Here is a 57,671-nt window from a genome sequence, read left to right as displayed (position 1 = left end):
AAGAGACAATCGTGTTTAATGAATTAAAAAGAAAGTGAGGACTAATTTGAGCTTGAAGTGCCTTAATTTCAGCTTCTTTAGCGAGCTGATAGGCTTTATCCGCTTCTGCAATTTCAAGCTGATTGCTGAGCAGGCTGCTGAGGCCGGTAATCAGCTCCATGACAATATCCGTAATTTCTTTTTTTGATTGAAAATAAAATTTCATCGTGCCGATGGTTTCCCCGCGTTGTTTTAAAGGTGCAATCACAGCTGCACCGAGAGGACACCCCGCTTCCCTGCAGTGAATGGTTCTATCACTTGCAAGGACAAGTATCCCGCTTTGAATCACATCTTTTGTAATTTGCGTTTGAATCGGGCTGTTCACACAGTGGTGATCGTCACCGAGACCGACATGAGCCAAGATTTCAGTTTTATTTGTCATCGCAACAGCGCTTGTCTTAATTTCCTTATGGAGAATTTGGCAAACTGCCTGAGCGGATTGTGTATTCATGCCGCTTCGAAGATAGGCGAGTGTTTGATCAGCAATTCGCAGTGTTTTTTGAGCCTGCAGAGCACCGGCTTTTTCTTCTTCATTGACTACATTTTTTATGATGAGCAGAAAAAGAGCAGATCCTAGGCCGTTAGCGAGAATCATCGGAATCCCGATCATTTCGACAAGGACGAGTGCTTTTTCAAATGGGCGGGACACGAGGAGAATGACCGCCATTTGAATCGTTTCAGCTAATGCCCCAATAAGGAAAGCGGAAGAAAGCTTAACGTGGGTATTTTTTTTGAAGAAAGCTCCTGCCAAAATACCTGCAATAATAGAAGCAAGTCCACATGAAAGAGCTGTAAATCCTCCAAGGGTAAAGCGATGGATTCCCGCAATCAGTCCAGCTCCTATGCCGACCTTATAGCCTCCTAAAAGTCCGGCAAGCACGACGCCGATGACTCTGGAATTGGCAATAGCTTCATCAGATGCAAGTCCTGATGCCCAGCGGTTAAACTCGAGTGTTTCCGTACTCAATGACAAGCCTGAATATGTGCCGATAATACCGAAAAAACCAAAGAAAAGAATGGCTGTATACTGCTGACTGCGGTTTAACTGATCCTGATAGATCATGCTCCGGAAAAAACGGAATCTCGTTAGGATAAAAGCGATGGTTACAATAATACTAAGCCGTTCGAGCATCGTAATAAGCAGTTCAAACATACATCTGCTCCTTTTTATAAAAAAGAATATGATCTTATTTTAATAGAACGAACGGCTAATAACAAAGCAGATGGATTTTGGCATACAAAAAAAGCAGCGAAAAGGCTGCTTTACAGGTTAAAATCCGTCTTCAGCTGTAAACGGAATGTTAAGTCTGTTTTCAACTGCACGAAGGCGCTGGTTTAAACGGTTCAAGCGTCTTGTATGGCGTTCAACTACTTGGTTAAGTCGATTCACTTCCTGATTTGTTTGGTTAAGCTCTCTTCTGAGATTTCTGAGTTCCTGGTTTTGACGGTTCAGTTCTCTTGATTGCTGCTCGTTTTGTCTTTCTAAAGCATTGATTCTTCTTTCCAGGGACTGAAATTGAGGCGGCTGGCGATCTGGATCAAATTGATCCTGTACTTGCTGCGGCTGATAAGGGTTGTATTGATAATTCATATAATAATCGGTTTGCTGAGGGACATAGCCTTGATAAAACTGATATGGATTCATATGGACTGCACTCCTTTTTGTGTAATGATACTTAAATAGCCTACGTAAAGAGGCCCGAAGTGACAGGGCAGATGCCCATAGACAGCCTAAAATAATTCGGGAGGCAGCAAAAAGCCATGAGCTTTTATGCCTCAAGCTCATGGCAGTCATGATAATAAGATTGATAATGGGATTCGATGATTTCCTCGTCTGAATGAGGAACTTCTATTCCTTTTACAATTTGCGCTCCATTTATGCAGCCGCTTGTAAGGAGGATGATGTCATCAGGTTCACCTGCTGCCAGAGAAGCGATGACTCCTTCTTTTCTGGTAAGGGCAGCTCTGATGTTTGGCGCTGTCGGTTCCGAAAATCCTTTCATCACTTGATCAATGATGATTTGCGGATCATGATGGCCGGGGTGATCAACTGTTACAATCACTTCGTCTGCTTGGCCTTCTATTGCTGCTGCCATCTTTGGCATTTTATTAAAGTCGCGGATGCCAATTCCTGCAATCATGACAATCAGACGGTTGTAATCCATTTTCTTTACTTCTTCCACCAGACGGGTAAGAGCAACAGGCGTGTGTGCATAATCCAGGATGATTTTCTTGTTGTCTGGTCCGGTTATAACCTGGAAGCGGCCTTCTGGACTCTCAAGCATCGGCAGAACGCGAAGGATATCTTTCATTTGGTAGTTAAACAGCAGGGCAGCACATATGGCAGCAAGGGCATTTGCAATATTATAAGTTCCGAAAACAGGGGCAGTTGCCTGATGAATCTTCCCGTTATAAAAAAGATCAAACGTAGTTCCGATATCTGAGAATTGAATATTGTCAGCCCATAGATCAGCTCCGCTCAGCGAAGACAAGCTATAGGTGATTTTTTTGCCGCTGTAAGTCCGGGAAAGCTCAAGGCCCATTTCGATGTCATCGAGATTAATGACAGCCGTTTTAGCCTGATCAAATAGAGCCAGTTTGCATTTTTTATAGTGATCAATCGTTTTATGATATTCAAGGTGTTCTTCAGAAAAATTCGTCAGAATCGCTGCATCAAATTCAATGCCGTGCACCCGTTTTTGGTCTGTTGCGATTGAGGAAACTTCCATAACGGCTGCTTTGTCCCCAAGCTCCGCCAAATCATGGAAGATTTTATGCAGATCAGTGGATTCAGGTGTTGTCGGCGTACTCTTTTTATACAAAAGCTTATGAGTCGAAGCCCATATTCCCGTTGTGCCGATTGAACCTGCTGGTAAATCTAATAAAGTGAGAAGAGAGCGCACATAGGCTGCAACAGTCGTCTTACCGTTTGTGCCGGTCACCCCAATGATTTTCAATTTTTCATCAGCATGATCATGAAACATCTTTGCTAAAAGAGCCATTGTTTCTCTGACGTCTTCAGCAAGAATGAAGGTATGATCAGGATACTCGCGGCTAAGCTGCTCAAGCTTTTCAAAGCTCGTTCCGATAACGGCAGCGGCTCCGTGCGCAATGGCCTCATCAATATACTGATGTCCGTCATGATCCTCGCCTTTAATGCTGAAAAAAAGGGCACCGGGCTTGACCTGTTTTGAATGAAAAGCAAGGCTTGTTATGTTTTGAGAGGCTTGTCCGAAAATATACTGCAGAGTAAGGTTTTCTAGTTGATCAAATTGTATAATCATTCGTGTTCCTCATTTATGATACTAGATTTGTATTAGTCTTTATATTTTCCAATACAAGCGCTCTTCCTATACTAAAAATTTATAACAATCAGTATCCTTTTTGATAATCGACTAAGTTGACGGAAGGAATGTCTCCCGTCAGATACTGCTTCAAATTAGGAATCAGAATGGTTTCTGCCAAGCGCTTGTTATAGAATTCGGTTGAACCGGATGTATGCGGGGTGATGATCACATTTTCAAACTCCCACAAGAGACTCTTTTCCCCGAGAGGTTCATTTTCAAACACATCAAGTCCTGCTCCAGCAATTTCTTTTTCCTGCAGCGCTTTTATGAGATCTTCTTCCGCTACAGTTTCCCCCCTGCCGATATTAATAAAGAAGGCCGAGGATTTCATTTTTTTAAACTCCTCATATTTGAAAAGCTGATAAGTATCTTTTGTAAGCGGCAGTGTCACTACGACATAATCACATTCAGGAAGGACATGATCCAGCTCATCACTTGTATACATTTCATCTGCAAACTCTGCAGGCTTGCCGGAATGGCGCACACCTATCACGTGCATGCCAAACGCTTTAGCGATCTTTGCTGTTTCCTGACCGATCGCTCCGACCCCAATAATACCAAGCGTTTTCCCGTGAATTTCAAGCTTCATTTCGGCATGATGCCATTTCCGTTTGGTCTGGTTTTTAACATACGTATGTATTTTTCGCGTCAGCCCGAGCATGAGGGCAAAAATCGTTTCTGAGATTGGGAAAGCGTGCACGCCGTTTGCACTGGTTAAGAGAATCTCTTTCTCTTCAAGAGCTTGAAGCGGCATACTATTGACCCCAGCACTCCAGGACTGGACCCATTTAAGCTTTGAGCCAGCTGCAAGGCATTCTTCTTCCATCCCTTTTTTCCACCCTGCAATCACTTCAGCATCCTTAAGGTGATCCTGCCAAATGGATTTGTCTCTTCCTGCAATGATCTCCCAATCAGGGATACTTGTTGTAATTTCATTTAAGTGTTTATGTTCCAGGTCTTGTGTGATGATGAGTTTTCTTTTAGTCATGTTTGAACCTCCTAGTTATGTCTGTATAAAGGTAATATTATCAGAAAATTCGATTTAGATATGAAAGTTCATATTTCTTTCTATGTGATTTTCAAAAATATAGTTTTTTCGCTTGAAATATGGGTAAAGGGTTAGGAGGGAAAATTTCCTAGTTTTGTAACGAACTATTAGATGATGAGGTGATTTTCAACAAAATGAAAATACTTCAAGAGCGTTTTTATCCAAGTGTCAGCAGAATTCTCGCTTTAGCAGGGGATCACGAGAATAACCCGCAGTTACTGATTGGCTATGACGTGGAAGGCAATCAGCTCTTTCATGTAACATGCCCAAATGGTTATTCCTTTCTCTACTTGTCATCGCATCTCAATGCTGATGTAGCTGTTGTTTGCGGGATGGAGAATAATCAATCAGAGTCTTGGCCTGATTTTTATTTTTCTGTGGATCACGAGAGCGGAGCGCTGAACCGAATTTGCCGTGACAAGTGAATACCGCTTTCCTTTGTTTCGCAATCTAACTATAATTATGGATATTAATCATCCAGGGAAAGCGAGAATCAAACATGTATCTTACGATTAAAGAAACAGCCGAGCATTTATCCATGCCGGAAGCTTATATTGAAAATCTGATCTTGCAGAAACAAATCAGAGCGGTTCATGACGGAGAGCAGTATTTGATCAACAAAGAACAGTTTACGACACACTTAGAACAGATGGAAAAATACAAAGAACAGCTGGAAGAGTGGCTCGGCAAGCCGATTCCGGAAGACATTGACATCAAGGATGAAGATTAAAGAAGTGCACACGCTGCACTTCTTTTTTGTAAGAAAAGCATGACTGCTGTCAAATTAAAGCCAATGGTCCTATTCAACGGTACTACTATCTACCTTATACTATAAAATATGGAAATTAATTCGGGTCAGAGGTGATCAAAATGAGTTTTTCGGAAATGCTGAATCAAATTCATGGTGCGATATCCTATCAATCTTCTGAACTGAACGACCAGATTAATAGACTTCAGCGAGCAAAGCAGCAGATTGAACGCGAACAGACGGAATGCATGAACGAGATGCGCAAAATTCTTGATCCCGAGCTTGATCATTTATGGAAAGGGTCAAGAGCTGATGACTTTCATGAAGATCGCAATGAGGCTTATAAAGTGATGCGGAATATTGCAGATGAAGATTACGATGCTTATAAGCAGCGTATTCAGTGGAAAATTAACTCCCTTGAAGTCGACAGAACGGTCTTAAATGCAGTAAGCGGACTTGCACATGAAGCAGATAAACTGCTGGCGGTTGGCGAGGATGCATTTGAAGAGCTTGGAAACAGACTAGATGATTTAAAAAGGCGGTTGTTTTAAATGACCCAAATTAAACTGAATCATGCCGAAATGATGAAGCAGCTGGATGAAATCAAACAAGCATTGGATGCCTTGGTTTTGGAAGGACCAGACGATGTCGGCCACAACAAGCTTGATTTTACGCAAAAATGGCAGGAGCGGGAGGAAATGATTCATCAATTTATCTCGCAGTACGTAACGATAGTTCAGAAAAATGTGGAAGATACGCGTGCAAATGTGGATTCATTGAAAGAACAAGATGAAGCGATTGTCCACAGATAAAAAAGGACAAAAGGGAGGTGGCAGAGATTAAAGTTTATGAAGCAAAAACGTTAGTGTCGGCAGCGGAAAAGAGAGCCAAGCAATACGAAGAGCTGAAGGAACAGCTGAATCAGCTGAAAAAACAGTTTTTAGATATCGTAAATTCTGGTGATGAATTCCAGGGAAAAGGCGCAGAAGCGATAAAAGGCTTTTATTCTGCCCAAGTCGATGTAGTGGAAGCCTGGATGAGGCTGATCGATAAAAACATTGCTTTTTTAAGGGGAATCCCCGGCAGCACGGAAGATGCGAAGCTCTCAGGCGATACCTTTGTCCAAATGTCCTTTTTAGAAGAAAATGTGCCGCGTGCTCAAAATCGGGCGAAAGAAATGGTCCAAGGCCAGCAGGATGCCCTGCAGTCCATCTTCCGCAGTATTGCTGATCTTGTCCTGCTGCATGTTTTTTCAACGGACACATTCGAAAACCACATGGCAAAAGCTGAAAAAGAACGCACCCAAACGATAGACGCGGTTAATCAGCTCGATCAGGCGCTGACAGAAGAATACGCCATCTCAGAAAACGATCAAAGCTACCTGGTCGGCCTGTTCGGACAGCTGCTTGAATCCTCAAGACAGGGCAGCACCATCACACCGATCAACTTCGATGCAAAAGCCTATCAAAACAGCGAAATCTACAAAATGAAAAAGGACATCGAAAACAGCTCCAAAGAATATCTCGCCTTCAAAAACGATCAAGCAGAAGCAAGAAAACAAGCAAAAATTGCCGAGGAGCTCGAAAATCGCCCGTGGTACGAAAAAGCCTGGGATACCACAAAAACCTTCACCGGCGAAGTATCCGGCTACTATGACTACAAACGGGCAACTGAAGGTGTTGACCCCGTCACAGGAGAAAAGCTCACAGATGCCCAGCGCATTGCAGCCGGAGCTATGGCAGCAGCCGGCTTCATTCCGGTTGTCGGCTGGGCAGGAAGGGCTGTAAAAGGCGGAAGCGCGATTTACAAAACGGTTAAAGCGTATAATGCAGCGGATCATGCGCTTGATGCTTATAAAACCTCTAAATCGTTTAGTACTCTGCAGAAGACGGAGATGGGCATCTACGGCCTCGTCTCCGCTAACGGTCTCGGTGAAGCTGTGTTAGGTAAAGACATGTTCGGCAACCAGCTTACAGACCAGCAAAGGCAGCAGAGCCTGATGCAGGCCATTGGGATTTTGGGAGTTGGCGGAGCGGCTTATGGATTGGATAAATTGGCTGCGAAGCGTGGCGGATTGTTGCCATATAGTAATCGGTTTGTTAATCAGAAGATTGAACATGCGAATGCTATTTTAACCGATATTGGAAGAAGGGTAGGTAATATTCCTGTTCCGATTAGGGTTAAAAGTGAATCTTTGGCGACTAATACTGGGTTGAGTATGAGTGGTTTTAATGTGGAGTATAAGGCTTTAGGTGATATCATTTCTTTTGCGAAGAGTAATGTGGTTTATAAGGGTACGGGTAAAGATTTAAGTAAAGTAAAAGTTGGAAAAGCAGATTTAGATAATTTACGTAAAAAGTGGAATGTACCAGAAACACATACTATTGCAGTGGGAAAAACAGATGTGAAAGGTCTTGAAGATTTAAGTTTTGAAGGTGGTTCCCCAAAGGTTAGAAAAGAAGCAGGTCTACCAAGTTTGGATGAACTATATCCTAATCGAGAAATTAAAGCCCCTTATAACAGAGCTATAAGAGGCCATGCCCAATTCATGGATCATGCAGAAGAAGGTACAATTGCTGAATTTGAAGATGCTGTTAAAAAAGCAGGTCTTAAACCAGAAGATGTAAAAGGAACACTATATATTAACCAATCTAATCCAAACGGAATTTGTAATAAATGTACAAAAGGTTTGTTTGATTCTGTTCCAGATGATGAAAGAGGAATATTTAAGCAATTGACTGATATGTTTCCTAATTTGAAAATTGATGTATCGACTGAAATAGATCCAAGTTTACCATATCCAAGAGATACATTGTCTTTTGAGGTAATAAATGGGATACCAGAAAATGTGGTCAAAATAAGAAAATAAGTAAGGAATGATAGTCATGGATTTTATCAATAATCTCAACGCAGAGGCTAAGGTTGCAATAGGATTAGTAATAGCCGAAAAAATGTTTAATATAATTAATATAGATGAACCTGGATATAAAACTGGTAGAGAAGCGTTAGATTCCTGTTGGAAATGGCTTGAAGGTGAAAAAATCGATGCGGATGATTTGTGTAACTATATAGATAGCGAAGATTATGTAGATGTAGCTGAGTTCGCAAACAAAGAAAGAGACGTACAAAAACAATATGCATGGTATTCAGTATTAGATGCTGTTTCATATACAACTTATCAAGCATATGAAAAGGAAAATAGAAAATTCGTTCCTCAAGTGGTTGAGGTAATTGATGATGAAACATTAAGAATATTAGGTGAAAATGCAATTGAGTCTGGTTATTTTAAGATTGAAAGTCTAAATGATGTAAAAATATACCTATTGGAAAACTACTCATCAAACGATAGTAGTAAAACCTCTAATCATATAAAAAGAGATAGTTTACCACTGACCTAAAATATAAAATAGACCTTCTTCCTAAAGGGAGAAGGTCAGGGTGTCGAGAAAGACTCGACAGCGATACAGTAAATAATTTGGAGTAGTTACAATGGAAAAAGTGTTTAAAGACTATTTTTCAGAACCACAGAAAAGCACCAAACTGGCTTTTAGTCAAAGGTGTTTTTTTCTTTTTAGTGATAGTTAAAGCTTAATATAAGAACTGTCTCAGATGCTCAGCGCATCGCAGCAGGACCATGGCCACAGCGGACCTCGTCCTGGTAGTAGGCTGGGACGGTTATGGCTTCAAAGACGGTACCTAGAAGGGAAGAGTAGATAAAAGAGGTGTTAAAAGAAATAGAAAAAATTGTAGTGAAATATGGAAGTTCATTTAGAAATCCAGTATCAGATACAGAAATTATTAAATTGAAACAACATATTCAGCAGAAATTTGGAAACATTGCATTACCTGAGTCATATATCGAATTTTTAAAAATAGTAAATGGTTTAGACTTTAATGGATTAGTCATCTACGGTGTTGATAAAGTTCTAACTGATAAGGAAGAAGATGAAAAGATTCAGGGATTTATAGAGACAAACGAGCTTTGGTATGAGAATGATTGGCAAAAGCAATATATATTTTTTGGAGATTCTGATACAGCTTGGTATTGTTACGACTTAAAAGAGAGTATGTATGTAGAACTTGATAAACCCTCAGGAACTTTAATTCAGTCATTTGATAATTTTGATTCCATGTTGAGTGATGCACTTGAAACAACTCTTTTGTAATGAAATGGTATATTTTAACAAGACTTTTATATGTTGTTAAAAAATGAACCTGATGAGCTATACGCCTTTCAAGATTTTTTTCTTTTATTATATAAAACGCTTTTAGACTACCACGTTGTCCTCTTCGAACAGCTGATCGAATCATCAAGACAGGGCAGCTGCCGGCTTCATCCCGGTCGTCGGCTGGGCAGGTCGGGCTGTCAAAGGCGGAAGCGCCGTGTATAAAACAATGAAAACGTTCAATGCAGCGGACAATGCGCTTGATGCTTATAAAACCTCTAAATCGTTTAGTACTTTGCAGAAGGCGGAGATGGGATTTATGGGCTGGTGTCGGCTAATGGGCTGGGTGAGGCTGTTCTAGGTAAAGATATGTTTGGCAACCAGCTATCAAGACTAAGCCAAACCCCTGCGCCTAATAATTTAAAGGTTTGTTTTGAAGGAACAAGGGGTGAATCTGAATGCATACTCAAGCCGCCGCCAGATCGTCTATTAGCACAAATCTTAGATAAAGTTGGGATTAATGGTATCCAATATCAACATGCTATTCCTGATTTTTCACCAGTAGCAAAAGCACAGGTAGAGATTGAATATATGCTTGGTGGCAAAGGGGGATTTGGTGCGAAAGCTAGACGAGCTAATTTTATTCAATCAGACCAAAAATTAGCTGATCAACTTAATGATTCACCTGAATTAGCAAGCCAATTTGGTATGGAGTCTGGTGAAATTAGTGCAAGAGATATAAAGTTATATCGAGAAAAAAATAAATTAACATGGCATGAATTGAATGATGTTAAGACAATGCAACTTGTGCCAACAAAAATAAACAGTGAATTCGGACACCTGGGTGGTGTAGGTGAGGTAAACGCAGGAGCTTTTGAACCTGGAGGATTTGCTAATAAACAAAAAGAGGCGATACTGAAATGACAATAAACGATCCAATTTTCGGTGAACTCGAGTATGAATATGGTTGGTCTAAGGATACCACAATTAAATTTTTTGGAAAAGAAACGGATATAGCTTTGATGATAGATGGTGAAGAAGATGGCAATTTTGAGGAAGCTCAATATACAGCATATCAATCATTAATGCAAAAGTGGGAAGAGTTGCAATTAAGTATATTGCAACCCATATTAGACTATTATAATCAAAAACGACATGAACTAGGTTATGATATTGAAGTAAACGAAAATTATCCACTAGTTGAAACAACAGATCAAATACTAGAAATGATAAGTTTAGATGGAATAGTTGTTCCATATGCGGGTAATTTTGAAGGTCGAGATATGGGAATTACATTTAATTGTATATGGGATACAGAAAACGGACTAGGACTTCGTCTATTAAATGAAAAAGTAACTGAAGTAGGTTACCAGGATGTTGCAATTTAATTATGGGTATTTACTAGGAATACACATAAAAGAGTATAAATGACTGTTTTATTTTGAAAGTTAATGAAAAAAACAGCAGAGATAGATTCTAGAAATCTCTGCTGTTTTTTTATATGCAAACGGGAAAATTACACGTGAAGTAGCAGGATACTACGACTACAAACGCGCCACAGAAGGCGTCGACCCTGTAAAAGGAGAAAAACTCTCAGATGCCCACCCCATTACAGGGACCATGGCCACTGCAGGCATGGTCCCTGTAGTGGGGTGGGCAGGCCGTGCCTTTAAAGGCGGCACCGACAACTACAAAACCTACAACGCCGCAGATTCCGGACTGGATGCCAATAAAACTTCTAAATCGTTTAGTACTCTGCAAAAAACTGAGATGGGCATCTACGGACTCGTCTCCGCTAACGGTCTGGGAGAAGCTGTGTTATTGAAAGATATGATGATGCTACTCGTGAAGCGGAGTTTTATGATGATGCTGATAATGCACTTAGTGGATTATTAGAAGATTTTTCTTATGATGATATAATTATTCCGAAGTTTTCATTGGTATGTGGGGAACACTTGAATAGTCATTATAATCTTGTCATTCTTTTATACAATTTTAAGTATGAAGGTGTGAAAAAGAAAACGAATGTTGATGCAAGTGAGCTGGAGTTTTTAGGTTCAGTAGAATACATGTAATGAAATTAGAAACCTTGAAAGGTATTATGCCTTTCAAGGTTTTTTCAGTAAATAAAAAAATACTTCTCAAAAATCCCCCACATAATTCATTGACACCCACCCCAAAATAAGGTATAAATAAATTAACAATTAACAACTTGTTAATTAAAAACGAATTAAGGAGCCAGTTATTCATGTCAAACGATGAAGCTCTTAAGAAATACGATATAAAAAAATATCGGACTCCTGATGGGTACACGTCAGATATTTGTGTGTTTACGATTGTGTCTGAAAGCGATGGAGAGTATAAGCCGCCATTGATGGATTTGAAGCTTATGCTGATCCAGCGTGCAGCGCTTGATGCAGAGGGGAATCCAAACATTGAGGCAAGCAAGTGGGCGCTTCCGGGCGGATTTGTTCAGGATGATGAATCAGCATTTGAAGCGGCAAAGAGGGAATTAGAAGAGGAAACGAATGTTTCCGGGGTTCATATGAAGCACTTTGGTGTGTATGATAAGCCTGGACGCGATCCGCGCGGCTGGATTATCTCGAATGCGCATTATGCGATTGTTCCAGAGCATTCGCTGTCCCTGAGAAAAGCTCAGGATGATGCTGCAGAGGTAGACCTTTTTTCAATCAACGATGTTCTGAATCTGGATCTCGCTTTTGACCACAGAGAAATCATTGGAGATGCCATTAAAATGATTACAAATGATCTTTTGCAGACGACAGTTGCTAAGAATTTTCTTCCTGAATTCTTTACATATTCGGAGCTGCAGGCAGTCCTGAAGACGGTGACGGATGATCCTGCCATTGCAAGTGACCAGTCTTTTTCAAGGAAAATTAAGACACTGCCATTTATCAAGGAGGCAGAAGGAAAGACATCGCGCACGTCAAAAAAACCGACGCAGCTTTATTCGTTTGTTGAGATGGATGTTGTCAAACCGATCTATACGGCACGTTATTAGATTTGATAATTAACAATTCATTAAGTGTTAAATACTAAAGGGGAGTGGACATTTATGAAAAGAGCGTTAATTAACATAGACTATACAGTGGATTTTGTAGCGGATGACGGGGCACTTACTTGCGGGAAGCCGGGGCAGGCAATTGAGGATGAAATTGTAAAGCTGACAGAGGCTTTTATTGATGCAGGGGATTATGTGGTTTTTGCGATTGATAGACATGATGAGAACGATGAGTTTCATCCTGAAAGTGCTTTGTTCCCGCCTCATAACATTGAAGGTACAGATGGCCGCAGACTTTTTGGGAAACTTGAGGACGTTTATGAGCAAAATAAAGTGAAAAATCATGTACAATGGATGGATAAAACAAGATACAGTGCGTTTGCGGGTACGGATCTGGAATTGAAGCTCCGCGCACGGGGCATTACAGAAATTCATCTGGTTGGGGTTTGTACAGATATTTGTGTGCTGCACACGGCAGTTGACGGTTTTAATAAAGGTTTCAAAATGGCTGTTCATGAAAATGCAGTGGCAAGTTTCAATCCTGAGGGTCACGCATGGGCGCTATCTCATTTTAAAAACAGCTTAAATGCACGGGTTGAATAGACAGATGGAGGTTCCTTTGATGAAATACACAGACGACAGTTTAATGCTTCACACGGATCTTTACCAAATTAACATGGCAGAAACGTACTGGGAAGATAACATGCACAACCGGAAAGCAGTATTTGAAGTCTTTTTCAGAAAGCTGCCGTTCAGCAATGGATATGGGGTTTTTGCCGGTCTTGAACGCATTGTCGAGTATTTGCATAGTTTTTCTTTTACAGAAAGTGATATTGAGTACTTAAGAGATGAATTAGGATACAAAGAAGATTATCTGGAGTATTTAAAAGAGATTCGCTTTACTGGAACCGTCCGTTCAATGGTTGAAGGAGAGCTGGTTTTTGCCAATGAACCGATTCTGCGGATTGAAGCGCCGCTTGCAGAAGCGCAGATGATTGAAACGGCTTTGCTTAACATTGTGAACTATCAAACATTGATTGCGACAAAAGCTTCACGCATCAAGCACGTTGTAGGCGAGCAAAGTGCAATGGAATTCGGAACACGCAGAGCGCATGAAATGGATGCGGCAGTGTGGGGCACTAGAGCTGCTTACATCGGCGGTTTTGATGCGACATCAAACGTACGCGCGGGCAAAATGTTCGGCATTCCTGTTGCAGGTACACATGCTCATGCTTTGGTTCAGGCCTATCGTGATGAATACACTGCGTTCCATAAATACGCGCGCCGCCATAAAGATTGTGTTTTCCTCGTAGATACATATGATACGTTAAAATCAGGGGTTCCTATTGCGATTAAAGTGGCCAAAGAGCTTGGCGATAAAATTAACTTCAAAGGGATTCGCCTCGATAGCGGAGATCTTGCATACTTATCGAAGAAAGCAAGAAAAATGCTGGATGAAGCAGGATTTACAGAGACGCAGATTATTGCTTCGAACGATCTGGATGAAAATACGATCATTAACCTGAAATCACAGGGTGCACAAATAGATTCATGGGGTATCGGCACGAAGCTGATTACCGCTTATGATCAGGCCGCTCTTGGTGCTGTCTATAAATTAGTATCTATTGAAAATGAAAACGGGGAAATGAAGGATACGATTAAAATCAGCGGAAATCCTGAAAAAGTGACGACGCCAGGGATTAAAAAGGTGTACCGGATCATCAATTCCCTCAATAAAAAATCAGAGGGCGATTATATTGCGCTTGAGGATGAAAATCCGCAAGCGGAGGAGCGCTTAAAAATGTTCCATCCTGTTCATACGTTCGTCAGCAAATTTGTAACGAATTTTGAAGCGAAGGAACTGCACCGTGATATTTTTGTAGATGGAAAATTGGTTTATAAACTTCCTGAACTCCAGGAGATTCAAGACTATGCCGCTCAAAATATGGATGTTCTATGGGATGAGTACAAACGGACCATGCATCCTGAGGAGTATCCGGTCGATTTAAGCGAGCGCTGCTGGGAGAACAAGATGCGAAATATCGAAGAAGTTCAATCTAAGGTTAAGAATATGATTGAACAGGGAATGAAGTAAGTAGAGGACGATGGGAGAGAAGAGCAAGTGGGGAAGATAGGGATTTACGGTTCGTCGTTTGATCCGATCACAAATGTACATTTATGGACGGCAAGCACCGTTGCACACCGATGCAGACTTGATAAAATTATTTTTCTGCCATGTTCAAACAAACGGAAAGATAAAGTGATGAAAACATCTGATCTGCACCGCTGGAATATGCTTGAGCTTGCCCTTCAGGGAAATGACAAGTTTTTGGCTGATGATTATGAAATTAAGCAGGAAGCCTGGAATGTATATACGTATTACACGCTGGAGCATTTTAAAAAGAAATACCCGAATGATGAAATTTACTTTATTATGGGTGCAGATCTGCTTGTTGATATTGCAGACGGCAAATGGAAATATGATCAGGAACTGATTTCAAGCAATAAATTTATTGTCATGGCTAGAGAAGGCATTGATATGCTCCGTACGATTTCCCGTTCCCCGATTTTGCGGAATCATGATGACGGCTCAACTTTTCACTTGATTGATAAGGGGCTTGCGATGGAGATCAGCTCTACATACATCCGGGATGAGTTTTCAAAAGGCGGGGAACCGCGTTACCTGCTGCCTGATGCTTGTTATGATTACATTAAAAAACATTCTTTATATCAATAGGAGGAATTTTTGATGAGCTTGCAAGAGAAGATTATGAGTGATTTAAATGTTAAACCTGAAATTGATCCGAAGGCTGAAATAAGAGAACGCATTGATTTTTTGAAAGACTATCTGAAAAAAACGGGTGCGAAAGGATTTGTTCTTGGTATAAGCGGCGGGCAGGATTCTACTTTGGCAGGGCGTCTTGCCCAGCTTGCTGTTGAAGAGTTAAGAAGCGAAGGCAAAAGCGATGCGAAGTTCATTGCCGTCCGCCTTCCGCACGGTGTTCAGCACGATGAAAATGATGCGCAGCTTGCTCTCAAATTTATCAAGCCTGATCAATCGATCACGTTTGATATTAAGTCGACTGTTGATGCCTTTGAAAAGCAATATGCAGATGCCGTTCAGGATGAGCTGAGCGATTTTAATAAAGGAAATGTGAAAGCAAGAACACGCATGATTACTCAATATGCGATCGGAGGTCAGGCTGGATTGCTTGTCATCGGTACAGATCACGCTGCAGAAGCAGTCACAGGGTTCTTTACGAAATATGGTGACGGCGGAGCAGATCTTCTTCCGTTAGCCGGTCTTACTAAGCGCCAGGGCAGAAGCTTGCTGAAAGATCTTGGAGCAGAAGAAAGATTATACTTGAAGGTTCCAACGGCAGACTTGCTTGACGATAAGCCTCAGCAGGCTGATGAGACTGAGCTCGGCATTACCTATGATGAGCTTGATGACTACTTAGAAGGGAAATCCGTTTCAGAGGAAGTCGCTTCTAAGGTGGAAAAGCGCTACTTAATGACTGAGCATAAACGCCAATTGCCTGCAAGCAAATTTGATGGATGGTGGAAATAATTAAGGAAAGCAGCTGCATTTTGCGGCTGCTTTTTACGTTTGACTGATACATTTTGGAATTCGTCTGAAAAAAATGGAGAATCGGCTGTAAGTTTCTCGAATTCGGCTGTAAAATGCGAAAAAACGGCTGAAAGTTTTAGAATTTGGCTGATAAAAGAGTTACGGTGTTTATTTTTTCATTCTATGACTTACTGCCTTCAAAATAAACAGTTTTTCCTGTGAACTCAGCATTCTCCAGCTGCCTGCTTTGATTTTCATGATTCATCGTCCTCCTTTCTGCTTAGTATTTATTTAGTTCATCCTTCATTTTTTTTCGTTAGTACGATTATACCGCGATAAATCATGATTAAAACCATCCAAATCTCTGCAATGTTCGGGTTGGACTTTGACTGAAATTGTAAAAAGAGACGCTTAGACGACGTGATTCATCTCGATAAGACAAGCTTTTTACTCTTGTGTTATCGAATGCTGAAGAACAGTTCATCAAAAAAAGACCTAAATTTCTTGGAAATTTAGGTCTTTCATAAGTTTATTATAATTTAAATGAGCTTTTTAAAGAGACAATCCTGTTGTAAACGGCTTTTTCAGGTGTTGTATTCTTCGGATCCACGTTGAAATACCCGTGTCTAAAGAATTGGAATTTGTCCTGACCCAATACATCCTTCATGTTCGGTTCTACAAAACCTTGAACTACTTCAAGCGATTGATCGTTCACGTAATCGAGGAATGTTTTTTCTTCTTCTTCCTCTTCGCTTTTTTCTGCTTCCAAGTCTGCATCAAGAATTAACGGCTGATACAAACGGAATTCTGCAGGCACGGCATTCTCAGCATCCACCCAATGGATTGTGCCTTTTACTTTACGGCCTGTAAAGCCTGATCCGCTCTTAGTTTCAGGGTCGTATGTGCAATGCAGTTCAACGACATTTCCATCTTCGTCTTTGATGACATCTTCACATTTGATGAAGTAGGCATGCTTCAGACGAACCTCGTTGCCAGGGAAAAGGCGGAAATACTTTTTCGGAGGATCTTCCATGAAATCGTCCTGTTCGATGTAGATTTCTCTTCCGAACGGAATTTGTCGTGAGCCCATTTCAGGAACCTCTGGATTAATCTCTGCATCAAGCATTTCAGACTCGCCTTCAGGGTAGTTCGTTATCACCACTTTAAGCGGCTTAAGAACACCCATTGTCCGAGGCGCTTTCAGCTTAAGATCTTCTCTTGCGAAGTGCTCGAGCATGGCTTCGTCAACAGCACCGTATCCTTTAGAAACGCCTGTTTCCCGTACAAAATTACGGATGGCATCAGATGTGTATCCTTTTCTTCTGAGTCCTGAAACCGTTGGCATGCGCGGGTCATCCCAGCCGTCTACAAAGCCTTCATCAACAAGCTGCTTCAGCTTGCGTTTACTCATGACTGTGTTCGTGATATTTAAGCGGCCAAATTCAATTTGCTGAGGCTTGCTTTCCATTTCACATTCCTCGACAACCCAATTGTAAAGAGGACGATGATCCTCAAATTCTGTTGTACAAATGGAATGTGTTACGCCTTCAATCGCATCTTCAATCGGGTGTGCGAAATCATACATCGGATAAATACACCAAGTATCTCCTGTATTATGGTGAGTCGCATGTGATACACGGTAAATAATAGGGTCACGAAGATTCAGGTTTGGTGACGTCATATCGATTTTAGCACGCAAAACCTTGCTGCCTGTTTCAAATTCGCCTTTGCGCATTTTATCGAACAGTTCAAGATTTTCTTCAGCAGAGCGGTTGCGGTACGGGCTTTCTTTTCCGGGCTGAGTCAATGTGCCGCGGTATTCGCGGATTTCATCGGCTGTCAGGTCATCTACATATGCTTTGCCTTTTTTGATTAAAAGAACAGCGCGGTTGTACATTTCCTCAAAGTAATTTGATGCAAAGTGAAGCTCGTCCCACTCATATCCAAGCCATTTCACATCTTCTTTAATGGAATCTACGTACTCCTGATCCTCTTTTAAAGGGTTCGTGTCATCAAATCGCAAATTGGTTCTGCCGCCAAAGTCATCGGCAAGTTCAAAGTTGATTAAGATCGATTTTGCATGGCCGATATGAAGGTAGCCATTCGGCTCAGGCGGGAAACGGGTGATGACCGTTGAATGCTTTCCGCTCTCCAGGTCCTCTTTTATGATGCTTTTGATAAAGTTTGACGAGTTATTTTCCAATATCTATCGTCCTTTCTTCTATGTAAACTTCATTATATCCATAAATCATCTGTTCATTTTACAATTATATGTTTCCCGCGGCATTTATTCAAATGAATTTAGCTGTTATTTCGTCCGTGAACAAAAAGGACAAAAAGGAGTTAAAGGTTTTTATGCTCTTTACGTGTATAAACTGTATTTTTTCAGAATCCTCTGTAAAATTAAGAAAACGCTTACAAAGGGGGATTTATATGTTCGGATTAAAAAAAGTATCCATGATTATGTGTGCAGGTGCTCTTGCTTTAAGCTTAGGGGCTTGCAGCAGCGGAGAGAAAGCTGCTTCGGGCAGTACAGGTACAGGCTATCCATCAAAGGCTTTAACGGTTATCGCTCCATCAGGTGCCGGTGGAGGCTGGGATTTAACGGCGAGATCGTTCGTGAAGGTATTAAGTGAAACCAAGCTTGTAGATCAGCCGCTCACCGTAGAAAACAAACCAGGCGGAGGCGGAGCGGTATTCATGGCTGAATATGCCACACAGGATGTGCAAAATAATGAGCGGTTATTTGTCAATTCGCCGCCTGTTATTATCAATAACCTGAAAAAAGAAGGAAACAGTCCATACGGATATAAAAATACAACCCCTCTTGCTCAATTGACGAAGGATTATGGGGCAATTGTTGTGAAAGAAGATTCAAAATACAAGGATCTGCAATCCTTATTGGAGGATGTGAAAAAAGATCCGGGCAAGCTTACGTTTGCCGGCGGATCAGCTCCAGGTTCTATGGATCATCTAATTTCAATTCTTCCAGCTTATGCAGATGGAGTGGATCCGACAAAGTTAAAATATGTTTCCTATGATGGGGGCGGAGAGGCGATTACAGCTCTTCTAGGAAACAATGCTGACGTAATAGGAACTGATGTATCAAGCGTCAAGGAGTTCTTAAAGGCAGGCAAGGTAAGAGTACTGGCTACAACTGCATCCGAACGACTTCAAGGCGACCTTAAGGATCTTCCAACTGCGAAAGAGCAAGGAATTGACGCAGAATTCACCATTTGGCGAGGAGTTTTTGGTCCAGAGAAAATGTCTGATGAAGCTTATAAATATTGGGAGAAAACAATTAAAAATTTAGTAGAGTCTGAAGAATGGAAAAAGGAAGTCGAAACACAGGGATGGGAAATGGAATATAAGAATGGCGAGGACTTTAAAACATTTTTAGGAGAGCAGGAAAAACAAGTGCAAACCCTGCTTAAGGCTGTTGGAATGGCGAAATAATTGTGAAGCTGAAGAAGGAGGCAGTCTCCTTCTTTGCTTCAAGTTTTTAAGAAGCATAAAATTTACCGTTTCTATGTCTAGCTTCACCGCCCAACTCCTCGGCCAGAACAAATTCCCTCAGGAAAATCAAAAACGGACTTTTCGGGTGAATTCTTACTGTCATGCCTGAGCTAAACGGGCGGTTCCGCTTTTCTTATTAGAAAGGATGATTCAGATGTCAATCAAGTTTGACAGGGCAGCAGCCATTTTGTTTTTAGCGGTGGGAGCGCTCTTTATGTATGGCAGTATGCAGATAGCGAAATCTTCATATGGAAGTGTTGTCGGACCTAATATTTTCCCGTTCTTTCTCGGTGCCATCCTTTTTCTGCTTAGCCTTCGTTTGTTTTATGAAACCTTTCATTATGAGAAAAAATACGGAAAAAAAGAACCTTTGCAGATGAAAGCATTCATCATTATTTTTCTTGCAATACTGCTTTACATAGCAGCACTTGAAACAATCGGATATGTCATCACGACATTTGTTTTTCTGCTCATATGCTTTCAAGCTATGGAGCGCGGTAAATGGGTGAAATCAATTGTGATATCTGCTTGTTTTTCTGCCGGGATCTATTACTTATTTGTTGTTGTTCTAAAAGGAACCCTGCCAAGCTTTCCGGTATGGTTTTAAGTAAATGAGATAAGAAAGTAGAAATTTTATCACATTGATGTCTAGCCCCAGCGCCTGACTCCTCGGTCAGAACGGATCCGCCAAAAAAGTCAAACCCGGACTTTTTCGTCGGATCCTTATCTGCCTGCCGGAGCTGAACAAGGCGCTTGCGCTTTTCTTATTGAGGGAGGAAATGCATAATGGGAACTCTTGATTATCTGCTGCAGGGCTTTCAGTCAGCCTTCATTTGGTATAACATCCTTTTTGCTTTTGGAGGCGTCCTGATTGGAACGGCAGTCGGCGTCCTGCCTGGAATCGGACCGATGAGCGGTGTAGCTCTTTTAATACCGGTTACAGCTTCAATGACTGGGGGGCTGCCGCCGGAACAAGCGGCAACAAGCGCCATTATCCTGCTTGCAGGGGTTTATTACGGAGCCATGTACGGAGGCTCTACAACATCCATTCTATTAAATACACCTGGAGAATCATCCTCTGTTGTTACCACACTTGACGGCTATCAAATGGCGAAGAATGGCAGGGCGGGAAGTGCTCTTTCCATCGCTGCAATCGGATCCTTTTTTGCGGGCATCGTAACGCTGGTCGCACTTATTTTATTAGCAAAGCCTCTATCCAGCATAGCAATTAAGTTTGGACCGGCGGAATACTTTTCACTGATGCTGCTTGGTATTGCAGCAGTCAGCGGTCTGGCAGGCAAGTCGGTGACAAAAGCACTTATCATGACGATTACAGGCTTATTGCTTGCAACGATTGGAGTGGACAATGTTTCAGGTGTTGCAAGATTTACTTTCGATTTTCCGTGGCTTTATCAGGGAATCGAATTTTTAACAATAGCGGTTGGCCTGTTTGCATTAGGAGAGGTCTTCAAGACAATCCTTGAAAAAGAAGGGGAAGACGCGGAAATTGCTAAAATCAATAATATCTTTCCTTCAAAAGAAGAAATGAAGGAATCCGCAGGTCCGATCGCAAGAGGTTCATTATTAGGATTCTTCATTGGAATACTGCCGGGAGCCGGCGCCACATTGGCCTCATTTTTCTCGTATATGATGGAAAAGAAAATCAGCAAGGACCCATCTAAGTTCGGTAAAGGTGCAATTGCAGGTGTTGCTGCACCGGAATCTGCCAATAACGCGGCATCAGGCGGTGCGATGATTCCATTATTGACGCTTGGCATTCCGGGATCAGGGACAACTGCGATCCTGATGGGTGCCCTGATGATGTATAACATTCAGCCGGGTCCGCTGCTGTTTGAAGATCATCCTCAAGTTGCGTGGGGATTAATTGCAAGTATGTTCATTGGAAACATTATGCTTCTCGCTTTAAATATGCCGCTTGTTAAGGTGTTTGCGAAAATTATTCAAACGCCGAAAAAGTATTTGATTCCTCTTATTATCGCGATTTCGATTTTTGGTGTATATGCGGTGCAGGTATCAGTGTATGATTTACTCCTTCTCCTTGCATGCGGCGTTCTCGGCTACTTTTTATCCAAGAATGATTACCCGATTGCTCCACTGGTATTAGGCTTGGTATTAGGCCCGATGATTGAAAACAATATGAGAAGAGCGCTTACCATTTCAAATGGAGATTACAGCATTTTCTTCTCGCGTCCCCTTTCCGTATCATTCTTAATTCTTACGGCACTTTGGCTCCTGATTCCGGTTTTAATGAAAAAACGGGGAAAGGATGTAGTCATTAACGTAGAGGGCTAAAAAAACTCCTTTTTAATAAGGAGTTTTTTTATTATGATTAATCAGAGGTGAGTGAATGCGTTTACATGCTAAGCTGATGATTGGGATAAGTCTTGTGGTAGTCCTGATGGCAGGTATATTTGAACTAACCTTTAAGTCCATCATGGAAAACAATTTGAAGAAAGATAAGGGTATGCAGGCGCTGTCTGTTGCAGAGACATTCGCATATATGCCTGAGATCGCGGAAGCATTCTTAACGGAAAATCCATCTGAAATCATTCAGCCGATCGCAGAGAAAATCCGAAAAGAGGTGGGAGCGGAATTTATCGTCGTCGGAAACCTTGATGAAATCAGGTATTCACATCCTGATGTGGATCGTTTAGGAGAAAAAATGGTTGGCGGAGATAATGAAGAAGTATTCAAAGGGAAAACCGTCATTTCTGAATCTGTCGGTACCCTTGGACCATCTCTTAGAGGAAAAGCCCCCATATTCGATCAGAATGATAATGTGATTGGAGTCGTTTCTGTCGGATTTCTTCAGGAGGATATTGAAAAAGAACTGACAAACCTTGAAAACAAAATCTTATTTTCTACGATTGTTATCTTAATAGGCGGGATTATTTCAGCGTTATTGATCTCATTAAACATTAAAAAAGCCATATTTGGCCTTGAGCCGCGTGAGATTGCCTGGATGTACCAGGAAAAACACGCCATATTGGAATCTATACATGAAGGGATCATTGCCATTGATACCGACGGGAAAATCACGGTTGTGAATGAAAATGCCCATAAAATCCTGGAGATTCCAAATGAGATTCTTTTAAGGGGAAAGCGGATCGAAGAGATCATTAAAGATACCCATCTGCTGCAGGTTGTTGATTCCGGACAAGCTGAATATGATCAGGAATTCATCATTCTTGAGGATGTTTTCGTCGTAAACCGCATTCCTATTTTTGATAAAAGGGGAGAAGTTATAGGCGCTGTAGCTAGTTTCAGGAATAAATCCGAGCTGTCACAGGTGCTGAAGGAACTGTCACACGTAAAAGCATATGCAGAGGGGTTAAGAGCGCAGACACATGAATATTCGAACAAGCTCTACACCCTGCTCGGACTCATTCAATTAGGGTCTTACAAAGAAGCGATTGAGTTTATTTCGACAGAAGTAAATGTTACACAGGGATTTATTGGCTTCATCATGAGGGAAATTCCCGATCCTATTCTTGCGGGATTTATATTAGGAAAAATCAGTCTTGCAAGCGAATTGAAAATCCATTTTTCCATAGATGAGGAAAGCAGTTTTAAGGATGTTCCGGACTCACTGAATCGTGATGCTTTAATAACCATTTTCGGCAATCTGCTGAATAATGCCTTTGAAGCTGTCAGAGAAAAAGAAGACGGAGATAAAAAGGTATCGCTCTTTTTAACAGATCTGGGCAAAGAATTGATTATTGAAGTTGAAGACAATGGACCAGGTATAGATGAGGAACATTTCGAGATTATTTTCCAGCAGGGGTTCTCTACAAAGAGCGGGGACAAAAATGCAGGCATCGGTCTGAGTCTTGTCCGGCAGGCTTTGAAAAAAGTAGGAGGAACGATCACTTTTTCATCGAAGAAAGGAGAAGGAACAGCGTTTACTGTAGCCATTCCAAAAAGCAGGGGGTATGATGATGAATCAAGCCATTGAGGTGCTGATCATTGAAGACGATCTAAGAATTGCCGAGATTCAAAGAAGATTTCTTGAACAGATAGAGGGGTTTCACACCATTGGCATAGCTGCTAATTATGCTGAGGCAAAAAGCTTGATTGATATCTTAAAACCGGATTTAATTTTACTTGATGTGTATTTTCCTGATATGAACGGATGCGATCTTTTAAAGGAAATCAAGCAGCTGGATAAGCAAACGGATGTCATTATGATAACAGCTGCGCGGGAAATTGAGACGGTGCAGGAAGCCATAACAATCGGAGTGTTTGATTTTATTATCAAGCCTGTTGTTTTTGAACGGTTCAAGCAGTCCTTAAAAAGATACGAAGAACATTACCGCAAACTTGAAGCAATCAGATTGGAAAACATAATCATGGGTCAGGAAGAAGTCGACAGGCTTCTTTATAAGCTGCATGACATTTCTGAGAAGCCCCTGCTGCCGAAGGGGATCGATAAACTGACGCTGATTAAGGTTATGGAAGTGTTGGATTCGGGGCAGGGATTAACGGCTGAAACAGTAGCGAAGCAAATCGGTGTGAGCCGGACAACGGCAAGGAGATATTTGGAACACCTCATCTCCCAGGAGAAAATTGCTGCTGACTTATCCTATGGAACAATTGGAAGACCAGAACGCGTGTATGTGCTTAAATAAGGTTGTTTTAGCGGAATAAATGACGTGAAGTTTTTAATATATTCTAATAGTAGGAAAGAATAATTTCTTTTCTAGTCATATTCGCCTATGTGCAAAAATAGTTTAATAGATAGTTGCCGGATTCATCCCCATATTTTAACATAACTATAAGATGCTTCTAAAACAGGAAGAAGGACGTGGAAAGAACTTGTTGGATACGATCGAAGACTTCTTTGAAGACTTGGAGAGAAAGAGAAAGCAAGCCGAATACAATCGGGATGCAGATGAACTCGAAGCATATCTGGCTGCTGTTAATAACGCAATGGGAACGTTTGATGACGGAATTTTTCATTTTCATAAACTGCATCAGCAGTATGCTGATGAATGGACCGGTCAAACAAAATTAGCCTATGAAAGTATTCGGGATGACATTCGTGTTACTTATAATCATATATACGATATGAAGGATGAGCTTTTTCAGGAGCTGAGAAACGAAATCGGAAGGCTTAGAGAACTGGCCGCTGGCCTCGCCTAATACAGCGCTGCACATGTTTTAGAGGAATAAAGGAGAGGTAGACGCACATGGAAATTAAAATAAGACCAGAAGAGCTTGAAGCGTTCGCACAGCGCATTGAACAATCCCGCTCATATACGGGAGATGCACTTGATCTGTTAAACTGGGAATCTGCCAGACTGCGCTTTACCTCTGTTGCACGTGTAGAAAGGGCTCTTGATCTTCAGGAAGAGATCCGGCACTTGGTGAATCGGTTTCATACGCTGACAGAAGATGCAAAAGCATTAATTGAAAACACCGCAAATGGCATGAGAGAAGCAGATGAGGCCGCCAAATCGTCTGCTTCTTCAGGCTGGGGCGGTTTTTTCTCAGGATTATGGGATGGCGCTAAGAATGGACTTACAGACGCTTGGGACGGGCTTGTATCCCTTACAGAATGGGAAACATATGAAGCAATGTGGGATGCCATCATTCACCCCCTTGAAACCCTTGAATCAATGTGGAACACGCTCTCTGAAGCTTGGGAAACAAAAGTAATAAATGGAGATATCTACAGCAGAACGGAATTCTTTACATATGGTGTCGTCTCTATTGGACTTGGCATTCTAGGAGGCAAGGGAATCGATAAGCTCGGAAAAGCTGCGAAGCTGACAAAAATACCTGACGGGACGCCCTCTAAGCCGAAAGTGGAGACTGTCACTCATGGGATAGATACGAGTTTTGATTATGCGAAACTTTCGCAGGGGAAAGAGTTTGCTGCTGAGATTAATTCGGTGCTTGATGAAGTAGGATTAACAAGAGATGAATTTTTAGCACTTCAGCCAAAGCATCATACAGAGTTGACCCAAGATCAGCTAGAAAAAATGAGGCAAGTTCGCGACGCAGTTGGACCAGTTGGTGATGATACTGTTCTACAGAAGGTTATTGATTTAGGAAGAGTTGAGTCTTTTCTCTCAGGACGTGAAACTACGTTAAGCGGGTGTATTGCGAGAATGGATGATGTTGCAGACGTACACATGTCAGATGATGTTTTCTATTCGCTGAGACTGGATTACGGAGATGAGAACTATCCAACACCGTTCTCGCCTAATGAAGGATATGCTGTTATTCGTTTTACAACTGACGACTATGATAAAATGAGAATACCTTATGCGGAAGAGTTGAATAGCCTCGATGCTGCAAAGCCAAATGAATTTATTAAATATCCGCAAACTGGCCATGGATTTACTGCTGCTGTAAATGGCAGGATCATTCCTGAATTTGAAACAAAATACAGAGATGGCGCTGAGCCTACAGTTGGAGAAATATATATCGTCAATGAAGGTGTAGAAGAACTTGTAGGGGTTTATAATCCATTTAAAGAAAGATTTATACGTGTAGAGGAGTAGTGTAACGTGAGAAAAGGAAAATTTGGAGTTTATCAGGGGAAGGAATATAAGATTATTAGTTATAAAAAAAACTATTATCTAAAATCTATCGACCCATTGACTCAAGCAATTGGTTTTTCACTTGCACCAGGTGAAAATTCTATCTATATAAAAAAAGTAGAACCAAACGATTTAGATGATGCATACGAAATAATTCCAACTACCTTTTACAAAGGCTATCATTTCGGAATTATCGGATATGATGAAGCGAAACAAGAAGTAATTCTTATGACAAGCAATCCAGACGCATGGAAAAAATTAAATCTGGAAACTCATGCGAAATATGAATTTACAGTGGATGTTCCACTTAATGAATTAAATATTATTGAAGAGAAAGAGCCAATTCTTGGGTTTGGTGAAAAATGAGTACAGAGTTCAACTCTTTGGAAAAAGCTTTAATTGATGCGATGAGCAGCAGCGGAAAAGTAGCTGTTTTCTATGAAGTGCTAGCGAAAAGTAATGTATGGTTAATAAAAAAGCTACATGCGGACAAGGGTTCTTCTTCAATTGAACAGGTTCATATTATGGAGAAAAAAAGCAGAAAATTGCTGCCGGTTTTCTCATCAAAGTTTCCCATAGATAAAATGTTTAAGCAAAATGACTCGATCATGATGTCTTTTGAAGAAATTTTATATCAAATCGATGGACAGACCGGCATTATATTAAACCCTGATACTCCGTTATCAAAGCTGCTTATTCCGCAGGAGCTGGAAATGATGAGGAAGAAACAGAACTTTTTTAAAAGTTGCGAAGAATGAAGAAGCTAAAGAGAGGAATATGCCTCTCTTTTTTAATGCTCAAGAAAGGTTGCCTTTTGTTATTTACAGCAGCAGAATCAGCCCACCTAAAATGATTTCGGGTAAATTAACTTATTTTACCTGTAAAATAAGCCTTTAGAATCACATACTAATCACATAAGGGATTATTCTCCTTTAATTTGCCGGTGTTTACCATTATTTCATGGGAAACTGGATAATTTAAACACATGGATACCAACTTAAAGCCCATGTCTATCTCGAATGCTGTTTCAACTAGATCCTTAGTAGTGTAAAAATCGGCAAAAAGAGTATACATAATTAAAGCATTCTAAGTGCATCTTTTGATAGAATAGACTATTATAGATAAGTTTCTAGTGTACGTTAGGTGGAGGATAAAATGACAAACGATAAACAGTTGATTCATAAAGCATATTTTGAAAGGTTTATGGAAGACAGTGCTTCTGCTCAGCCTGTACAGGTGCTTGGAGAACTTTATTTCGAGGAGCAGGCAAAGGAAGTTTATGATCTGTCCTATATTCGCTTTGCACAGGGTGAGGTCTATTTTCACAACAAAGATTATGAGACAGCGATCTTCAAGTGGGAAAATATCAGCAATGAATTAGAGCCATGGGCCAAGAAAAATATTGCGGACTCTTATTATGCTCTTGGTCATCTTTCAGCGGCAGAGGATATTTACACATCCATTCAAAGTGATTCGAAGACTTTGAAAATGGAAGTGGCTCTTGAATTATTTTCACTTTATCTATTGAGAGACAAAATTGAACTTGCATATAAGGTTATTAAAAAGGCGCTGGATATTCATTCAGATTATCCGAATGTAACAGATCTGGCACGATCTTTCTATGAGGATCAGCAGGACTGGAAGAATGCCGTTGAGCTTGCTGTTGCTGAAGGTGTGCGAGCGGAATCGCTTGAATGGTTTGAGCTGCTGGATGAGTATGTTCAAGCGGGATATACGAAATCGTTTGATCCTGAATACTTTTATCAGCCGCTGATCTCTCTATTCCGAATCAATCAGAAATTATTTCAGAAGGTTACGGCTTCCTTGTGGGACAGCTACCGAAATGAAGATTCCTACTTATCATGGCTGAAAACCGTTAATACAATCTTCCTTAATGTTGAGGTGCAGCCGTTTGATTCCTGGACGAAGATGTCTGATATCCACCAGAACACTTACTTAAGTGTGATTAATGGCACTTATTTGGTAAAGGATTTAGAAGATATTATTCCTGTGCTTTTAGCAAACTGGCAAAAGCTTGCGAATCAATCAAAAGCGTTATTTGCTGCAACGGCTGTACTTGCATGGAATGAAATTTTTCCATCGTCTATGGATGCTGCGACTCTTAAGACAGCGGAAAAGCTGATCTTTGATTCTGAGCATGACAGCATCAGTCTCGAATACAGCCTGGATTTATTTAAGTCTCTTGTTTCTTGGGCAGAGAATAACCATATCGAAGTGGGCTATAAAAAGAAATGGCTCTTTTCAGGGCTTTCCGACTTAAAGACATCTCGTCTTTTAATCAGCGGCACAACTGAAAGCGGAAAATCCGCATTTATTAATCATATCCTTCAGGAAAATCTGGTCAGCAGCACTGGTTCACCTGTGTTTGTACGATCTGAAGGTGATTTGGCGGAAATGAATGAAATTACAAATGCCGGTATAAGAAGGATATCTGACAATCCTGAGTATCAGGAATCAGAAAATACTTGGATTGAAGTGAAATGGCCTTCTGCTCTTTTAGAAGAGAACAATACGGTGTTCCTGCATACACCTGAATTGGATCGTATTGGAGATGTAGAACAAACAGCAGAATTTCTGCCGATATCAGATGGAATGCTGTTCGTCCTTGATAAAAATACGCCTTTTAATGAGCACGAGCTTGAATTGCTGATGAAGCTTCAGGAATATGCTCTTGATACACCGTTTCACTTTATCCTGAATCATTCATCTGAACAGTGGAAATTGGCAGAAGACCTGCAGGGAACAATCAACCAGTTCTTCCCTCAGTCACAGGTATTTGCTTTTTCACCGGATAATCTTGGCGGTTTGAGTGAATTTTTGAATACTGTTTTCAGTAAATCGGACGCAAAGCTTGCAGAAAAACGCACGGCAAAACTTCTATATTTCATACGCAAGACACTTACGGATCTTCTGAACAAACGCGTTCAGATGGAGAATCGATTAGTAGAATCGGTTAAATGGAATGAGGATATTTTAGTAAGACTGAACGGCTTCCTGAATCATTTAAGAGACGTGGAGCAGGAAAAGGCGAAATCCATCTCGGCTTCCTATCGTGAAGTGACTGCTGAGATGAAAAGAGATATGGCTGTGCAGCTGCCGAAAATTCTGCGAAACTGTTCTGCTCATATTAGTGAAAACAGTGATTTCAGCCAAATTCACATATCGTTAAATAAGAAAATGAATGAAGAAATTGGTGCATATATCCATCAGAACTTGATTCCAAGATTCCAAACGGCTCTTCGTGAATGGCTTTCACAATCAAATGAAGAGCTGAACGAAAGCCAGGCGCATCTGGATGAAATGAGCCTGTCTTTCAACGGCTTATACGGGGAAGAAAAAATGAAGCTTCTCTGCGATTTTAAAGTCATTGAAGACTGGCGCCGTGATTTAAACAGAATGACAAGCAGAGCGGATGTTGACGAGCAGAATATCCTGCTTAGATTTAAGCCGACTGAATTCCTGCTGAAAAGCGCCGGAAAGCTGTTCGCCGCTCTTCCTCAAAACAAGTCGGTGCTGTACAACCAATATAAAAAATATGTCGAAGGCAAAAACTACGAGGACACAGCAGAAGAAATTTCAAAAAAAATCTTCCTCGAATTCGATTTATTTGAAAAGGCTCTGAAAGCGGACATTATCATGTTCTTCCAAAATCCGATTCTGTATGTTGAACAGACGATTCAAGAATCAGAAAATGAAATTTCAGGTTCAAAAGCAACCCTTGAGAAAATGAAAGCAAGTCCTGAAATCTATTACGACCCATTGCGTCTCTTTGAAGTAAGACTCCTTCAATATGAATTTATGGTGAAGGCGAATGAGGAGAATACGTATATTAAACATCAATAAACAGAAGGACCCTTTATTTTAGGGTCCTTTGCTTTGTGTAAAAATTGATAATCCCCCAAAACTCAGATAAACTGAAACAAACCACAAACATAAATCCTGACTTGAAGGGGAATATCAAGCTATTGGAGAGAACATAAAGATGAAGAGCCAGCAAAATTATTCTTATGAGATCATGGAGGTTTGTCTGCTTGCCGGAAAAATTATGCTGATCAGCGGAGCTGAAACGTACCGGGTAGAAGATACGATGATGCGGATTGCTGCATCATACGGTGTGAAGAATTCGCATAGTTATGTGACACCGACTGGCATCATTTTCTCGATAGAGTCAGATGAGCCGACGAAGACGAAATTAATTCGAATCATGGAACGAACGACTGATCTTGATAAAGTTACGAATGTGAACGCCATTTCAAGGAAAATAAGCAATGGAGATTTAAATGTTGATGAAGCCTATGATTTGTTAAAAGAAATTGATGAGGCGAACTCTACCTACTCTCTCTTTTTGCAGGTGATTGCTGCAGCGATTGCAAGCGGCTGCTTTCTGATTATGTTTCAGGGGCAGTGGTCTGATTTTATTCCTGCTGTTCTGGCAGGGGGGCTCGGTTTTATGGCCGTTAATTATTTCCATCGTCTTGTGCCTATTAAATTCTTTGCGGAGTTTCTGGCGGCATTCATTATAGGACTTCTTGCTTATTTATTCGTAAGGACCGGTTTTGGATCTGAAATGGATAAAGTGATTATTGGCTCAGTTATGCCATTAGTTCCTGGTCTGCTTATTACAAATGCAGTCAGGGATTTAATGGCCGGGCATTTGATATCAGGACTTTCAAAAGGAGCAGAAGCGTTTTTAACTGCATTCGCCATCGGATCTGGTATTGCAGTGGTTTTTTCATTATTTTAAGGGAGAGAAAGAATGATGTGGGTCTTGGGACAGCTAGTGACAAGCTTTATATCTACCGCTGCATTCGGCATTATTTTTCAGGCGCCTAAACCTTCCCTCATTAAATGCGGACTTGTAGGGATGTGCGGCTGGATGATCTATATATCTTTGGTGGGCTATGGATTTGATGCAGTTCCTGCTACTGTCATTGCAGCTGTATTTGTAGCTGTGACAAGTCAGGTTTTTGCAAAGATCTACAAAACGCCGATTATTATTTTCAGCGTAGCCGGCATTATTCCTTTGGTTCCTGGGGGAATGGCGTACGACGCGATGAGAAATTTCGTTGAAAATGACTATAATACTGCGATTACATTAGCTGCAAAAGCATTTATGATTTCAGGTTCCATTGCGATCGGCCTTGTTTTTTCTGAGGTGATCAATCAAGTCATAAGAAGATCTCAGCTTCGTACAAAGGTTAAGTAAACGGGGGATTCAAATGAAACCGGAGACACCGCTAAGGAGACTTGGGGAGACGGAGCTTATGGTCTCAGCGCTCGGACTTGGCACGTGGCAGTTCAGCAAAGGCAGTGGAATGCCTGCAGCCTTAAAACGTATGTAGTCGCTTATTGAGCTGCTGGATAAATTGGCGCTTGAATAAAAAGAAAACGGGTACTAAATTGCACAGCAATTGGTATCCTTTTTTTACGTTTTGTGAGAAGTGATTATTTTTGTCTTTCAAGTAACCAAAAACCTTGAGCAGGTCTGTTTTGGGGAATCAATCGCCCGTTATGATTCCTCAAAACTTGTAGTAGTGTGTTCGGGGAATCATAGGCCGGCTATGAGTAATCAAAACCATGAAGTAGTGCTGTTTGGGGAATCATAGGCCGGCTATGAGTAATCAAAACCATGAAGTAGTGCTGTTTGGGTAATCATAGACCCGCTATGAGTAATCAAAACCGTAAAGTAGTGCTGTTTGGGTAATCATAGACCCGCTATGAGTAATCAAAACCGTAAAGTAGTGCTGTTTGGGTAATCATAGACCCGCTATGAGTATTCAAAACCGTAAAGTAGTGCTGTTTGGGGAATCATAGACCCGCTATGAGTATTCAAAACCGTAAAGTAGTGCTGTTTGGGGAATCATAGACCCGCTATGAGTAATCAAAACCGTAAAGTAGTGCTTTTTGGGGAATCATAGACCCGCTATGAGTAATCAAAACCGTAAAGTAGTGCTTTTTGGGGAATCATAGACCCGCTATGAATATTCAAAACCGTAAAGTAGTGCTTGTATGGGTAATCATAGGCCCGCTATGAGTATCCAATACCCAATAGAAGTGCTGTTTTGGGAATCCATCCACCATCAATGAGTATCCAAAACCCATGAGAAGTGCTGTTTCAGAATCATTCGCACGGTATGATACCTAAAACCTTGTAGTATTCCTGTAAGATGATCATTCGCCCGAAATGATTCTCTAAGATCCGCGATTTTCCCAAGGTAGATACAGTTTATGCTAAACGGTTTCTTGTATTTTACAAACCCCTAACAATTCCTTCATATAAATCTATATTACCTTCATACTGGGTTTACCTTGAAGAGGTATGATGGAATTCGTGAAGAACAAGTGAGTATTACCAGGTGGGAAAAATACCCTCAATTAAAAGTGACAGTTGATCAGCTGCATGATACAAATGCAAGTGCAGCGACACAGGGAGCATTAATCTCTGTTTTCCCTGAATCAAGACAAAAGGTCGTATCAGGAATGGAAAGCCTTTATCAGGGGATGGACCCTCAAAAAGCATTAGATCAGGCGGCGAAAGAAACAGATCGTGCTCTTGAAGCAGCAGGGAAGAAACAAGGGAAATAATATGAGGAGCTGATGAATCAGTCTTTTAGATTCGTCGGTTCCTATTTTGACAGAATCTAAGAATTGCATCATAGGAAGGAGTACAAAATCTTGAGCAAGCCAGTTGAAATATACGCACACCGGGGATGCAGCGGCGAGTTTCCTGAGAACACGATGGCCGCATTTGAAGCGGCCTGTAAGATCGGGGCGGATGGCATTGAGCTTGATGTGCAGATGACAAAGGATGGAGAAGTTGTTGTTATTCATGATGAACAAATTGACCGGACAACGAATGGGATTGGATTTGTAAAAGATTTCAAATACAAACAATTAAAGCTGTTTGATGCCGGAAGCTGGTTTCACCCTAAGTATTCGCGGCAAACCATTCCCTCTTTACAGGATGTCCTGGACTTAATCAAAACGAGCGGTCCTGAAATGAAAGTAAATATTGAACTGAAAAATGACGTCCTGCTCTATGAGGGGATGGAAGAAAACGTGCTCCAGTGTGTACAGCGATCAGGAATGATGGACTCCGTCATTCTCTCATCCTTTAATTTTAAAAGCATGGGGAGAATTCGAGAGCTGGACAATGACATTCAAACGGCCCTTTTATTTGAAGGAATCCCATCAAACATTATGGAGGAGGCCCGGAAGGTTCGGGCAAATGGCTTCCATTCAGAAGCTTCATTTGCACTCTCAGCTGCTGGAAAAAGAACCATTGATGCAGGGTATCCACTAAGAGTTTTTACTATTAACCAGACAGATAAGCTTGAAGCGTTCCGGAAATCAGGAGTTTCAGCCATTATTACGGACTATCCAGGTCTTTTCCTGGAGAATGAGAGTGTGCCTTTTTAGGCACACTCTTTTTTTTATGTCACTTTTTTTAACGCGAAATGTAAGGAAAAAGAACCGCAATATATATAGGTTGTTTGCGTTTTCAAACTATTTTCATGTAACAAATGGCACATATTCTATCAAAATAGTGATTGTGCAGTTATGACTTATCCCTTATAATCTAAAAAGAAAGAAAATTCAGTATTATGAGGGGGATTTTTATTGGAGGCGTTTGTTAATAGCTTAAACAGTGTTCTCTGGAGCACACCCGTTATTTACATTTGTTTGGCTGTAGGTTTGCTTTTCTCCATCTTGACCCGATTTATGCAAGTGCGTCATATCAAAGATATGGTGCGTCTGATGTTTCAGGGGAAAAGCTCTGAAGCAGGAGTTTCTTCTTTTCAGGCATTATCCATTGCGTTATCAGGACGTGTAGGTACTGGAAATATCGCTGGTGTTGCGACTGCGATCGGCTTTGGCGGACCGGGAGCAGTATTTTGGATGTGGGCAATTGCCTTCATTGGAGCATCAAGTGCTTATATTGAATCAACACTGGCTCAGATTTATAAAGTAAAACAGGACGGACAATACCGCGGGGGTCCGGCTTACTATATTGAAAAAGGAACAGGCTGGAAATGGTACGGCATTATTTTTGCATTTGCTGCATTACTTGCGATGAGCATGCTTATGCCTGGTGTTCAGGCTAACTCCATTGCGCTTGGCCTTGATAATGCATTTGGATTAAGCCCTGTTATTACTGGTTTAGGACTTATTATTGTTTTAGCACTTATTATTTTTGGCGGTGTTAAGAGAATTGCGAGTGTAGCTCAGGTAGTTGTGCCATTCATGGCGCTTGGCTACATCCTGGTTTCTCTTGTTATTATTGCTTTTAATATTACGGAGCTTCCTGCAGTTATTTCGCTTATTTTAAAAAGTGCATTTGCATTAGATTCTGCATTTGGCGGAATCGTTGGTATGGCTATTGCTTGGGGAGTTAAGCGCGGCATCTACTCAAATGAAGCTGGTCAGGGTACAGGACCTCACCCGGCTGCTGCAGCAGAAGTTTCGCATCCTGCTAAGCAAGGCTTAGTACAAGCTTTCTCTGTTTATATTGATACTCTTTTCGTATGTTCTGCTACTGCATTTATGATCTTATTCACCGGCATGTACAATACACAGGCCCCGGATGGAACGTTCATTGCGAACAAACTTGGAGCTGAGGTTGAGCCTGGCCCTGTCTTTACACAGGCTGCAGTAGAATCGGTTATTCCTATTCCGGGATTTGGTTCAGGATTCGTTGCAATTTCACTGCTTTTCTTCGCTTTTACAACAATCATGGCGTATTACTATATCGCTGAAACAAACATTGCTTACTTAACGAGGGGGAAAAGCAATAAAATCCCGATGTTCCTCGTAAAAGTCGTTCTTCTTGGAGCAACCTTCTATGGATCTGTTAAAACAGCATCATTGGCATGGGCTCTTGGGGACGTTGGACTTGGCATCATGGTTTGGCTGAACTTAATCGCCATCCTGATCTTGGCCAAACCGGCGCTGATTGCTCTAAAAGATTACGAAGCTCAAAAGAAGCAAGGTCTTGATCCAGTATTTGATCCAGTAAAGCTTGGCATTAAAAATGCAGATTTCTGGGAGCATGAATACAAGTATGAAGCCCCAGACACAGATTCTGTGCTGGAAAAAAAAGACCGGACTTTGAATTCTTAAATGGCTGGACCTCTTGTTTAAGGCAAGAGGTCTTTTTATGTCGTTTTAAAGATGATCATATGAAATCATCAGCCTGAGATGTGAAGTACTTAATATTGGCAGTTTGGTCATAAAAATAATTAATAGATAGTAAGAATCTGACTCAGGCGGGATCATGGATTATTTGGTGAAAGCGGAAGGGCCGGAAGTCAACTGGTTGCCCAGGCGCTTGAAGCGGGGCATGAAGTCACTGTTTTTGTACGTTCGTCGGAAGTGCAGGCCTTGCCTATTAATGGATACGTTCATGCTTTCACTTGAGCGTATCTCTTTTCGGTTTCATTTAGATGAGGGGATTACATAAAAAGTAAAATCTAAATATTCAAATTTTAACCAATAAGGAGTATGATAGAATAGATGAAATTCAAGATATTAGTCCAGCTAAATATATACATAGAATGTTGCAGCGTTTGGAGGCAGCCACATGTCGAAAGTATTTTCTTTGCTAAAGCCTTACCGTCTTGCGATGGGTGTGGCCCTGACCCTGATGTTGATCGAGCTTGGGGTAGAGCTGCTGCATCCGCTGTTAATGGCGAAAATAATTGATGAGGGCATTTTAAAAAATGATTTATCAGTTGTCATCTATTGGGGAAGCGTCATGGTTGGGATTTCAATTGCGGCTTTTGCTGCAGGTGTGACGAATTCCTTTTACGCGGCTCACGTCAGTCAGAGCTTTGGGTATGATGTACGCAAAGATTTGTTTGAGAAGGTCCAGTCCTTTTCTTTTGCGAATTTCAGCCTGTTTCCAACATCGTCTCTCATCACAAGGATGACGAATGACGTGACTCAGCTTCAGAATACGATTTTTATGAGCCTGCGGATTATGCTGCGTGCTCCCCTATTAATAGTAGGGGGTACGATCATGGCTTTAATCGTCAATTTTGAGCTGGCACTCATTCTCCTCATTTCTATTCCTCTTTTAATAGGTTTCTTATTGTGGATGATGAAAAAGGGAAGCGGTCTGTTCAAAGCCGTACAGGACCGGCTTGATTCCGTCAATGGCGTCATGCAGGAAAATCTGACAGGAATGCGCATTATCAAGGCCTTTTTGAGAAGAAACTATGAAGTCTCAAGGTTTACAAAAGCAAATGAAGAGTTAAGGAGCGGAACCGTTTCAGCACTCAGGCTGATGGAGATTGCCATGCCTGTTCTATTATTGGTTATGAATATCAGTATTCTTGCCATTCTCTGGTTTGGCAGCATTAATGTGGGCACAGGGGATGCGAAGGTTGGGGAAGTAGTGGCGATTGTCAACTATGCGCTGCGGATTTCCTCTGTTTTATCCATTTTTTCTTTTATCATCATGGCTTTTTCACGTGCAAAAGCATCAGCTGCCCGCATCAATGAAGTTTTGGAGACAGAAGCGGATTTGACTGATTCACTTGATGCAGAAGAAACAAGTGTGATTGAAAAAGGCGAAATTGAATTTAAATCCGTTACTTTTACTTATCCGGGAACGGACACCGCTGTGCTGAATGACCTTTCCTTTATTGTGAATGCGGGTGAGATGATTGCCCTTCTTGGAGCCACAGGCTCTGGGAAATCGTCGATTTTCAATCTGATTCCAAGGCTTTATGACGTGACGGACGGGGCGATTTACATTGATTCAAAGAATCTGCTTGATATGAAGCTTGAAAGTCTCCGGGGACAAATTGGGTTTGTCCCGCAGGAGTCCCTCTTGTTCACTGGATCGGTCAGAGAGAATATTGCATGGGGAAAAGAAGGGGCAGCACTTGAAGAAATCAAGGAAGCGGCAATAAATGCCCAGATTCATGAAACCATTGAAAGGCTTCCGAATGGCTACGATACAAGGGTGGGCCAAAAAGGAGTCAATCTTTCTGGAGGCCAAAAACAAAGACTTTCGATAGCGAGAGCACTAGTCCGCAAGCCTAAAATTCTTCTGCTTGATGACAGCACAAGCGCACTTGATTTAACTACGGAAGCAAAGCTTTTAAAAGCATTAAAAAAATATGACTGCACGATTTTTATCATTACACAAAAAATCAGCACGGCTATGGGGGCGAGCCAGATCCTCTTGCTTGATGAAGGAGAAGTTCTGGCTCAGGGTTCTCATCATGAATTAATGGAAGAATCGGCGCTGTATCAGCGGATCTATGAATCCCAGTTTGGAGAGGAGGCCCTGCAGGATGTTCAAAGAGCTAAGTAAGCCATTCAAGTATCCGAAAGTAAAACAGGAAGAACCTCTTCAGAAAAAAACAGTAAAACCAAAAAACTGGTTTGTGACGATAACAAGGGTATGGTCGTATCTTTCTTTGAATAAAGGACTGCTTAGTCTGGTTCTTCTTATGGTAGTTCTTAGTTCCTTTTTGGCCCTTCTTGGTCCTTACCTGATTGGGAGAGTCATTGATGATTATATTGTCACCAAAGAAAGCAGCGGGTTTGTTAAGCTGCTGATTGCTTTAGTCATAATTTATCTTGTCCAATCCATTTCTCTGCTGCTGCAGAACATCTGGATGATCGGAATTGCCCAAAATACTGTATTCACCATGAGAACTCAGCTTTTCCGCCATCTGCACAGCCTGCCGATTTCATACTTTGATAAACGGCAGCACGGGGAATTGATGAGCAGAGTAACGAATGATATTGAAAACGTCAGTTCGACCTTGAACAGCTCTGTTATTCAAATTTTCTCAAGTATCCTGACACTTGCAGGAACCATTGGTGTCATGCTCTGGCTGAGTCCGCTGCTTACATTAATAACTCTTGCCATTATCCCGATTATGTTCTTTGGGATGAGGTGGATCACGAACAGAACAGGAAAGTTATTCAAAGCACAGCAGCAGAACTTGGGAAATCTTAATGGCTTTATTGAAGAAACCATTTCAGGCCAGCGCATCGTTAAGACGTTTTCACAGGAGCAAAAAGTGATAACGGAGTTCCTGGAAAAGAGTCAGCGGCTTAAAGGAGCAGGGTTTTGGGCTCAGACCATATCGGGCTTTATTCCGAAGCTGATGAACGTCCTGAACAATTTAAGCTTTGCCGTGATTGCCGGGGTGGGCGGCATCCTCGCTCTTAATGGTTTGGTTTCAATCGGGGTAATCGTGATTTTCACTGAATACTCCAGACAGTTCACACGTCCTCTAAATGAACTTGCGAATCAGTTCAATACGATTCTATCTGCTGTAGCAGGTGCTGAGAGAGTGTTTGAAATTCTGGATGAACACGAGGAAATGACAGATGAGAAAGATGCTTCAGACCTTCAAGCAGTAAAGGGAGAAGTTATATTTGACGGGGTCTCATTCTCTTATGAGGAAGAACAGCAGACGGTTCAAAACCTGAGTTTTCATGCATCTCCCGGTGAAACGGTAGCCATCGTCGGTCCTACCGGTGCAGGAAAAACAACGATGATCAACCTGTTATCCCGGTTTTACGATCCTGATGATGGAAAGATTCTGATTGATGGGACGGAAAGCACAAAAATCAGGCGAAGCAGCCTGAGAGAGCACATGGCATTTGTCCTCCAGGATCCCTTCTTATTCACTGGGACAATCATGGAAAACATTCGGTACGGCCGTTTGGATGCAACGGATGAAGAAGTGATGCAAGCTGCAAAAGAAGCAAATGCCCATTCTTTTATCAAGAAAACAAAAAATCAGTATGAAACGGTTCTCACACAGGACGGAAGCGGGATCAGCCAGGGTCAAAAACAGCTGCTGTCCATCGCAAGAGCGATCCTCTCTAGTCCGGTTATTCTAGTTCTTGATGAAGCGACAAGCAGCATTGATACCATTACAGAGCTGAAAATCCAGGAAGCCCTTCAAAGATTGATGAAAGGCAGAACAAGCTTTGTGATTGCACACAGGCTGAATACCATTCAAAAAGCTGACCAAATCCTTGTGCTCGAGAATGGAACACTGATTGAAAAAGGAAGTCACGAGTCGCTTCTTCGTGAAAAAGGATTTTACTATGGTCTATATCAAAGTCAGCTGAAAGACGAGGTTGTTTGAATGCATCTGTTTTTCATTAGCGAAATGGTCATGCTATACTGATTGTGGAGGTGGGACAATGCGTTTATCAAATAAAAAAGTTATTGCGCTGGTCAGTGCTGATTTTGAAGATCTTGAATTATGGTACCCTGTGCTTCGTTTACAGGAAGAAGGGGCAGCAGTCCACTTAGTAGGTGAAAAAGCAGGCGAAACCTATATCGGAAAGTATGGCGTTCCAGCCACAGCGGATTATGCGTTTGGGGATATACGCTCTGAAGATTATGACGCCATTTTGGTCCCTGGAGGCTGGGCGCCTGATAAATTAAGACGATATCCAGAAGTTCTTCAAATGGTGAAGGACATGCATGAGAAAGAAAAGCCGATCGGACAAATCTGTCATGCAGGATGGGTGCTGATTTCAGCCAGAATATTAGAAGGCAGAAATGTAACAAGCACACCTGGCATTAAAGATGATATGGAGAATGCAGGGGCCAAATGGCATGATGAAGCAGTTGTTGTTGACGGACATATCGTTTCGAGCAGAAGACCGCCCGACTTGCCGCCTTATGTAAAAGCTTTTGCAGATGTTTTAGCTGAAAAATGATTATTTATAGATAAAGGAGAGAGAGTGTCATAGAATGTGATGCTTTCTTTTTTATTTTTATATAGATTATTGAATAAATATTATTGAGAATGATAGATTTTAGTCTACTATCCTGATAAAGGGATCAATAATAGCTGAAATGTCAATAGATAAAAAGAATAGAATACTATAGACGAATAGCAAATAATATTATAATATATTTTCAGAATATTAATGTTTTTTAGAAGAATCATATTATTCGGACTAAAGATCCTTTTAGGGGGTGATTCGATTAGAATCAGGAACTGATAAGACCGAAAGTTTGCATCAAAATATGATCAAAAACGGGGGATACAAATGAAAAAGAGAAGATTAATGGCAGTGTTTATGTCACTTATGATTTCAGCTGGCGTGATGGCTGGATGCGGTGCAAAAAGCACAGGTTCATCCGAAGGAGAGACAATAAAAATCGGAGCGAACTTAGAATTATCCGGCGGGGTGGCGTCTTACGGCCAATCCATTTCAGAAGGCCTGGAACTTGCTTTAGAAGAGATCAATAAAAAAGGGATCGACGGCAAAAAGATTGAGCTTGTTGAATTTGATAATAAATCAGATGCAGCTGAAGCAACAAATGGAGCTATCAAACTTGTAAGCCAGGATAAGGTAGCTGCCATCATTGGAGCTGCAACAAGTACAAATACTCTGGCTCAGGTGCAGATTGCACAAGATAATAAAGTGCCATTAATTACACCAACTGGAACGAACCCGACAATAACGAATACAGATGGCAAAGTCAATGATTATGTATTCCGTACATGCTTTATCGACCCATTCCAAGGAACGGTTGCTGCAAACTTTGCAACAGGCGACTTATCAGTGAAAAATGCGGCTGTACTAATCGACAGCTCAAGCGATTATGCGAAAGGTCTGGCAAAATCCTTCAAAGAATCATTTGAGAAAAGCGGCGGAAAAATTGTCTCAGAGGAAGCTTATGTAGCTAAAGACACAGATTTCCGTGCAACTCTTACAAGAATTAAATCAGCAAATCCAGAGTTTGTTTTCCTTCCTGGCTACTATGAAGAGGTAGGCCTAATTGTGAAACAAGCCCGTGAGCTTGGCATTGATGTTCCTTTCATGGGAGGCGATGGATGGGATTCTCCGAAGCTGATTGAAATTGCTGGCGGAGAATCTTTGAACAACACATTCATTACGAACCATTATTCTGCTAGTGATCCAGATGAGAAAATTCAAAATTTCGTAAAAGCGTTCAAGGCGAAATACAAAGATAAATCTCCAGATGCATTTAATGCTCTTGGATATGATACAGGATATTTCCTAGCTGATGCGATTAAACGTGCAGGCGGCGCTGACCCTGAGAAGCTTCAAAAAGCAATCGAAGAAACAAAAGATCTTGCTCTTGTTTCAGGTAACCTGACGCTTGATGAACTTCATGATCCAGTTAAGTCTGCTGCTATTCTTGAATATAAAGATGGCGAGCAAACATTTAAAACGAATGTAGATCCTGAATAAAAAATCACATAGCAGATAGAGTAGGGGGCCATGCCCCCTATTATTCTGAATTTAACAATGAAAACTGCCATACAAAATAAAAGACTTTCAGGGGAGAAAGAGACTATGGAAATTTTTCAGCAGATTGTCAACGGTATATCTCTGGGCAGTATTTATGCTTTAATTGCACTTGGCTATACAATGGTATACGGCATCGTGAAGCTCATAAACTTTGCTCATGGTGATGTGTTCATGATAGGTGCCTTTGTAGGGTTTTACTCGATTACAATTTTAGAACTTGGGTTTTTCCCGGCATTAATCATCTCTATGGCAGTTTGTGCATTATTCGGAGTATTAATCGAGAGGATAGCTTATAAACCTTTGAGAAATGCGACTAGAATTGCAGCACTTATTACAGCAATTGGAGTTTCCCTCCTCATTGAATACGGAGTTATTTACGTGAGAGGAGCACAGCCGGAAGCATATCCTGGAACAGTTCTTCCATCGGAGAGCATTTCAATTTTCGGCGTCACAATTAGCAGTCAGTCATTATTTATTCTGGGTATTTCTGTCGGGCTTATGATCTTGCTTCAATTTATTGTTCATAAAACGAAAATCGGCAAAGCCATGCGTGCGGTTTCACATGATGCAGATGCAGCAAGGCTAATGGGAATCAACGTTGACAATACCATTTCTGCTACTTTCGCAATTGGCTCTGCTTTAGCGGGGGCAGCGGGTGTTATTTTTGGAACTTATTATATTAAAATTGAGCCGCTTATGGGGATTATCCCAGGCTTGAAGGCCTTTGTCGCTGCAGTATTGGGCGGGAATCGGGATTATTCCAGGTGCGATGGTTGGCGGATTGCTTCTCGGAGTCATTGAATCACTGGTAAGTGCAATGGGCTACTCCTTATGGCGTGATGGTGTAGCATTTATCGTCCTTATTCTCATTCTTATCTTCCGTCCATCAGGATTGTTTGGCAAAAACGTTAGAGAGAAAGTGTAAGGGGGATGACAGCAATGAAGAAATCAAAAGGGTTTTGGTTATCTATCGGTTTGGCACTTGTTGGTTTCATCGGCGTACAAATTTTAATAACGGGCGGGTTCTTGAACATTTATCTGGTCAATGCTCTTTACTTTATGGCCATTAATATTATACTGGCTGCAAGTCTTCATCTTATTATCGGAATTACCGGTCAATTTTCAATTGGACATGCAGGATTTTTAGCGGTAGGGGCATATGCTTCGGCTGTTATTACAATGAAGATGCAATTGCCGTTTTCGGTTGCCCTGATTGTAGGCGGACTGGCTGCAGCTGTTGCCGGTCTTATTATTGGAATACCAAGTTTGCGTCTAAAAGGGGACTATCTTGCCATTGCTACACTTGGATTTGGTGAAATCGTCCGTATCGCGTTTTTGAATATTGATTATGTTGGCGGAGCAAGCGGCATGCAGGTATCCCATCTTACAACTTGGCCGTGGGTGTTCGGATGTTTGCTCATTACTATTCTTGCTATTGTCAATTTTACGAATTCAACGCATGGACGAGCTTGTATTTCTATTCGTGAAAATGAAATAGCAGCAGATGCGATGGGAATCAATACAACGTACTACAAAGTTGCGGCCTTCGTGATTGGTGCCTTTTTCGCAGGAATTGCAGGCGGACTGTTCGCTCATAACTTTTACATCATCCAGCCAACAAACTTCGGCTTTTTAAAGTCATTTGATATTTTAATCTTTGTTGTTCTTGGCGGGCTCGGCAGTATGTCTGGTGCCGTTCTGGCAGCAATCCTGCTTACGATTGTTTCTACTTTCCTCCAGGAATACCCAGAGACAAGAATGATTATTTACAGTCTTGTCCTGATTGTGATGATGCTTTATCGTCCTCAAGGCTTGCTCGGTACGAAAGAGTTCACTTCATTTTTCAAAAATCGTAAAGGCATGAAAGGGGGTGCAGGGCATGACAGCAAAAACACCGTTGCTTAATGTGCAGAATTTAGGCATAAAGTTTGGGGGTCTTAAGGCTCTCTCATCCGTCAATATCGAATTGAATAAAGGTGAGCTTGTTGGATTGATCGGCCCAAATGGAGCTGGAAAAACGACCTTTTTTAATCTGTTAACAGGCGTATATGTACCAACAGAAGGATCGTTAATGCTTGAAGGTCAAAAACTGAACGGTCTTGTACCCTATAAAATTACGCGCAAAGGAATCAGCAGAACGTTTCAAAACATTAGACTGTTCAATGATCTTTCTGTTTTGGATAATGTAAAAGTGGCCTATCATTCTCTTGCAAAGCATTCCATTGCAAGTTCTATTCTCAGGCTGCCTTCCCATTTTTCCGGAGAACGTGAAATGGAAGAAAAAGCGATTGAATTTCTTAAGATTTTCAAGCTTGATAAAGTGAAACACGAGAAGGCAAAGAATCTGCCATACGGTCAGCAGCGCCGTTTAGAAATTGCCCGTGCACTTGCAGCTAACCCTAAACTTTTGCTTCTTGATGAGCCTGCAGCAGGGATGAACCCGCAGGAAACAGAAGAACTGATGAATTTGATTGCATTTATCCGCGCGAAGTTTGATTTAACGGTTTTGCTGATTGAACATGATATGCCGCTTGTCATGGGTGTTTGTGAACGAATTTATGTACTTGATCATGGCCAGTTAATTGCTCAGGGAGTGCCTGAGGAAATCCGAAACAATCCAAAAGTCATCGAAGCGTATCTCGGCGAGGAGGTTTCATAATGCTGAAAGTAGATGGAATCAATGTATACTACGGAAATATACAGGCAATAAAGGATGTATCTCTAGAGATTAATCAAGGTGAAATTGTGACCTTGATCGGTGCAAATGGAGCCGGGAAGAGCACACTTTTAAAAACCATTTCAGGACTTTTAAAGCCTAAAAAGGGAGAGGTGCTTTTCCAAGATAAATCAATTGCAGGAAAAGCAGCTCAAACAATCGTTAAACAAGGAATATCACATGTTCCTGAGGGACGCAGAGTGTTTGCAAACATGACGGTTGAGGAGAATTTAGAGCTTGGAGCTTACTTGCGCAAAGATAAAGCTGAAATCAAAAGGGATTTTGAAAAAGTATTTGAACTCTTTCCAAGGCTGCTTGAGCGCAAAAAACAGCAGGCAGGAACACTATCAGGAGGGGAACAGCAAATGCTTGCAATGGGACGCGCGCTAATGGCGCGCCCTAAGCTTCTTCTGCTGGATGAACCATCAATGGGACTTGCTCCGCTGCTGGTTAAAACGATCTTCAGAATTATTGAAGAGATCAATAAAACTGGCACAACCATTTTATTAGTTGAACAAAATGCAAATATGGCTTTGTCGATCGCTGATAGAGTATATGTCATTGAAACAGGCAAGGTTGTGCTGTCTGGAACGGCAGATGAATTAAATGCAAGTGATCAGCTGAAAATGGCTTACCTGGGAGGTCATTAACTGAAAAAACCCCTTCAACTCTTAAAGGTTGAAGGGGTTTTTCATTGTCTAGGAAATTATAAAAGGAAATAGGTTGTGGATAACGAAATAAAGTTATCTACGTCCAGCTCCAGCGCCTAAATCCTCGGTCAGAACGAATCCGCCAAAAAAGTCAAACCCGGACTTTTCTGTCGGATTCTTATCTGCCTGTCGGATCTGACCAAGGCGCTTGCGCTTTTGTTCAGTTAAAACAGCTGCTTGGCTTTTGTTTCTTTTCCAAGAACGATAACAGCCAGTACACCGATCAGAATGGATACACAAAAGATTGAAAAGATCATGGTCATTGAGGTATCTTTGGCAACAAGATAACCAACAAGCAATGGCCCTAAAATTCCTCCAATGCGTCCGAATGATGCAGCCATTCCGGCGCCTGTTCCGCGAACAGCTGTCGGATATTGCTCAGGAGTATAAGCGTATAACGCTCCCCAGGCTCCCAGATTGAAGAATGACAGGAATATTCCTGATGTAAGAAGCAGAGTAAGAGATTCAGCCGTTCCAAAGAAATAGGCACTTAACGCAGTTCCGACTAAATAGGTCGTTAACACAAACTTCCTGCCGAATTTCTCTATAAACCAGGCTGCTGTGAAATAGCCTGGAAGCTGAGCAAGGGTCATGATAAGAACATATTGAAAGCTCTTGATTAAACTGAAGCCTTTCAGAACCATGACACTTGGCAGCCATAAAAACATGCCGTAGTAAGAAAAGACAACACAGAACCAAAGAATCCAAAGCATAGTGGTCTGACGGATGTAATCCTTAGACCAGACCGTTTTAATATTTTCCAAAATGGAAGGCTTCTGTTCTTTCTTGATCGCTAAAAACTTGGGAGAGTCCGGAAGTTTAATCCGTAAGTACAGCGCATAAAATGCAGGCAATGCACTTAGAAGCAGAGCCATTTGCCATCCGTAGCTTGGAATGATGAAATAAGAGATAAGAGCGGCAATAAGCCAGCCTGCAGCCCAGAAGCTTTCGAGCAGGACAACAATTCTTCCCCGTTTTTCAGGTGCTACACTTTCAGACACGAGAGTTGATGCAACAGGAAGTTCTCCTCCAAGCCCCATTCCAACAAAAAACCTTAATATGAGGAAGGCGGTCAATGTAGTTGTGAAAGCAGACAGTCCGCTTCCGACTGAAAAGAGAAGCAAGGTAATAATAAAGACATGTTTCCTTCCAATTCGGTCAGACAATAATCCAAACACGAGGGCGCCAACAGCCATTCCGATAGAATTCATGCTGCCGATCCAGGCCATTTGTTTAAGGCTTAAATCCCATTCAGATTGAAGCGCCGCTATAATAAATGAGAGCATTCCAACATCCATGGCATCAAAAAGCCAGCCAAGTCCTGCAATTCCAAGCAGTTTTCGGGTTGGAAGTGTATTCTTTTTCTCCATCGTATCCTCCTTAACAGCTTTCACCGATAATAGAATGCAGTAATCTTTCTTATTTTAGTCTACCTTCTGAATTATATCTATCTTTGAATGAGTCTAAAGAAGGTTATTTTTAAAAAATAAGATAACTAAATTTACATACTTTTCAGATAAATATATAATGAGAGTGTGAAAATTTGGAATTAAAGGAGGTTTGGGTTTTTTTACAAACTTTTAACTAAGGGGGAACTAATAGTGAGTAATGAAGAACAACAATTGAAGTCCGCACAGTCCTCAGTAGATTACACCAAAATTGTTCAGTCGGAATCCTTTCAAAAACTGCTTCAGGCAAAACGAAATTTCATCTTGCCAATGTCATTATTTTTTTTAGCATTTTATTTTACACTGCCGGTGTTAACGGCCTATTCAACCGTACTGAATGAGTATGCAGTCGGCGCGATCAGCTGGGCATGGGTATTTGCCTTTGCCCAATTTATTATGACTTGGACGCTGTGCATGCTTTATTCCAGCCGGGCAAAGAAGTTTGATCAGATGGTTGAAGAAATCAAAGCTGAAGCAAGAAGGTAAAGGAGGAAACTTACAATGAACATGCTGGCATTCTCTCTCTTTTTGGCAATCGTTATTATGACATTATTTATTACCTATTTTGCCTCAAAGCGCACAAAGACAACCAGTGATTTTTACACCGCAGACAGCAGTTTAACCGGCTTTCAAAACGGACTGGCTATCGCTGGCGATTATATGTCCGCTGCTTCTTTTTTAGGGATCGCCGGAATGATAGCGCTCTCGGGATTTGATGGTTTCTTTTACAGCATAGGATTTTTAGTTGCATATCTTGTGGTGTTATACATAGTGGCTGAGCCCCTTCGGAATTTGGGGAAGTATACAATGGCTGACATGATAGCAGCAAGGTTTAATAACAGTAAAGTGCGCGGTGTAGCTGCTCTGAATACGATTTCTATTTCAATCTTTTATATGATTGCTCAGTTAGTGGGAGCGGGAGGGCTTATTCATCTTCTCCTTGGCATTGAATATGTGTATTCAGTTCTGATTGTTGGCACTCTGATGACAATCTATGTGGTATTCGGAGGAATGACTGCAACGAGCTGGGTGCAGATTGTAAAAGCTGTTCTTCTTATGATAGGTACATTTATAATCTCAGTTATTGTGTTTGCTAAATTTGATTTCAGCATCATGAAAATGTTCTCTGAGATGCAGACGGCGACGCCGCTTGGTGAAAGCTTTTTGAATCCGGGGAATAAGTTTAAGAATCCGCTTGATACGATTTCGCTGAATCTGGCGCTTGTTCTTGGAACGGCCGGACTTCCTCATATCCTGATTCGTTTCTTTACAGTGAAGGATGCCATTACAGCACGTAAATCTGTTGTATATGCAACATGGATTATCGGTGCGTTTTATGTGATGACTGTCTTTTTAGGTTTAGGAGCTGCAGCGTTTGTTGGCTATGACAATATTGTAGCTGCAAACTCAGCTGGGAACATGGCAGCGCCATTGCTTGCAGAAGCGATTGGCGGGGATTTCTTATTTGCCTTTGTTTCGGCAGTAGCATTCGCAACAATACTCGCTGTTGTAGCGGGACTCGTGCTATCAGCTGCTTCTGCATTTGCGCATGACTTTTACAGCCATATTCTTCGCCGCGGAGAAGCAACTGAGAAAGAGCAGGTTGTCGCAGCCAGGTGGGCATCTATCGGTGTGGCGGTTCTTTCAATTCTTCTCGCATTGTTTGCGCAGAACATGAACGTTGCATTTTTAGTCGCACTGGCCTTTGCTGTCGCGGCAAGCGCCAATTTGCCAATTCTCCTGCTGACGATTTTCTGGAAACGGTTTAATACAGCCGGCGCTGTTACAGGTATGCTGACTGGTTTGTTCAGTTCTTTAATTCTTGTAGCTATAAGCCCGAATGTATGGTCACCAGAAGCAGGAGCAGCCATTTTTGTTGGAGATCCTTTGTTCAGCCTGTCTAATCCGGGTATCGTTTCAATCCCGCTTGGATTCCTTGGTGCTTACATCGGAACCATCGTTTCAAGCAAGAAAGAAGATGCGAAGAAATTTGATGAGATTCTTGTGAAGGCTAATACTGGAATGAAATAAGTCATAAAAACCCTCCCGCTTTGAAGCGGGAGGGTTTTTGTATAAGAATAGTGAGAAATAAAGAGAGATTCCGGGTTAAAAAGATCTGTTTGAAACAGAAGAATATAAGCTGAGAACATGTATATCAGATGCAAAAGAAAGAATCGGGCTGAACAAAAAAGCGCCGGCTGAAAAAAACAATGGCTGAAAGAATTAGAAAAACGGCTGAAAAAATCTCGCTGAAAAATTAATCACTTGAAGATTGATCCTTTGTTTTATGTTTCTTTTTTTCATCCTGAAGTCCGATTTTTACCTCTTCGGTTGGGATAGCGTCAACGGTCATTTCATTTTCCCGTTCAATAAGTGTTTTTCCGTCACGGCCTGGTATCTGCTCGGGATTATCTTGTTTTTGTTTCGTTTTTTTATCTGTCACGCCAATCACCTCCATGTATGTACAGATACCTGTTTTACTGCGGGTTAAAACATTTAATAAACGTTTGTTTAAATATAAGGTTCATTAAAAAAACAAAGAGGAGTTATGCGATTTTTGTCGAATATCAACTCAATACACAAATATAATTGGGGAAAATACGATGCTCGCAGAGAAATTAACATTACATGTTTTAATCGTTTTGGTTCCTGTCTTAATTTATACGGTTATTTTTGAAAACAAGCGCATTACGGCATCTCCTTATTTCTCCGGAGTTATATACGGAATCTCTGCCTTTTTGTGCATGATTTTCTCGTTTTATGATTACGGTCTTTATTGGGATTTAAGGTATGTCCCAATGGTGCTTGCATTGTTGTATGGAGGCCCTGCTTCAGGCCTGATTGTTTTCTTTTTCATTCTGCTCGCCAGAACATACATAGGCGGGGAAGCGCTTGTTTTTGGATATATAAGCGCCTTCCTTGCATTGATTGGACCGTTCCTATTTTCAAAGCGTTTTAGAAAGTACAAGCCTAAAAAAAGAATTCAGCTTTCTATCCTTATTGGATTCTGGCCAGCTGTTGTCCAGCTTTTCATTCTGCTTTCTTTTTTAATCACATCTGATTTCACCTTCAGCAGCAGCAGGGAGCTGTTATTATATGTGTTTATCTTCGGAACTTTACAAGTTTTCGCTATTGGGATTGCTGCTAAGCTGCTTGAAGCTGGCATTGACAGGAAAATGATGAAGCAGGAGATTATCCGGACTGAAAAGCTGAACACGATTGGTGAGCTTGCTGCATCCATCGCACATGAAGTCCGAAATCCATTAACCGTTGTAAAAGGGTTTTTGCAGCTGATGGAAAAAGAAAAGAAGACCGAAGAACAATATATGCGTTTAATTTTGAGTGAGCTTGGCAGAGCAGAGTCCATTCTGAATGATTATCTTAATTTTGCTAAGCCTAAGCTTAAAAAAATTGAAGAATTTCAGCTCTCAGAAGTTATTCAGGATGTCGTCTATTTATTAAATGCACTTGCGGTCAAGCAAGGAGTTAAGTTATCCTGCCAGCTGCAGCCGGGCCTTTATGTTGAAACAGATCGAAGCCAGCTGAAGCAGGCACTGGTAAATTTCATTAAAAATGCAATCGAAGCAACTCCTGGAGGCGGGAGGGTCCGAATACAGCTCTATTTGAAAAACGGCCATGCCCATACAGTCATATCTGATACAGGCAAGGGGATGACAACGGAGCAGCTTTCCCAGATTGGCACTGTTTTTTATTCGACCAAGGATAAAGGCACCGGTCTTGGAACAACCGTTTCGCTTCGCATTATTGAAACCATGAAAGGAAGAGTAGCTTATAAAAGCGATCTTGGTGCGGGTACAGAAGTGACCATGATCCTGCCGGTGAAAAATAAGAAAAGAGGCGCACCACAGTAGGTACTGTGGTTTTTTTATGCCTTAAATCACATCTTCTGATCTGAAATTCTAGTATTAACCTACTAAATTAGTAAAATTATTATTTAAAAATTCAGATAACAAAAGTATAATAGGTTTGTATGTTACAGAAGGGATGATGCAGATGAAGGCTTTGAGGTCTATTATTATTTGGGGGTTAGTCTCTGCACTGGGAGCAGCTGGATTTGCAGTCATCGCTCTCAATCAGGGGGAGAGCATTAATGCAATTTGGCTGCTGACAGCTGCAGTTTGTTCGTATGCGGTTGCATACCGTTTTTACAGCCGTTTTATTGCGGGCAAGGTGTTTGAGCTTGATGATAAGCGGGAAACACCTGCAGAAACACACAATGACGGCAAGGATTATGTGCCGACCAACAAATGGGTATTGTTTGGTCATCACTTTGCAGCGATCGCGGGAGCAGGGCCGCTTGTAGGGCCTATACTTGCTGCACAAATGGGGTATTTGCCGGGTACGATCTGGATTATCGTCGGCGTTATCCTTGCAGGGGCCGTACAGGATTTCATTATTTTGTTCGGTTCAATGCGCCGAAAAGGAAAATCATTAGGGGAAATGATTAAAGAAGAAATGGGTCCGATAACGGGAATCATAGCCATGGTAGGTATTTTAGGTATTATGATTATTTTATTAGCAGTTTTGGCTCTCGTTGTGGTGAAAGCGCTTGTAGGAAGTCCGTGGGGAATGTTTACAATCGCAGCAACGATTCCAATTGCTGTATTTATGGGCGTTTACATGAGGTATATTCGCCCGGGAAGAGTGGGGGAAGGTTCAGTTATCGGTGTCGTGCTTCTTCTATTATCGATCTTCCTTGGACAGTACGTTGCGGAAACACCGGAACTTGCAAAGCTATTTACATATAAAGGCGAAACAATTGCTATTTTAATGATTGTATACGGTTTCATAGCGTCTGTTTTGCCGGTTTGGCTCCTGCTTGCGCCAAGGGATTATCTAAGTACATTCCTGAAAGTCGGAACCATTGTCGGTCTCGCACTTGGAATCATCGTTGTAGCTCCAGACCTGCAGATGCCGTCTGTTACACCATTTGTAGATGGTACAGGACCTGTATTTGCAGGAAATATGTTTCCGTTTTTATTTATCACGATTGCATGCGGTGCTGTTTCCGGCTTCCATGCTTTAGTATCTTCGGGCACAACGCCGAAAATGATCGAAAGAGAATCGCATGCCCGTCCAATCGGATATGGCGCGATGCTTACAGAATCTTTTGTCGCTGTTATGGCGATGATTGCTGCCTGTGTTCTTACGCCGGGTATCTATTTCGCTATAAATAGTCCGCCAGCACTGATTGGGACGGAAGCTGTACAAGCGGCAACAACCGTTTCAAGCTGGGGCTATACGATCACGCCGGATGATTTGACAGCGCTTGCAGATGATGTTGGAGAAGAAACGGTTCTCTCAAGAACTGGAGGAGCTCCAACTCTTGCAATCGGAATGGCTTATATCTTTTCTGAAGTCATTGGCGGTAAAGCGCTTATGGCCTTCTGGTATCATTTCGCCATTTTGTTCGAAGCCTTATTTATTCTGACAACAATTGATGCAGGAACCCGGGTTGGGCGCTTTATGATACAGGATTTATTGGGTCATATCTATAAACCTTTGGCCAGAACAGAATATCTTCCGGCCAATATTCTTGCTACCGCACTTTGTGTTTTTGGCTGGGGATATTTCCTCTATCAGGGTGTTATCGATCCGTTAGGCGGAATCAACACACTCTGGCCGCTGTTCGGTATTGCCAATCAGATGCTGGCAGGAATTGCATTGCTGCTTGGAACGACGATTCTTTTCAAAATGGGCAAAAAAGCATACGTTTGGATTACACTTGTTCCGACGACATGGATTTTAATCGTAACGATGACAGCCGGATGGCAAAAGCTTTTCCATGAAAATCCGAAAATAGGATTCTTATCACATGCAAATCTGTTTAAGGGTGCGCTTGATAAAGGAGAGGTACTCGCCCCTGCTGCAAATGCCGCTCAGATGAAGCAGGTATTGATAAATGATTACGTTGATGCAGCTCTTTGCGCCATCTTTATGCTTGTAGTAATCGCCGTCTTGATTTCGGCCATCCGCATATGGATAAAGGTATTGACCAACAAGAAGACCACATTGCACGAGGCGCCGTATATTGCCAGGTCTGAAGGAGGCATAAGCCACCATGTATAAGAAACTATCTACCATTCTTAAGTTCAGAAAGCAGTTTATCAGTTTGATGGCAGGTGTTCCAAGCTATGAAAAATATGTGGAGCATATGATGGTGCATCACCCGGATCAGCCGGTCCAAAGCAGAAAGGAATTTTTCTGCGAGGCACAGGAAGCACGCTACAACGCAAAAGGCGGAAAGGTTTCGCGCTGCTGTTAATGATGAGAAATCGCCCATCTCCCAGGTGGGCGATTTCTTTTTATCCTGAGGCTAAAACCACAAAATATCTGATAAAATAATAACAGGTGATGTCGAATGAAAGAAGTGCATATTTCAGTCAGAGCACTAGTAGAATATGTTTTCAGATCAGGAAGCATTGATTCAAGATTCAGGACAGCTGCAACGATGACAGAAGGGACAAAAGCACATCAGACGATTCAGAAGACATATGAAGAAACGGATCAAAAAGAAGTATTTTTAAAGACTGTCATCGAGCATAACCACCTCTCTTTTTTAATTGAGGGGAGATGTGACGGGCTTCTGTTAACTGAAGATATACCATATATTGATGAAATAAAATCAACTGCGGGTGATCTTTCTTTATTAAAAGAGGATTCTCATCCAGTTCACTGGGCCCAGGCGAAATGCTACGCTTATATTGTTTCAAAAGAAAGAGCATTAGATCATATCGGTGTGCAGCTGACCTATGTCAGCGTACAGTCAGGCGAAAAAGTGAGGTTTAGAAAAATCGTTTCATCAGCAGATCTCGATTCTTTCATGGAGGAATTGGTAAAAGATTATTATCCATATGCTGAATTAAGAGCAGGGCATCAAAAGAAACGTGATGAAAGCATTGAAAAGTTATCTTTTCCTTTTGAAACATACAGAGAGGGTCAAAGGAAGCTTGCTGGCACAGTCTACAAAGCAATCAGCGACAAGGCAGACTTGTTTGCTCAAGCCTCAACCGGAATCGGCAAAACGATTTCCACAGTCTTTCCAGCTTTGAAAGCTATGGGAGAAGGTAAAGCAGAAAGACTATTTTACTTAACGGCTAAAACGATCACAAGAAAAGCAGCAGAAGATACCTTTTCTTACATGGAAACAAAGGGACTGTGCTTTCATACTGTTACGATTACAGCAAAGGAAAAGGTTTGCTTAAAGGATGAGACCCGCTGTCAAAAGGATTACTGCGAATTTGCAAATGGATACTATGACAGGATTAATGGAGCGGTGCTTGATATCCTCTCAAATGAAACCCGTTTAACATCAGACGTCATTAAGAAGTATGCGTTAAAGCATACCGTTTGCCCCTTTGAATTTTCCTTAGACCTCGCATCTGCTTCAGACGGAATGATTTGTGATTACAATTATGTGTTTGATCCGCGTGTATCCTTAAAACGTTTTTTCGATGAACAAAAGAAAAAATCAGTCCTGCTGATCGACGAAGCGCATAATCTGGTTGACAGGGGAAGGGCGATGTTTTCTGCAGACTTGAAGAAATCGGAATTTCTTCAGCTGAAAAAGGAATTTAAAACGTCCAGCAGATCCATCTTCGAACATGCAAAAAAAATAAATGATTTTTTTATTGCTCTTCGAAAACAATGTGAAAATCATGCGATGCTGATGGAGAATGTCCCTAATGAGCTAATTGAGCAGCTGGAACCATTTATTTCAGACGCAGAAAAAGAGCTTTTAATGGGCAGTCAATCACAGCTTCTGTTAGATTGTTATTTTCAGGCTCAGACGTTTGTGAAAATGTCCAAGCTCTATGATGAGAGGTATGTAACAACAGTGGCAGCAGATCGAAGTGAGGCTGTGATTAAACTTCTGTGCCTTGATCCATCCTATCTTCTGCAGCAGGTGAAAAAACCGTTTCGCTCAAGTATCCACTTTTCAGCCACACTCTCTCCCCTCCATTTTTACATGGACATGCTTGGAGGAGTTTCAGACGATTATCAAGTGAAAATTCCCTCCCCATTCACCAGGGAAAACTTAGATGTCTATATCAAGCCGCTTTCTACCAGATATCACGACAGGGAAAAAAGCAAGAAGCCGATTTCTGATCTGGTTATGCAGCTGCTTGAAGAACGGGGCGGAAACTACCTTATCTTTTTTCCTTCTTACGTTTATATGAAGGAAGTATATGAATCTTTGACAGAGGTGAATCCGCCTTTTGAAATGATGATTCAGCAGCCTCAGATGACGGAAGCGGAGAGAGAAGCTTTTTTAGCTGCCTTTCAAGAAAACAGCAGCACGACACTGATTGGATTTGCCGTAATGGGCGGGATCTTTTCTGAAGGTGTTGACCTGATAGGCAACCGGTTAAATGGGGTCATCGTTGTTGGAGTAGGCCTGCCTCAGATAGGCTTTGAAAGAAACATTATGAAAGCTTATTTTCAGCAGACGGGAAAAAACGGGTTTGATTATGCCTATGTTTTCCCTGGGATGAACAAAGTGCTTCAGGCAGGTGGAAGACTGATTCGTTCTGAAAAAGATACCGGAACCATTGTGCTGGTAGATGACCGTTTCTTAACCGATAAGTACCAATCGCTTCTGCCGTATGAATGGAAGAACTTTGTCATTTTAAACTGAGACCTCTTTTCTATTCATTCAAACTCTCTGTACAAGGGTTTTTAATCTGCGCATAGGGGTAAAAAGGGAAAAGAGGTGATAATAAATGAGTGAATTTTTAAAGGACTTCTTCCTTTTTATAGGCGGATTCTTAAATATCGGAATAATCCTGCTGTTTGTCGTACTTGTTTTTGTCGCAATTGGAGTAAAACGAAAAAACAAACGCAAGGCTGGTCATATGAAAGATCAAAATTATTAATAGGAAGAAAAGATGCACTTCAGACAGAGGTGTATTTTTTTGTGCTTTTAGGTTTAGGGGGCACTAGTCTCATTCTATCATCTTTTGCAAAAAAGCAGGATTATGACACAAATTTACAAAATCATCATAAATAGTTAATGTTTCCATAGTATTCTATTTTCGTGATAATCAGAAAAATGAGGAGGAATACCATTTTGCTTAAAAACAAACATGCTGCAATTATCGTAAAACTGACACTTATGCTTAGTTTTTTTATTCCTGTGTTTCAAGTCTCTCCTTCACAAGCTTCAACTGGAGACGGCACTTGGACAGCACCGTATTCAGTAGCTCAGGCAAATGCCAATCAAACTGGTTCTGTTAAAACGGTTAATGGATACGTTGTGGGACAGCCGACTGCAACTAACACGGTAGTGACATCCAATTATCCGAATGATTATGCACTTGCACTCGCAGATTCACCGTCAGAAACAAGTACATCTAAAATGATTTATGTCCAAATTCCATCCTCGTTCCGAACACAATTTGGTTTGAAAACGAACCCTTCTCTAAAAGGCACGGAAATAAAAGTAACAGGTAAACTTGCAGCCTATTTTTCTCACACTGGAATAACGGGTGCGACAGCTATGGAAAAACAATCTGGAACTACAGACCCAACAGACCCGACAGACCCGACAGACCCGACAGACCCGACAGACCCTATAGAGCCACCTCCTTATGATGACACATATTATCAGTCTGCTATAGGGAAAACAGGCGAAGCTTTAAAGACGGAACTTCATAATATTATAGACGATCACAGAGAGCTTTCTTATGACAATGTCTGGGAAGCACTTAGAAACACAGATGAAGACACAAACAATCCGAACAACGTCATTCTGCTTTATACAGGACGTTCACAAAGCAAGCTTACAAACGGCGGAAATGTGAATGATTGGAATAGAGAGCACGTTTGGGCGAAATCACATGGCGACTTTGGAACAAGTGCCGGTGCCGGGACCGATATCCATCATTTAAGACCAACTGATGTTTCAGTAAACAGCTCAAGAGGCAATCTTGATTTTGATAACGGAGGAACACAGCACTCTGAAGCTTTAGGCAACTATTATGACTCTGATTCATGGGAGCCGAGAGACGCTGTTAAAGGTGATGTGGCCAGAATGTTATTTTACATGGCGGTCCGTTATGAAGGTGACAGCGGTGAGCTGGATCTTGAGCTGAACAACAATGTAAACAATGGAACTGCTCCGCTGCATGGAAAAATGTCTGTTCTGCTTGAATGGCACAGAGAAGATCCAGTAGATGCACGCGAAAGAAGAAGAAATGACATCATCTATAAAGACTATCAAAATAACCGCAATCCATTTATAGATCATCCAGAATGGGCTGAATCCATCTGGAACTAAGTAAATATCAGAGGCCTCCCAAGCAGCATCGGGAGGCTTTTTATGTTTGATGGAATAAGAAAAAGGCAAATAGATTACTATAAATGAAACCAAAAAGGAGACTAAATCATGCTGAAAGCTCTCTATTTGAATTGTTCTTTAAAAAAAGGAAACGAACCCTCCAACACAGAATCCTTAATGAGACAATCTCAAAAACATTTGCAGAATGAAGATGTTCAAACAGAAGAATTGCGAATTGCGGACTACAATATTGCATATGGCATGTCAGAAGATATGGGCAGGGGCGATGATTGGCCGCTGATTTTGAAAAAAATAGCCGATGCTGATATCGTTGTGGTCGGAACTCCACTGTGGCTTGGAGAAAAGAGCAGCATTGCTTCTCTTGTTATGGAAAGACTTTACGCATCAAGCAGTGAAACGAATGAAAAAGGACAGTCTATTTATTATAATAAGGTTGGGGGCGTTGCTGTAACAGGCAATGAAGATGGCGCGAAGGAAGCAGCCCGTTCCATTTTATACGGCCTGCAGCATATCGGATTTCTTATCCCGCCTAATGTGGATGTGTATTGGGTTGGAGAAGCCGGGCCGGGACCTTCCTACATGGAAGCGGGAAAAGAAAATGCGTTTACGATTAAGAATACGAGAACAATGAGCTTAAATTTAGTTCACATGGCGAGACTCCTGGCCAAGCATCCAATTCCAGCAGAAGGAAATACATTATAATAGCAATGGAGTGTGTATGATGATAATCAATGAATCCATTCAGCATGTCAGCCTGGCAGTGACAAATCTTGAGATGGCAAAGCATTTTTATGAAAATGTATTATGCTTAAAAGAAATCGAAAGACCGCCTTTTGATTCTGATGGCGCGTGGTATGAAATCGGCTCACAGCAAATTCATCTAATTGTTGATGAAGAATCGCAAACACTGAGAAAGAATTATACCCTGAATTCCAGAGAAGGACATCTTGCATTGAGGATTGCCGAATATCAAACTGCTGTTGATTGGCTTATTTCACATCATATTGAATATCGGGAAGACAAAAATGGAGTGAGCGGTTTTGATCAAATATACTGCTGTGATCCAGACGGGAATTTAATCGAGCTGAATGTTGAACAAAATAAGTAAGAGAGAGGGATCATGTGTCTCTCTTTTTTTATGGAAAAAGGCTGA

Annotated in this window: 54 protein-coding genes and 4 pseudogenes (1 of these 58 running past the window's edge); 51 read left to right on the top strand and 7 right to left on the bottom strand. The window is 41.4% G+C overall.

Annotated elements, in window-relative coordinates:
- The 4 genes from QFZ72_RS26380 to QFZ72_RS26365 all read right to left on the bottom strand — a co-directional run.
- Positions 1–1,192, bottom strand: partial view of a sensor histidine kinase gene (locus tag QFZ72_RS26380; protein WP_307439219.1) — the 5' portion only. The gene continues 560 nt to the left of window position 1, outside the view; 1,192 of the gene's 1,752 nt are visible here — the first part of the coding sequence; its start codon is at positions 1,190–1,192; its stop codon lies beyond the left edge, outside the window.
- A gap of 117 nt (positions 1,193–1,309) precedes the next feature.
- Positions 1,310–1,684 (bottom strand): hypothetical protein, encoded by a 375-nt coding sequence (locus QFZ72_RS26375; protein WP_223439412.1) that lies wholly within the window; start codon positions 1,682–1,684, stop codon positions 1,310–1,312.
- A 124-nt stretch (positions 1,685–1,808) separates the two neighbouring features.
- On the bottom strand, positions 1,809–3,323 hold the full coding sequence (locus QFZ72_RS26370; protein WP_307439217.1) for a UDP-N-acetylmuramoyl-L-alanyl-D-glutamate--2,6-diaminopimelate ligase: 1,515 nt from the start codon (positions 3,321–3,323) through the stop codon (positions 1,809–1,811).
- Between the two features lie 88 nt (positions 3,324–3,411).
- Positions 3,412–4,374 (bottom strand): D-2-hydroxyacid dehydrogenase, encoded by a 963-nt coding sequence (locus QFZ72_RS26365; protein WP_307439215.1) that lies wholly within the window; start codon positions 4,372–4,374, stop codon positions 3,412–3,414.
- 194 nt (positions 4,375–4,568) lie between these two features.
- Here QFZ72_RS26365 and QFZ72_RS26360 point away from each other — a divergent pair, with 194 nt between their 5' ends.
- From QFZ72_RS26360 to nadE, 17 genes and pseudogenes are all read left to right on the top strand, one after another.
- The gene (locus QFZ72_RS26360; protein WP_307439212.1) at positions 4,569–4,859 is read left to right on the top strand and encodes a hypothetical protein; all 291 of its coding nucleotides are present in this window, start codon (positions 4,569–4,571) and stop codon (positions 4,857–4,859) included.
- A 74-nt stretch (positions 4,860–4,933) separates the two neighbouring features.
- Positions 4,934–5,164 carry an excisionase family DNA-binding protein gene (locus QFZ72_RS26355; RefSeq protein ID WP_307439211.1) on the top strand — a complete coding sequence of 77 codons (231 nt, stop codon included), beginning with the start codon at positions 4,934–4,936 and terminating at the stop codon, positions 5,162–5,164.
- A gap of 140 nt (positions 5,165–5,304) precedes the next feature.
- A complete protein-coding gene (locus tag QFZ72_RS26350; RefSeq protein WP_307439209.1) occupies positions 5,305–5,733 on the top strand; it encodes a YwqH-like family protein in 429 nt (142 codons plus the stop codon).
- On the top strand, positions 5,734–5,994 hold the full coding sequence (locus QFZ72_RS26345) for a YwqI/YxiC family protein (RefSeq protein ID WP_307439207.1): 261 nt from the start codon (positions 5,734–5,736) through the stop codon (positions 5,992–5,994).
- A gap of 17 nt (positions 5,995–6,011) precedes the next feature.
- Positions 6,012–8,051: a ribonuclease YeeF family protein gene (locus QFZ72_RS26340; RefSeq protein WP_307439205.1), complete on the top strand. Its 2,040-nt coding sequence runs from the start codon at positions 6,012–6,014 to the stop codon at positions 8,049–8,051.
- 16 nt (positions 8,052–8,067) lie between these two features.
- A complete protein-coding gene (locus QFZ72_RS26335) occupies positions 8,068–8,580 on the top strand; it encodes an Imm6 family immunity protein (RefSeq protein WP_307439203.1) in 513 nt (170 codons plus the stop codon).
- A gap of 315 nt (positions 8,581–8,895) precedes the next feature.
- Positions 8,896–9,348, top strand: coding sequence for a YrhA family protein (locus QFZ72_RS26330; RefSeq protein WP_373464722.1), 453 nt, complete (start codon positions 8,896–8,898; stop codon positions 9,346–9,348).
- 154 nt (positions 9,349–9,502) lie between these two features.
- A pseudogene (locus QFZ72_RS26325) lies at positions 9,503–9,738 on the top strand (T7SS effector LXG polymorphic toxin); the annotation flags it as partial.
- Positions 9,718–10,272, top strand: coding sequence for an HNH endonuclease (locus QFZ72_RS26320; protein ID WP_307440025.1), 555 nt, complete (start codon positions 9,718–9,720; stop codon positions 10,270–10,272). The pseudogene QFZ72_RS26325 and the gene QFZ72_RS26320, both read left to right, overlap by 21 nt.
- Complete coding sequence (locus QFZ72_RS26315; protein WP_307439199.1) at positions 10,269–10,736, top strand: DUF6985 domain-containing protein; 468 nt, start codon at positions 10,269–10,271, stop codon at positions 10,734–10,736. Before QFZ72_RS26320 ends, QFZ72_RS26315 begins: the two co-directional genes overlap by 4 nt.
- Positions 10,737–10,866: 130 nt before the next feature.
- A pseudogene (locus tag QFZ72_RS26310) lies at positions 10,867–11,181 on the top strand (pre-toxin TG domain-containing protein); the annotation flags it as partial.
- Positions 11,169–11,423 carry an immunity 22 family protein gene (locus QFZ72_RS26305; RefSeq protein ID WP_307440023.1) on the top strand — a complete coding sequence of 85 codons (255 nt, stop codon included), beginning with the start codon at positions 11,169–11,171 and terminating at the stop codon, positions 11,421–11,423. The pseudogene QFZ72_RS26310 and the gene QFZ72_RS26305, both read left to right, overlap by 13 nt.
- 173 nt (positions 11,424–11,596) lie before the next feature.
- Positions 11,597–12,370 carry an NUDIX hydrolase gene (locus tag QFZ72_RS26300; RefSeq protein ID WP_307439198.1) on the top strand — a complete coding sequence of 258 codons (774 nt, stop codon included), beginning with the start codon at positions 11,597–11,599 and terminating at the stop codon, positions 12,368–12,370.
- A 54-nt stretch (positions 12,371–12,424) separates the two neighbouring features.
- On the top strand, positions 12,425–12,973 hold the full coding sequence (locus tag QFZ72_RS26295) for a cysteine hydrolase family protein (RefSeq protein WP_307439197.1): 549 nt from the start codon (positions 12,425–12,427) through the stop codon (positions 12,971–12,973).
- A gap of 19 nt (positions 12,974–12,992) precedes the next feature.
- Positions 12,993–14,465 (top strand): nicotinate phosphoribosyltransferase, encoded by a 1,473-nt coding sequence (locus QFZ72_RS26290; protein WP_307439195.1) that lies wholly within the window; start codon positions 12,993–12,995, stop codon positions 14,463–14,465.
- A 27-nt stretch (positions 14,466–14,492) separates the two neighbouring features.
- Positions 14,493–15,107 (top strand): nicotinate (nicotinamide) nucleotide adenylyltransferase, encoded by a 615-nt coding sequence (gene nadD / locus QFZ72_RS26285; RefSeq protein WP_223439446.1) that lies wholly within the window; start codon positions 14,493–14,495, stop codon positions 15,105–15,107.
- 12 nt (positions 15,108–15,119) lie between these two features.
- Entirely contained in the window at positions 15,120–15,941 is an 822-nt protein-coding gene (gene nadE / locus QFZ72_RS26280) for an ammonia-dependent NAD(+) synthetase (protein WP_307439193.1), read from the top strand.
- A gap of 532 nt (positions 15,942–16,473) precedes the next feature.
- Here the strand turns inward: nadE and QFZ72_RS26275 are convergent.
- Positions 16,474–18,144 (bottom strand): glutamine--tRNA ligase/YqeY domain fusion protein, encoded by a 1,671-nt coding sequence (locus QFZ72_RS26275; RefSeq protein ID WP_307439191.1) that lies wholly within the window; start codon positions 18,142–18,144, stop codon positions 16,474–16,476.
- 230 nt (positions 18,145–18,374) lie between these two features.
- Here QFZ72_RS26275 and QFZ72_RS26270 point away from each other — a divergent pair, with 230 nt between their 5' ends.
- The 24 genes and pseudogenes from QFZ72_RS26270 to QFZ72_RS26155 all read left to right on the top strand — a co-directional run bounded on the left by QFZ72_RS26270 (position 18,375) and on the right by QFZ72_RS26155 (position 44,689).
- Entirely contained in the window at positions 18,375–19,397 is a 1,023-nt protein-coding gene (locus QFZ72_RS26270) for a Bug family tripartite tricarboxylate transporter substrate binding protein (RefSeq protein ID WP_307439189.1), read from the top strand.
- A gap of 214 nt (positions 19,398–19,611) precedes the next feature.
- A complete protein-coding gene (locus QFZ72_RS26265; protein ID WP_307439187.1) occupies positions 19,612–20,064 on the top strand; it encodes a tripartite tricarboxylate transporter TctB family protein in 453 nt (150 codons plus the stop codon).
- 179 nt (positions 20,065–20,243) lie between these two features.
- Positions 20,244–21,770, top strand: coding sequence for a tripartite tricarboxylate transporter permease (locus QFZ72_RS26260; RefSeq protein ID WP_307439185.1), 1,527 nt, complete (start codon positions 20,244–20,246; stop codon positions 21,768–21,770).
- Between the two features lie 55 nt (positions 21,771–21,825).
- Entirely contained in the window at positions 21,826–23,433 is a 1,608-nt protein-coding gene (locus QFZ72_RS26255; protein ID WP_307439183.1) for an ATP-binding protein, read from the top strand.
- Positions 23,411–24,106 (top strand): response regulator, encoded by a 696-nt coding sequence (locus QFZ72_RS26250; RefSeq protein ID WP_483862261.1) that lies wholly within the window; start codon positions 23,411–23,413, stop codon positions 24,104–24,106. Before QFZ72_RS26255 ends, QFZ72_RS26250 begins: the two co-directional genes overlap by 23 nt.
- A gap of 187 nt (positions 24,107–24,293) precedes the next feature.
- A complete protein-coding gene (locus QFZ72_RS26245) occupies positions 24,294–24,620 on the top strand; it encodes a hypothetical protein (RefSeq protein ID WP_307439180.1) in 327 nt (108 codons plus the stop codon).
- 47 nt (positions 24,621–24,667) lie between these two features.
- Positions 24,668–25,987, top strand: a complete 1,320-nt coding sequence (locus QFZ72_RS26240) for a WXG100 family type VII secretion target (protein ID WP_307439178.1) — start codon at positions 24,668–24,670, stop codon at positions 25,985–25,987.
- A gap of 6 nt (positions 25,988–25,993) precedes the next feature.
- Positions 25,994–26,392, top strand: coding sequence for a hypothetical protein (locus QFZ72_RS26235; protein WP_307439175.1), 399 nt, complete (start codon positions 25,994–25,996; stop codon positions 26,390–26,392).
- Complete coding sequence (locus tag QFZ72_RS26230; RefSeq protein WP_307439174.1) at positions 26,389–26,784, top strand: SseB family protein; 396 nt, start codon at positions 26,389–26,391, stop codon at positions 26,782–26,784. The genes QFZ72_RS26235 and QFZ72_RS26230 overlap by 4 nt, the downstream gene beginning before the upstream one ends.
- A 397-nt stretch (positions 26,785–27,181) precedes the next feature.
- On the top strand, positions 27,182–29,890 hold the full coding sequence (locus QFZ72_RS26225; RefSeq protein WP_307439172.1) for a GTPase domain-containing protein: 2,709 nt from the start codon (positions 27,182–27,184) through the stop codon (positions 29,888–29,890).
- A 139-nt stretch (positions 29,891–30,029) separates the two neighbouring features.
- Positions 30,030–30,791, top strand: coding sequence for a threonine/serine exporter family protein (locus tag QFZ72_RS26220; RefSeq protein ID WP_307439170.1), 762 nt, complete (start codon positions 30,030–30,032; stop codon positions 30,789–30,791).
- A 15-nt stretch (positions 30,792–30,806) separates the two neighbouring features.
- Positions 30,807–31,253 carry a threonine/serine exporter family protein gene (locus QFZ72_RS26215; RefSeq protein ID WP_223443085.1) on the top strand — a complete coding sequence of 149 codons (447 nt, stop codon included), beginning with the start codon at positions 30,807–30,809 and terminating at the stop codon, positions 31,251–31,253.
- A 13-nt stretch (positions 31,254–31,266) separates the two neighbouring features.
- Positions 31,267–31,389 (top strand): hypothetical protein, encoded by a 123-nt coding sequence (locus tag QFZ72_RS26210; protein WP_307439168.1) that lies wholly within the window; start codon positions 31,267–31,269, stop codon positions 31,387–31,389.
- Between the two features lie 1,012 nt (positions 31,390–32,401).
- Positions 32,402–32,632, top strand: a pseudogene (locus QFZ72_RS26205) (ABC transporter substrate-binding protein); the annotation flags it as partial.
- Positions 32,633–32,722: 90 nt separating this feature from the next.
- Positions 32,723–33,466: a glycerophosphodiester phosphodiesterase gene (locus tag QFZ72_RS26200; RefSeq protein WP_307439166.1), complete on the top strand. Its 744-nt coding sequence runs from the start codon at positions 32,723–32,725 to the stop codon at positions 33,464–33,466.
- Between the two features lie 201 nt (positions 33,467–33,667).
- Positions 33,668–35,167 carry an alanine/glycine:cation symporter family protein gene (locus QFZ72_RS26195; protein ID WP_307439164.1) on the top strand — a complete coding sequence of 500 codons (1,500 nt, stop codon included), beginning with the start codon at positions 33,668–33,670 and terminating at the stop codon, positions 35,165–35,167.
- A 460-nt stretch (positions 35,168–35,627) separates the two neighbouring features.
- Complete coding sequence (locus QFZ72_RS26190; protein WP_307439161.1) at positions 35,628–37,370, top strand: ABC transporter ATP-binding protein; 1,743 nt, start codon at positions 35,628–35,630, stop codon at positions 37,368–37,370.
- Complete coding sequence (locus QFZ72_RS26185; protein ID WP_307439160.1) at positions 37,351–39,171, top strand: ABC transporter ATP-binding protein; 1,821 nt, start codon at positions 37,351–37,353, stop codon at positions 39,169–39,171. Before QFZ72_RS26190 ends, QFZ72_RS26185 begins: the two co-directional genes overlap by 20 nt.
- Positions 39,172–39,229: 58 nt before the next feature.
- Positions 39,230–39,754 carry a type 1 glutamine amidotransferase domain-containing protein gene (locus QFZ72_RS26180; protein ID WP_307439159.1) on the top strand — a complete coding sequence of 175 codons (525 nt, stop codon included), beginning with the start codon at positions 39,230–39,232 and terminating at the stop codon, positions 39,752–39,754.
- 336 nt (positions 39,755–40,090) lie between these two features.
- On the top strand, positions 40,091–41,263 hold the full coding sequence (locus tag QFZ72_RS26175; protein ID WP_307439158.1) for an ABC transporter substrate-binding protein: 1,173 nt from the start codon (positions 40,091–40,093) through the stop codon (positions 41,261–41,263).
- A 105-nt stretch (positions 41,264–41,368) separates the two neighbouring features.
- A pseudogene (locus QFZ72_RS26170) lies at positions 41,369–42,248 on the top strand (branched-chain amino acid ABC transporter permease).
- A 5-nt stretch (positions 42,249–42,253) separates the two neighbouring features.
- The gene (locus tag QFZ72_RS26165) at positions 42,254–43,228 is read left to right on the top strand and encodes a branched-chain amino acid ABC transporter permease (protein ID WP_307439156.1); all 975 of its coding nucleotides are present in this window, start codon (positions 42,254–42,256) and stop codon (positions 43,226–43,228) included.
- Positions 43,203–43,982 carry an ABC transporter ATP-binding protein gene (locus QFZ72_RS26160; RefSeq protein ID WP_307439154.1) on the top strand — a complete coding sequence of 260 codons (780 nt, stop codon included), beginning with the start codon at positions 43,203–43,205 and terminating at the stop codon, positions 43,980–43,982. The genes QFZ72_RS26165 and QFZ72_RS26160 overlap by 26 nt, the downstream gene beginning before the upstream one ends.
- Complete coding sequence (locus QFZ72_RS26155) at positions 43,982–44,689, top strand: ABC transporter ATP-binding protein (protein WP_307439151.1); 708 nt, start codon at positions 43,982–43,984, stop codon at positions 44,687–44,689. The genes QFZ72_RS26160 and QFZ72_RS26155 overlap by 1 nt, the downstream gene beginning before the upstream one ends.
- A 224-nt stretch (positions 44,690–44,913) precedes the next feature.
- Here QFZ72_RS26155 and QFZ72_RS26150 read toward each other — a convergent pair whose 3' ends face one another.
- Positions 44,914–46,119: an MFS transporter gene (locus QFZ72_RS26150; RefSeq protein WP_307439148.1), complete on the bottom strand. Its 1,206-nt coding sequence runs from the start codon at positions 46,117–46,119 to the stop codon at positions 44,914–44,916.
- A 231-nt stretch (positions 46,120–46,350) separates the two neighbouring features.
- Here QFZ72_RS26150 and QFZ72_RS26145 point away from each other — a divergent pair, with 231 nt between their 5' ends.
- Together QFZ72_RS26145 and QFZ72_RS26140 are read left to right on the top strand one after the other, a co-directional pair.
- On the top strand, positions 46,351–46,683 hold the full coding sequence (locus tag QFZ72_RS26145; protein ID WP_307439146.1) for a DUF485 domain-containing protein: 333 nt from the start codon (positions 46,351–46,353) through the stop codon (positions 46,681–46,683).
- 15 nt (positions 46,684–46,698) lie between these two features.
- Positions 46,699–48,228, top strand: a complete 1,530-nt coding sequence (locus tag QFZ72_RS26140; RefSeq protein WP_307439144.1) for a solute symporter family protein — start codon at positions 46,699–46,701, stop codon at positions 48,226–48,228.
- Positions 48,229–48,454: 226 nt separating this feature from the next.
- On the opposite strand, the gene QFZ72_RS26135 is transcribed toward QFZ72_RS26140, so the two are convergent.
- Positions 48,455–48,640, bottom strand: coding sequence for a hypothetical protein (locus QFZ72_RS26135; RefSeq protein ID WP_307439142.1), 186 nt, complete (start codon positions 48,638–48,640; stop codon positions 48,455–48,457).
- Between the two features lie 160 nt (positions 48,641–48,800).
- Between QFZ72_RS26135 and QFZ72_RS26130 the strand changes: the two genes are divergently transcribed.
- The 8 genes from QFZ72_RS26130 to QFZ72_RS26095 all read left to right on the top strand — a co-directional run bounded on the left by QFZ72_RS26130 (position 48,801) and on the right by QFZ72_RS26095 (position 57,626).
- On the top strand, positions 48,801–50,069 hold the full coding sequence (locus tag QFZ72_RS26130; RefSeq protein ID WP_307439140.1) for an ATP-binding protein: 1,269 nt from the start codon (positions 48,801–48,803) through the stop codon (positions 50,067–50,069).
- A 142-nt stretch (positions 50,070–50,211) separates the two neighbouring features.
- Positions 50,212–52,287 carry a carbon starvation CstA family protein gene (locus tag QFZ72_RS26125; protein WP_307439137.1) on the top strand — a complete coding sequence of 692 codons (2,076 nt, stop codon included), beginning with the start codon at positions 50,212–50,214 and terminating at the stop codon, positions 52,285–52,287.
- Complete coding sequence (locus tag QFZ72_RS26120) at positions 52,280–52,483, top strand: YbdD/YjiX family protein (protein WP_307439135.1); 204 nt, start codon at positions 52,280–52,282, stop codon at positions 52,481–52,483. Before QFZ72_RS26125 ends, QFZ72_RS26120 begins: the two co-directional genes overlap by 8 nt.
- Positions 52,484–52,579: 96 nt before the next feature.
- A complete protein-coding gene (locus tag QFZ72_RS26115; protein ID WP_307439132.1) occupies positions 52,580–54,856 on the top strand; it encodes an ATP-dependent DNA helicase in 2,277 nt (758 codons plus the stop codon).
- 85 nt (positions 54,857–54,941) lie between these two features.
- Positions 54,942–55,094 (top strand): hypothetical protein, encoded by a 153-nt coding sequence (locus QFZ72_RS26110; RefSeq protein ID WP_307439130.1) that lies wholly within the window; start codon positions 54,942–54,944, stop codon positions 55,092–55,094.
- Positions 55,095–55,333: 239 nt separating this feature from the next.
- On the top strand, positions 55,334–56,497 hold the full coding sequence (locus tag QFZ72_RS26105; RefSeq protein WP_373464721.1) for an endonuclease: 1,164 nt from the start codon (positions 55,334–55,336) through the stop codon (positions 56,495–56,497).
- 108 nt (positions 56,498–56,605) lie between these two features.
- Positions 56,606–57,220 (top strand): flavodoxin family protein, encoded by a 615-nt coding sequence (locus QFZ72_RS26100; protein WP_307439128.1) that lies wholly within the window; start codon positions 56,606–56,608, stop codon positions 57,218–57,220.
- Positions 57,221–57,239: 19 nt separating this feature from the next.
- Positions 57,240–57,626 carry a VOC family protein gene (locus QFZ72_RS26095; RefSeq protein WP_307439126.1) on the top strand — a complete coding sequence of 129 codons (387 nt, stop codon included), beginning with the start codon at positions 57,240–57,242 and terminating at the stop codon, positions 57,624–57,626.
- The last annotated feature ends 45 nt before the right edge of the window (positions 57,627–57,671 follow it).

The organism is Bacillus sp. V2I10 (genome assembly GCF_030817055.1).
Taxonomy (GTDB): domain Bacteria; phylum Bacillota; class Bacilli; order Bacillales; family Bacillaceae; genus Bacillus_P.
The sequence above is the reverse complement of the archived record's forward strand: the minus strand, read 5'-3'. Positions and strand labels throughout refer to the sequence as shown.

Excerpts from the sequence above, each read along its gene's own strand:
- QFZ72_RS26375 (WP_223439412.1), bottom strand. The coding sequence starts at position 1,684 with ATGAATCCATATCAGTTTTATCAAGGCTATGTCCCTCAGCAAACCGAT.
- QFZ72_RS26370 (WP_307439217.1), bottom strand. The coding sequence starts at position 3,323 with ATGATTATACAATTTGATCAACTAGAAAACCTTACTCTGCAGTATATT.
- QFZ72_RS26365 (WP_307439215.1), bottom strand. The coding sequence starts at position 4,374 with ATGACTAAAAGAAAACTCATCATCACACAAGACCTGGAACATAAACAC.
- QFZ72_RS26360 (WP_307439212.1), top strand. The coding sequence starts at position 4,569 with ATGAAAATACTTCAAGAGCGTTTTTATCCAAGTGTCAGCAGAATTCTC.
- QFZ72_RS26355 (WP_307439211.1), top strand. The coding sequence starts at position 4,934 with ATGTATCTTACGATTAAAGAAACAGCCGAGCATTTATCCATGCCGGAA.
- QFZ72_RS26350 (WP_307439209.1), top strand. The coding sequence starts at position 5,305 with ATGAGTTTTTCGGAAATGCTGAATCAAATTCATGGTGCGATATCCTAT.
- QFZ72_RS26345 (WP_307439207.1), top strand. The coding sequence starts at position 5,734 with ATGACCCAAATTAAACTGAATCATGCCGAAATGATGAAGCAGCTGGAT.
- QFZ72_RS26335 (WP_307439203.1), top strand. The coding sequence starts at position 8,068 with ATGGATTTTATCAATAATCTCAACGCAGAGGCTAAGGTTGCAATAGGA.
- QFZ72_RS26320 (WP_307440025.1), top strand. The coding sequence starts at position 9,718 with ATGTTTGGCAACCAGCTATCAAGACTAAGCCAAACCCCTGCGCCTAAT.
- QFZ72_RS26315 (WP_307439199.1), top strand. The coding sequence starts at position 10,269 with ATGACAATAAACGATCCAATTTTCGGTGAACTCGAGTATGAATATGGT.
- QFZ72_RS26300 (WP_307439198.1), top strand. The coding sequence starts at position 11,597 with ATGTCAAACGATGAAGCTCTTAAGAAATACGATATAAAAAAATATCGG.
- QFZ72_RS26295 (WP_307439197.1), top strand. The coding sequence starts at position 12,425 with ATGAAAAGAGCGTTAATTAACATAGACTATACAGTGGATTTTGTAGCG.
- QFZ72_RS26290 (WP_307439195.1), top strand. The coding sequence starts at position 12,993 with ATGAAATACACAGACGACAGTTTAATGCTTCACACGGATCTTTACCAA.
- nadE (WP_307439193.1), top strand. The coding sequence starts at position 15,120 with ATGAGCTTGCAAGAGAAGATTATGAGTGATTTAAATGTTAAACCTGAA.
- QFZ72_RS26270 (WP_307439189.1), top strand. The coding sequence starts at position 18,375 with ATGTTCGGATTAAAAAAAGTATCCATGATTATGTGTGCAGGTGCTCTT.
- QFZ72_RS26265 (WP_307439187.1), top strand. The coding sequence starts at position 19,612 with ATGTCAATCAAGTTTGACAGGGCAGCAGCCATTTTGTTTTTAGCGGTG.
- QFZ72_RS26260 (WP_307439185.1), top strand. The coding sequence starts at position 20,244 with ATGGGAACTCTTGATTATCTGCTGCAGGGCTTTCAGTCAGCCTTCATT.
- QFZ72_RS26255 (WP_307439183.1), top strand. The coding sequence starts at position 21,826 with ATGCGTTTACATGCTAAGCTGATGATTGGGATAAGTCTTGTGGTAGTC.
- QFZ72_RS26250 (WP_483862261.1), top strand. The coding sequence starts at position 23,411 with ATGATGATGAATCAAGCCATTGAGGTGCTGATCATTGAAGACGATCTA.
- QFZ72_RS26240 (WP_307439178.1), top strand. The coding sequence starts at position 24,668 with ATGGAAATTAAAATAAGACCAGAAGAGCTTGAAGCGTTCGCACAGCGC.
- QFZ72_RS26230 (WP_307439174.1), top strand. The coding sequence starts at position 26,389 with ATGAGTACAGAGTTCAACTCTTTGGAAAAAGCTTTAATTGATGCGATG.
- QFZ72_RS26225 (WP_307439172.1), top strand. The coding sequence starts at position 27,182 with ATGACAAACGATAAACAGTTGATTCATAAAGCATATTTTGAAAGGTTT.
- QFZ72_RS26220 (WP_307439170.1), top strand. The coding sequence starts at position 30,030 with ATGAAGAGCCAGCAAAATTATTCTTATGAGATCATGGAGGTTTGTCTG.
- QFZ72_RS26215 (WP_223443085.1), top strand. The coding sequence starts at position 30,807 with ATGTGGGTCTTGGGACAGCTAGTGACAAGCTTTATATCTACCGCTGCA.
- QFZ72_RS26210 (WP_307439168.1), top strand. The coding sequence starts at position 31,267 with ATGAAACCGGAGACACCGCTAAGGAGACTTGGGGAGACGGAGCTTATG.
- QFZ72_RS26190 (WP_307439161.1), top strand. The coding sequence starts at position 35,628 with ATGTCGAAAGTATTTTCTTTGCTAAAGCCTTACCGTCTTGCGATGGGT.
- QFZ72_RS26185 (WP_307439160.1), top strand. The coding sequence starts at position 37,351 with ATGTTCAAAGAGCTAAGTAAGCCATTCAAGTATCCGAAAGTAAAACAG.
- QFZ72_RS26180 (WP_307439159.1), top strand. The coding sequence starts at position 39,230 with ATGCGTTTATCAAATAAAAAAGTTATTGCGCTGGTCAGTGCTGATTTT.
- QFZ72_RS26175 (WP_307439158.1), top strand. The coding sequence starts at position 40,091 with ATGAAAAAGAGAAGATTAATGGCAGTGTTTATGTCACTTATGATTTCA.
- QFZ72_RS26165 (WP_307439156.1), top strand. The coding sequence starts at position 42,254 with ATGACAGCAATGAAGAAATCAAAAGGGTTTTGGTTATCTATCGGTTTG.
- QFZ72_RS26160 (WP_307439154.1), top strand. The coding sequence starts at position 43,203 with ATGACAGCAAAAACACCGTTGCTTAATGTGCAGAATTTAGGCATAAAG.
- QFZ72_RS26155 (WP_307439151.1), top strand. The coding sequence starts at position 43,982 with ATGCTGAAAGTAGATGGAATCAATGTATACTACGGAAATATACAGGCA.
- QFZ72_RS26150 (WP_307439148.1), bottom strand. The coding sequence starts at position 46,119 with ATGGAGAAAAAGAATACACTTCCAACCCGAAAACTGCTTGGAATTGCA.
- QFZ72_RS26140 (WP_307439144.1), top strand. The coding sequence starts at position 46,699 with ATGAACATGCTGGCATTCTCTCTCTTTTTGGCAATCGTTATTATGACA.
- QFZ72_RS26130 (WP_307439140.1), top strand. The coding sequence starts at position 48,801 with ATGCTCGCAGAGAAATTAACATTACATGTTTTAATCGTTTTGGTTCCT.
- QFZ72_RS26125 (WP_307439137.1), top strand. The coding sequence starts at position 50,212 with ATGAAGGCTTTGAGGTCTATTATTATTTGGGGGTTAGTCTCTGCACTG.
- QFZ72_RS26120 (WP_307439135.1), top strand. The coding sequence starts at position 52,280 with ATGTATAAGAAACTATCTACCATTCTTAAGTTCAGAAAGCAGTTTATC.
- QFZ72_RS26115 (WP_307439132.1), top strand. The coding sequence starts at position 52,580 with ATGAAAGAAGTGCATATTTCAGTCAGAGCACTAGTAGAATATGTTTTC.
- QFZ72_RS26110 (WP_307439130.1), top strand. The coding sequence starts at position 54,942 with ATGAGTGAATTTTTAAAGGACTTCTTCCTTTTTATAGGCGGATTCTTA.
- QFZ72_RS26105 (WP_373464721.1), top strand. The coding sequence starts at position 55,334 with ATGCTTAGTTTTTTTATTCCTGTGTTTCAAGTCTCTCCTTCACAAGCT.
- QFZ72_RS26100 (WP_307439128.1), top strand. The coding sequence starts at position 56,606 with ATGCTGAAAGCTCTCTATTTGAATTGTTCTTTAAAAAAAGGAAACGAA.
- QFZ72_RS26095 (WP_307439126.1), top strand. The coding sequence starts at position 57,240 with ATGATAATCAATGAATCCATTCAGCATGTCAGCCTGGCAGTGACAAAT.